This window comes from Gordonia polyisoprenivorans NBRC 16320 = JCM 10675 (assembly GCF_000241325.1).
GTDB lineage: Bacteria > Actinomycetota > Actinomycetes > Mycobacteriales > Mycobacteriaceae > Gordonia > Gordonia polyisoprenivorans.
In genome coordinates, this window is sequence record NZ_BAEI01000059.1 from 1 (window position 1) to 57,671 (window position 57,671).

Annotated in this window: 46 protein-coding genes (1 of these 46 running past the window's edge); 10 read left to right on the top strand and 36 right to left on the bottom strand. The window is 67.7% G+C overall.

The features are described from left to right. From GOPIP_RS14560 to treY, 3 genes are all read left to right on the top strand, one after another. A partial coding sequence (locus GOPIP_RS14560) for an SGNH hydrolase domain-containing protein (RefSeq protein WP_006370464.1) occupies nucleotides 1-453 on the top strand: 453 nt, incomplete at its 5' end. An 85-nt stretch (nucleotides 454-538) separates the two neighbouring features. After that, entirely contained in the window at nucleotides 539-3,253 is a 2,715-nt protein-coding gene (gene glgX / locus GOPIP_RS14565) for a glycogen debranching protein GlgX (RefSeq protein ID WP_006370465.1), read from the top strand. 4 nt (nucleotides 3,254-3,257) lie between these two features. Continuing rightward, nucleotides 3,258-5,627, top strand: a complete 2,370-nt coding sequence (gene treY, locus GOPIP_RS14570) for a malto-oligosyltrehalose synthase (RefSeq protein WP_006370466.1) — start codon at nucleotides 3,258-3,260, stop codon at nucleotides 5,625-5,627. Nucleotides 5,628-5,643: 16 nt separating this feature from the next. On the opposite strand, the gene GOPIP_RS14575 is transcribed toward treY, so the two are convergent. From GOPIP_RS14575 to GOPIP_RS14615, 9 genes are all read right to left on the bottom strand, one after another. Further along, nucleotides 5,644-6,627 (bottom strand): hypothetical protein, encoded by a 984-nt coding sequence (locus GOPIP_RS14575; RefSeq protein WP_006370467.1) that lies wholly within the window; start codon nucleotides 6,625-6,627, stop codon nucleotides 5,644-5,646. Nucleotides 6,628-6,735: 108 nt separating this feature from the next. Next, the gene (locus tag GOPIP_RS14580; protein ID WP_006370468.1) at nucleotides 6,736-7,908 is read right to left on the bottom strand and encodes an MCE family protein; all 1,173 of its coding nucleotides are present in this window, start codon (nucleotides 7,906-7,908) and stop codon (nucleotides 6,736-6,738) included. Beyond that, the gene (locus tag GOPIP_RS14585; RefSeq protein WP_006370469.1) at nucleotides 7,905-8,990 is read right to left on the bottom strand and encodes an MlaD family protein; all 1,086 of its coding nucleotides are present in this window, start codon (nucleotides 8,988-8,990) and stop codon (nucleotides 7,905-7,907) included. Before GOPIP_RS14585 ends, GOPIP_RS14580 begins: the two co-directional genes overlap by 4 nt. Nucleotides 8,991-9,079: 89 nt before the next feature. Beyond that, a complete protein-coding gene (locus GOPIP_RS14590) occupies nucleotides 9,080-10,186 on the bottom strand; it encodes an MCE family protein (protein WP_373278845.1) in 1,107 nt (368 codons plus the stop codon). A gap of 8 nt (nucleotides 10,187-10,194) precedes the next feature. Then, nucleotides 10,195-11,175 carry an MCE family protein gene (locus GOPIP_RS14595; RefSeq protein ID WP_006370471.1) on the bottom strand — a complete coding sequence of 327 codons (981 nt, stop codon included), beginning with the start codon at nucleotides 11,173-11,175 and terminating at the stop codon, nucleotides 10,195-10,197. An 8-nt stretch (nucleotides 11,176-11,183) separates the two neighbouring features. Continuing rightward, nucleotides 11,184-12,215, bottom strand: coding sequence for an MCE family protein (locus tag GOPIP_RS14600; RefSeq protein WP_006370472.1), 1,032 nt, complete (start codon nucleotides 12,213-12,215; stop codon nucleotides 11,184-11,186). Continuing rightward, nucleotides 12,212-13,597, bottom strand: coding sequence for an MlaD family protein (locus tag GOPIP_RS14605; RefSeq protein WP_006370473.1), 1,386 nt, complete (start codon nucleotides 13,595-13,597; stop codon nucleotides 12,212-12,214). Before GOPIP_RS14605 ends, GOPIP_RS14600 begins: the two co-directional genes overlap by 4 nt. A 9-nt stretch (nucleotides 13,598-13,606) precedes the next feature. After that, the gene (locus tag GOPIP_RS14610; RefSeq protein ID WP_006370474.1) at nucleotides 13,607-14,473 is read right to left on the bottom strand and encodes an MlaE family ABC transporter permease; all 867 of its coding nucleotides are present in this window, start codon (nucleotides 14,471-14,473) and stop codon (nucleotides 13,607-13,609) included. 1 nt (nucleotide 14,474) lies between these two features. Continuing rightward, on the bottom strand, nucleotides 14,475-15,272 hold the full coding sequence (locus tag GOPIP_RS14615) for an MlaE family ABC transporter permease (RefSeq protein ID WP_014360331.1): 798 nt from the start codon (nucleotides 15,270-15,272) through the stop codon (nucleotides 14,475-14,477). 363 nt (nucleotides 15,273-15,635) lie between these two features. Here GOPIP_RS14615 and treZ point away from each other — a divergent pair, with 363 nt between their 5' ends. Then, nucleotides 15,636-17,429: a malto-oligosyltrehalose trehalohydrolase gene (gene treZ / locus GOPIP_RS14620; protein WP_006370476.1), complete on the top strand. Its 1,794-nt coding sequence runs from the start codon at nucleotides 15,636-15,638 to the stop codon at nucleotides 17,427-17,429. A gap of 65 nt (nucleotides 17,430-17,494) precedes the next feature. Here treZ and ilvA read toward each other — a convergent pair whose 3' ends face one another. Beyond that, on the bottom strand, nucleotides 17,495-18,895 hold the full coding sequence (gene ilvA, locus GOPIP_RS14625) for a threonine ammonia-lyase IlvA (RefSeq protein WP_006370477.1): 1,401 nt from the start codon (nucleotides 18,893-18,895) through the stop codon (nucleotides 17,495-17,497). A gap of 226 nt (nucleotides 18,896-19,121) precedes the next feature. Between ilvA and GOPIP_RS14630 the strand changes: the two genes are divergently transcribed. Further along, nucleotides 19,122-20,123: an SMP-30/gluconolactonase/LRE family protein gene (locus GOPIP_RS14630; RefSeq protein ID WP_014360334.1), complete on the top strand. Its 1,002-nt coding sequence runs from the start codon at nucleotides 19,122-19,124 to the stop codon at nucleotides 20,121-20,123. Here GOPIP_RS14630 and GOPIP_RS14635 read toward each other — a convergent pair. From GOPIP_RS14635 to lspA, 5 genes are all read right to left on the bottom strand, one after another. Continuing rightward, on the bottom strand, nucleotides 20,066-20,332 hold the full coding sequence (locus tag GOPIP_RS14635) for a hypothetical protein (RefSeq protein WP_006370479.1): 267 nt from the start codon (nucleotides 20,330-20,332) through the stop codon (nucleotides 20,066-20,068). The two genes, GOPIP_RS14630 and GOPIP_RS14635, sit on opposite strands and share 58 nt — an antisense overlap. A gap of 126 nt (nucleotides 20,333-20,458) precedes the next feature. Next, nucleotides 20,459-22,129: an NAD-binding protein gene (locus tag GOPIP_RS14640; RefSeq protein ID WP_006370480.1), complete on the bottom strand. Its 1,671-nt coding sequence runs from the start codon at nucleotides 22,127-22,129 to the stop codon at nucleotides 20,459-20,461. Nucleotides 22,130-22,202: 73 nt separating this feature from the next. Further along, nucleotides 22,203-25,751 carry a DNA polymerase III subunit alpha gene (gene dnaE / locus GOPIP_RS14645; RefSeq protein ID WP_006370481.1) on the bottom strand — a complete coding sequence of 1,183 codons (3,549 nt, stop codon included), beginning with the start codon at nucleotides 25,749-25,751 and terminating at the stop codon, nucleotides 22,203-22,205. 187 nt (nucleotides 25,752-25,938) lie between these two features. After that, nucleotides 25,939-26,865 (bottom strand): RluA family pseudouridine synthase, encoded by a 927-nt coding sequence (locus GOPIP_RS14650; protein ID WP_006370482.1) that lies wholly within the window; start codon nucleotides 26,863-26,865, stop codon nucleotides 25,939-25,941. Then, a complete protein-coding gene (gene lspA, locus GOPIP_RS14655) occupies nucleotides 26,858-27,565 on the bottom strand; it encodes a signal peptidase II (protein ID WP_006370483.1) in 708 nt (235 codons plus the stop codon). The genes GOPIP_RS14650 and lspA overlap by 8 nt, the downstream gene beginning before the upstream one ends. Before the next feature lie 129 nt (nucleotides 27,566-27,694). Here lspA and GOPIP_RS14660 point away from each other — a divergent pair, with 129 nt between their 5' ends. Continuing rightward, nucleotides 27,695-28,597, top strand: coding sequence for a hypothetical protein (locus GOPIP_RS14660; RefSeq protein WP_006370484.1), 903 nt, complete (start codon nucleotides 27,695-27,697; stop codon nucleotides 28,595-28,597). A 140-nt stretch (nucleotides 28,598-28,737) separates the two neighbouring features. Here the strand turns inward: GOPIP_RS14660 and GOPIP_RS14665 are convergent, their stop codons facing one another. Beyond that, nucleotides 28,738-29,289 (bottom strand): WKL family lipoprotein, encoded by a 552-nt coding sequence (locus GOPIP_RS14665; RefSeq protein WP_006370485.1) that lies wholly within the window; start codon nucleotides 29,287-29,289, stop codon nucleotides 28,738-28,740. Between the two features lie 194 nt (nucleotides 29,290-29,483). Between GOPIP_RS14665 and GOPIP_RS14670 the strand changes: the two genes are divergently transcribed. Then, nucleotides 29,484-30,473 (top strand): asparaginase, encoded by a 990-nt coding sequence (locus tag GOPIP_RS14670; protein ID WP_006370486.1) that lies wholly within the window; start codon nucleotides 29,484-29,486, stop codon nucleotides 30,471-30,473. A 43-nt stretch (nucleotides 30,474-30,516) separates the two neighbouring features. Here the strand turns inward: GOPIP_RS14670 and GOPIP_RS14675 are convergent, their stop codons facing one another. Both GOPIP_RS14675 and GOPIP_RS14680 read right to left on the bottom strand, forming a co-directional pair. After that, nucleotides 30,517-32,106, bottom strand: a complete 1,590-nt coding sequence (locus GOPIP_RS14675) for a DNA polymerase IV (RefSeq protein WP_006370487.1) — start codon at nucleotides 32,104-32,106, stop codon at nucleotides 30,517-30,519. Between the two features lie 66 nt (nucleotides 32,107-32,172). After that, nucleotides 32,173-32,616: a hypothetical protein gene (locus GOPIP_RS14680; protein ID WP_006370488.1), complete on the bottom strand. Its 444-nt coding sequence runs from the start codon at nucleotides 32,614-32,616 to the stop codon at nucleotides 32,173-32,175. A 76-nt stretch (nucleotides 32,617-32,692) separates the two neighbouring features. Between GOPIP_RS14680 and GOPIP_RS14685 the strand changes: the two genes are divergently transcribed. Then, entirely contained in the window at nucleotides 32,693-33,430 is a 738-nt protein-coding gene (locus GOPIP_RS14685; RefSeq protein WP_006370489.1) for a TetR/AcrR family transcriptional regulator, read from the top strand. On the opposite strand, the gene GOPIP_RS14690 is transcribed toward GOPIP_RS14685, so the two are convergent. Together GOPIP_RS14690 and GOPIP_RS14695 are read right to left on the bottom strand one after the other, a co-directional pair. After that, entirely contained in the window at nucleotides 33,413-34,357 is a 945-nt protein-coding gene (locus GOPIP_RS14690; RefSeq protein WP_170320208.1) for an alpha/beta hydrolase fold domain-containing protein, read from the bottom strand. The two genes, GOPIP_RS14685 and GOPIP_RS14690, sit on opposite strands and share 18 nt — an antisense overlap. A 29-nt stretch (nucleotides 34,358-34,386) precedes the next feature. Beyond that, nucleotides 34,387-36,081: an MFS transporter gene (locus GOPIP_RS14695; RefSeq protein WP_006370491.1), complete on the bottom strand. Its 1,695-nt coding sequence runs from the start codon at nucleotides 36,079-36,081 to the stop codon at nucleotides 34,387-34,389. A gap of 268 nt (nucleotides 36,082-36,349) precedes the next feature. On the opposite strand from GOPIP_RS14695, the gene GOPIP_RS14700 reads away from it, so the two are divergent. Then, complete coding sequence (locus GOPIP_RS14700; protein WP_006370492.1) at nucleotides 36,350-36,787, top strand: MarR family winged helix-turn-helix transcriptional regulator; 438 nt, start codon at nucleotides 36,350-36,352, stop codon at nucleotides 36,785-36,787. An 85-nt stretch (nucleotides 36,788-36,872) separates the two neighbouring features. Here the strand turns inward: GOPIP_RS14700 and ileS are convergent, their stop codons facing one another. Further along, a complete protein-coding gene (gene ileS / locus GOPIP_RS14705) occupies nucleotides 36,873-40,043 on the bottom strand; it encodes an isoleucine--tRNA ligase (RefSeq protein WP_210739515.1) in 3,171 nt (1,056 codons plus the stop codon). 1,055 nt (nucleotides 40,044-41,098) lie between these two features. On the opposite strand from ileS, the gene GOPIP_RS14710 reads away from it, so the two are divergent. After that, complete coding sequence (locus GOPIP_RS14710) at nucleotides 41,099-41,374, top strand: hypothetical protein (protein WP_020170923.1); 276 nt, start codon at nucleotides 41,099-41,101, stop codon at nucleotides 41,372-41,374. Nucleotides 41,375-41,440: 66 nt separating this feature from the next. On the opposite strand, the gene wag31 is transcribed toward GOPIP_RS14710, so the two are convergent. From wag31 to GOPIP_RS14785, 15 genes are all read right to left on the bottom strand, one after another. Further along, a complete protein-coding gene (wag31, locus tag GOPIP_RS14715) occupies nucleotides 41,441-42,265 on the bottom strand; it encodes a DivIVA-like cell division protein Wag31 (RefSeq protein WP_006370495.1) in 825 nt (274 codons plus the stop codon). 332 nt (nucleotides 42,266-42,597) lie between these two features. Then, the gene (locus GOPIP_RS14720; protein ID WP_014360347.1) at nucleotides 42,598-42,915 is read right to left on the bottom strand and encodes a YggT family protein; all 318 of its coding nucleotides are present in this window, start codon (nucleotides 42,913-42,915) and stop codon (nucleotides 42,598-42,600) included. Between the two features lie 136 nt (nucleotides 42,916-43,051). Beyond that, on the bottom strand, nucleotides 43,052-43,825 hold the full coding sequence (locus tag GOPIP_RS14725) for a cell division protein SepF (RefSeq protein ID WP_006370497.1): 774 nt from the start codon (nucleotides 43,823-43,825) through the stop codon (nucleotides 43,052-43,054). Between the two features lie 98 nt (nucleotides 43,826-43,923). Beyond that, nucleotides 43,924-44,655 carry a YggS family pyridoxal phosphate-dependent enzyme gene (locus tag GOPIP_RS14730; RefSeq protein ID WP_006370498.1) on the bottom strand — a complete coding sequence of 244 codons (732 nt, stop codon included), beginning with the start codon at nucleotides 44,653-44,655 and terminating at the stop codon, nucleotides 43,924-43,926. Continuing rightward, a complete protein-coding gene (gene pgeF, locus GOPIP_RS14735) occupies nucleotides 44,652-45,419 on the bottom strand; it encodes a peptidoglycan editing factor PgeF (RefSeq protein ID WP_006370499.1) in 768 nt (255 codons plus the stop codon). Before pgeF ends, GOPIP_RS14730 begins: the two co-directional genes overlap by 4 nt. Nucleotides 45,420-45,421: 2 nt before the next feature. Beyond that, the gene (ftsZ, locus tag GOPIP_RS14740) at nucleotides 45,422-46,591 is read right to left on the bottom strand and encodes a cell division protein FtsZ (RefSeq protein WP_006370500.1); all 1,170 of its coding nucleotides are present in this window, start codon (nucleotides 46,589-46,591) and stop codon (nucleotides 45,422-45,424) included. A gap of 184 nt (nucleotides 46,592-46,775) precedes the next feature. Further along, nucleotides 46,776-47,474: a cell division protein FtsQ/DivIB gene (locus tag GOPIP_RS14745; RefSeq protein ID WP_006370501.1), complete on the bottom strand. Its 699-nt coding sequence runs from the start codon at nucleotides 47,472-47,474 to the stop codon at nucleotides 46,776-46,778. Next, the gene (gene murC, locus GOPIP_RS14750) at nucleotides 47,474-49,108 is read right to left on the bottom strand and encodes a UDP-N-acetylmuramate--L-alanine ligase (protein ID WP_006370502.1); all 1,635 of its coding nucleotides are present in this window, start codon (nucleotides 49,106-49,108) and stop codon (nucleotides 47,474-47,476) included. Before murC ends, GOPIP_RS14745 begins: the two co-directional genes overlap by 1 nt. Nucleotides 49,109-49,179: 71 nt before the next feature. Then, nucleotides 49,180-50,397 (bottom strand): undecaprenyldiphospho-muramoylpentapeptide beta-N-acetylglucosaminyltransferase, encoded by a 1,218-nt coding sequence (gene murG / locus GOPIP_RS14755; protein ID WP_006370503.1) that lies wholly within the window; start codon nucleotides 50,395-50,397, stop codon nucleotides 49,180-49,182. Nucleotides 50,398-50,468: 71 nt separating this feature from the next. Then, complete coding sequence (gene ftsW / locus GOPIP_RS14760; RefSeq protein WP_006370504.1) at nucleotides 50,469-52,394, bottom strand: putative lipid II flippase FtsW; 1,926 nt, start codon at nucleotides 52,392-52,394, stop codon at nucleotides 50,469-50,471. After that, nucleotides 52,391-54,055, bottom strand: coding sequence for a UDP-N-acetylmuramoyl-L-alanine--D-glutamate ligase (murD, locus tag GOPIP_RS14765; protein ID WP_006370505.1), 1,665 nt, complete (start codon nucleotides 54,053-54,055; stop codon nucleotides 52,391-52,393). Before murD ends, ftsW begins: the two co-directional genes overlap by 4 nt. Nucleotides 54,056-54,059: 4 nt before the next feature. Beyond that, nucleotides 54,060-55,157 (bottom strand): phospho-N-acetylmuramoyl-pentapeptide-transferase, encoded by a 1,098-nt coding sequence (gene mraY / locus GOPIP_RS14770; protein WP_006370506.1) that lies wholly within the window; start codon nucleotides 55,155-55,157, stop codon nucleotides 54,060-54,062. A 16-nt stretch (nucleotides 55,158-55,173) separates the two neighbouring features. Continuing rightward, nucleotides 55,174-55,770 (bottom strand): hypothetical protein, encoded by a 597-nt coding sequence (locus GOPIP_RS14775; protein WP_006370507.1) that lies wholly within the window; start codon nucleotides 55,768-55,770, stop codon nucleotides 55,174-55,176. Then, nucleotides 55,767-57,419: a UDP-N-acetylmuramoyl-L-alanyl-D-glutamate--2,6-diaminopimelate ligase gene (locus GOPIP_RS14780; RefSeq protein ID WP_006370508.1), complete on the bottom strand. Its 1,653-nt coding sequence runs from the start codon at nucleotides 57,417-57,419 to the stop codon at nucleotides 55,767-55,769. Before GOPIP_RS14780 ends, GOPIP_RS14775 begins: the two co-directional genes overlap by 4 nt. Before the next feature lie 192 nt (nucleotides 57,420-57,611). Next, nucleotides 57,612-57,671, bottom strand: the end of a protein-coding gene (locus GOPIP_RS14785) for a peptidoglycan D,D-transpeptidase FtsI family protein (RefSeq protein WP_158512637.1). 1,860 nt of this gene lie beyond the right edge of the window; only the last 60 of its 1,920 coding nucleotides appear in the window; the start codon falls outside the window, past its right edge; it ends in the stop codon at nucleotides 57,612-57,614.

Genomic DNA, 57,671 nt, shown 5'->3' on the forward strand with positions numbered 1-57,671 from the left:
GCGGTGTTCACCACCTCGACCCGCCCGGATACCGCAGCTGCCGGCGACGTGTTGCCGGACACGTACGTGCCGGTGTTCGAACGATTCACCGATGCCGGCATCCCCGTTCTCGGTATGCGGGACACGCCGTGGCCACATGACGCGCGGGGCGCCATCGACACTCCCACCTGCCTCGCCGACGGCGGCAACGGTGAGTCCTGCGGAACCGATCGCGCCTCGGCTCTCGACGCCCGCGACCCGGCAGAGGCGCTCGCCGCCACCGACCCGCTGTTCCACGCCCTCGATCTGTCGGACGGGGTGTGCACTCCCGAACGTTGTCCCGCCATCGTGGGCAACATCATCGTGTACAAGGACTGGCACCACCTCAGCGCCACCTACGTGCGCAGTCTCACCGACGGGCTCGGCGTGCAGCTTCGACGAGCGCTGCCCTGGGCCGGCGGCGTGGGAGGGTGAGGCACCGGAGGTGAGTGAGTTGCTTCCGAGATGAATGCGCGCCGTATCGCGACTACTGTCGGTGCATGACCGACAGAAGGTGGGTATGACCGTACCGCCAACCGCCGATGACGCCCCCGGGACCGAGACCGCAGGTACCGAGACTGCTGCCACCGGGACCGGTACCGCCACCACCGCGGCCCCGCTGAGCAGCAGCACCCGACCGCACCCGACGGAGAGTCTCATCGCCGACGTCGCCCAGGCGGAGGCGATGGTCGAGCCGGAGCCCGCGCCGATTCCGGTGTGGCCCGGTCAGGCGTACCCGCTGGGCGCCACCTACGACGGAGTGGGAACCAACTTCTCCCTGTTCTCCGAGGTCGCCGAAGCAGTGGATCTGTGCCTGATCGATCGCGACGGCAGCGAACGCCGCATCCGCATCGAAGAGGTCGACGGATACTGCTGGCACTGCTACCTGCCCAATGTCGGTCCCGGCCAGTTCTACGGCTACCGCGTCCACGGACCGTACGATCCCGGACGCGGATTACGTTGCGACCCCAGCAAATTGCTTCTCGATCCCTACGGCAAGGCCTATCACGGTGAATTCGACGGTGATGCGTCGCTGTTCTCCTATCCGCTGCCCGACACCAACAACGCCGATGACGCCGGCACCGGGACCGACGAGAGCTCCGACGACGAGGACAGCCCTCTCGACGAAGCGGATACCGCCGAGTTCGAGGCTGCCGAGGTCACCGACACCGACACCGACACCGACACCGACACCACCGTCGATCCGACGACCGTCGACGAGTCCGACTCTGTGACAACGGGTGCCGTGGCAGTGACCAACGCAGCATCGACAAGTGCAGAATCGAGCGGCGCGGCAACCGAATCGACCGCCACCGACACGGGTGCACTCGGCTCCGCGGGGTCCGATGCAGCAGCGCCGGGTACCGAGCAGTCGGGTGGCGAAGGGCCTTCTGACACCGGTCCGCTGACCGCCGACGACACCACCGACGTCGTGCCGCAGGCACCGGAGCCGGTCACCGAAGCGCAACCGTCGCCGTCGATGCCGCAGCTGGATTCGTTGGGGCACACCATGTTGTCGGTGGTCATCAATCCGTACTTCGATTGGCAGAACGACCACTCGCCCCGGCTGCCGTACCACCAGACGGTGATCTACGAGGCCCACGTCAAGGGCATGACCGCGACGCATCCCGACGTCCCGGAGGCGTTGCGCGGCACGTACTCCGGACTGTGTCATCCGGTGATCATCGATCACCTGAAGTCCTTGGGTGTGACCGCCATCGAGCTGATGCCCGTCCATCAGTTCATGCAGGACTTCGTGCTGCTCGACAAGGGTTTGCGAAACTACTGGGGCTACAACACCTTCGGTTTTTTCGCGCCGCACGCCGACTATGCGTCGAATCACGACCAGCCCGGGAGCGCGGTCACCGAGTTCAAGGCCATGGTGCGCGCCTTCCACAAGGCGGGTATCGAGGTGATCCTCGATGTGGTCTACAACCACACCGCCGAGGGCAATCACCTCGGGCCGACCGTGGCTTTCCGCGGAATCGACAACGCCGCCTACTACCGTCTCGTGGACGACAATCCCGAGATGTACATGGATTACACCGGGACCGGCAACAGTCTCAACGGCCGCCATCCGCACACCCTGCAGCTGATCATGGATTCGCTGCGCTACTGGGTGCTCGAGATGCACGTCGACGGTTTCCGGTTCGATCTCGCCTCGACGCTGGCCCGCGAACTGCATGACGTGGACCGGCTCTCGGCGTTCTTCGATCTGGTCCAACAGGATCCGGTGGTCAGTCAGGTCAAGCTCATCGCCGAGCCGTGGGACGTCGGCGAAGGCGGGTATCAGGTCGGCAATTTCCCGCCGCTGTGGACCGAATGGAACGGAAAATACCGCGACACCGTGCGGGACTACTGGCGCGGCGAACCGTCCACCCTGGGCGAGTTCGCCTCCCGCCTCACCGGATCGTCGGATCTCTACGAGGCGACCGGCCGGCGCCCGCTCGCGAGCATCAACTTCGTCATCGCCCATGATGGTTTCACTCTGTGTGATCTCGTGTCCTACAACGAGAAACACAACATGGCCAACGGCGAGGACAACCGCGACGGCGAGAGCCACAACCGGTCCTGGAACTGCGGGGTCGAGGGTCCCACCGACGATCCGGAGATCAATGCGCTGCGTGCCCGGCAGCAACGCAACATCCTTGCCACACTGTTCCTCTCGCAGGGCACGCCGATGCTCGCGCACGGGGACGAGATCGGGCGCACACAGTCGGGCAACAACAACGTCTACTGCCAGGATTCCGAGTTGTCCTGGATGGACTGGTCGTTGGCGGAGAAGAACTCCGATCTCCTGGAATTCACCCGCAAGGCCATCGCGCTGCGCACCAAACACCCGGTGTTCCGCCGACGCCGATTCTTCGCGGGCAAGCCCATCCGATGGGGTCAGCAGTACCTCGACATCGCCTGGCTCACCCCCTCGGGCGAGGAGATGACCACCGCCGACTGGGACAGCGGGTTCGGCAAGAGTCTCGCGGTGTTCCTCAACGGCAACGGGATCGGCGAGAAGGACGAGCGCGGCGAGAAGATCGTCGACGACAGCTTCATCATCTGCTTCAACGCCCACTACGAGCCGATCGAGTTCACGCTGCCGGCCATCCTGGAGTCGGGATGGACCGGTGTCCTCGACACCGCCCAACCCACGGGTGACTCCGACATCGAGGACGCCAGTGGCGGCACCACATTCGCGGTTCAGGCCCGCTCACTACTCGTCCTGCGAAAGCAGCACTGACTCGATGGCCGGTACGCACCCGGGCTCGCACACCGGTGACGGTGCGCCGGTCGCCGCCGGCGGCAAACGCCCGGAACCCATCGCCACCTACCGGGTTCAGTTGACCCCGGACTTCGGTTTCGTCGAGGTCATCGGCATCCTCGGGCATCTGGCGGACCTCGGTGTCAGCCACGTCTACCTCTCGCCGATCGGCACCGCGATGCCCGGCTCCACCCACGGCTACGACTGGGTACCCCCGCCACAGGTGTCGCCCGCCCTCGGTGGCCGCGAGGGTCTGGCCGCACTGCGCGCGGCGGCGCGCGCGGTCGGTCTGGGCATCCTCATCGACATCGTCCCCAACCACACCGGAGTGGCCGAGGTCCTGCGCAATCCCTGGTTCGCCGACCTCTTGCGGCACGGCCCCGGTTCACGGTACGCCGGGTACTTCGACGCCGATTTCTCCTCCGACAACGGCAGTGATGGGAAGCTGGCCCTGCCGGTCCTCGCCGCCGACGGTGACCTGGCTCCGCTGACCGTCGACCAGCACGGCATTCTCCGCTATTACGACCACGAATTCCCCACCGCACCGGGAAGTCTCGGCGGGACGGCAACCGATGTCCATGCGCGACAGCACTATCGACTCGTCCCGTGGAACTCCGGGGTCATCGGCTACCGCCGATTCTTCACGGTCAACGAACTCGCCGGACTGCGCCAGGAGGACGATGCCGTCTACGACGCCACCCACGCCTGGATTCGTGAGTTGCTCGACGCCGACCTGATCGACGGTGTCCGCGTCGATCACCCAGACGGGCTGTGGGACCCGATGTCCTATCTCGAGCGATTGCGCGGTGACATCGGTACCGATCGTCTGCTCTACATCGAGAAGATCCTCGCCGCCGACGAGGCCCTCGAGCCGACGTTGCCGGTGGAGGGAACCACCGGCTACGACCAGTTGCGGCTCATCGAGTCGGTGTTCACCGCCCCGTCGGGGATCGTCGAGCTCAGCGAGATCCACGAACACACCACCGGGGTGCCGGCCGACGCCCACTGGCTGCACGACACCGAACGGCAGCGCAAGCTGACCACGCTCGCGCAGATGTTCCCCGCCGAACACCGCAGGCTCGTGCGCGCACTGACCCATTCGGATCCGACCGCCGATTCGGCCGCCCTCACCGACGCGGTCGCCGAGATGATCGCCGATCTCGGTGTCTACCGGGCCGACTATCCGTCGCTGCGATCCCGTCTGCTCGGTGTGGCCGAGGAGATCGCACGCCGTCGACCGGATCTCGCCGACGCCGTCACGCTCATCGTGCGCGCCACCGCCACGCCCGGTGCCCCGACCTCCCGGCTGGCACAGACGTGCGGCGCGGTCACCGCCAAGAGCGTCGAGGACAGTTTGTTCTACCGCACGGCCCGTCTCGTGTCGGCGCAGGAGGTCGGCGGCGACCCGGCCAACCCGGCGCTGTCACTGCGTCATTTCCACGAACTGAACGTCGTCCGGGCGCAGGACTGGCCGCGCGCCATGACGGCCTCCTCGACCCACGACACCAAGCGTGGCGAGGATGTGCGGGCGCGCATCGCGCTGCTCGCGCAAGTCCCCGAGCGGTGGTCGCTGCTGGTCCGCCAGATCTGGGACACCGCTCCGCCACCTGATCATCTGACCGGATACTTCTTGCTGCAGAACGTGATCGGGGTGTGGCCGCTCGACGGGCAGGTCGACGACGAGTTGCGTGATCGCCTGCGCGCCTATGCGCGCAAAGCCGCCCGCGAAGCGGGTGTGCGGACCACGTGGACCGAGGTCGACGAGGCCTTCGAGGATGCGCTCGATGCCTGGATCGGCGCGCTCACCACCGAACCGGTGGCCGGGATGATCGATGACCTGGTCACTCGGATCGGTCCGGCATGGGAACAGGAAGTGTTGGCACGCAAGGCCATCGCACTTCTCGGACCTGGTGTCGGCGACATCTACCAGGGCACCGAGTGGTACGAGGACTCACTGGTCGATCCCGACAATCGTCGACCCGTGGACTTCCGCCGGTCGCTCGATCATCCCAAGACGCGGCTGGTGGCTGCCGCCCTGCGCGTTCGCCGAGAACACAGCCCGGCGTTCGGCCCCGACGGTGACTATCGCCCGCTCCAGGTCGACGGGTCGGCCGCCGACCACGCGATCGCCTTCGGCCGCGGTGTGCGCGGCGAGAGCGATCCGCGGGTGATCGTGGTGACCGCCCGCTTCACCCACAGTCTCGACGACGACCGTGCCGCGACGACCACGCTCGCCCTGCCGCCCGGCACCTGGATCGATGCCGGGTCACGGTCCGAGCACGCCGGGTCGGTCGACCTCGCGGCCCTACGAGCCGCCGGTCCGGTGGCGATCCTGACCCGTTCGAGAATCTGACCGGACCCCGACGACCTCAGCCGCCGGGTGCCGGAGCGGGCGCAGGTGTGGGTACCGGGGTACTCGCCTGCCCTGCGTTCGGCGTGGACCCGCCGCCGGCACCGGCCTCACCGGCATCGGACAGGCCGGCCTGCATGGCGTCGAGATCGGACACGAGCCACTTGCCGTCGACCTTGTCGAGCTTGAGCGAATACATGAACAGCGACGTACCACCTTGCGGCGCAAGAGTACTCGTACCGGTCACCTGTACCACGGCCATGGTTGAGGCGTGGTCGGGGCCGAAGTCGATCACCGACACCTTCTGGACATCGATCTTGGTGTTCTTGACGTTGATCGACTGGATCGCCTTGGTGGTGTCGCCGAGTTGTGATTCGAGGTGTTTGCGGTACTCGCCGGTGGTCAGTGGCCCGACGATGTCCTTCATGTTGGCCACCGTGTCGGCGTTCATGCTGCTGGTCAGCTTCTCGGCGAAGATCGCCGAGGCACTCTTGGCGTCGTCGAAGGCGTTGGGGCGCTGTTGATCGCGGTAGAAGAACCATCCGAGTACCGCCACCCCGACGATCGCGGCGACGACCACCAGGGCCACCAGCGATCGCCACAGGGCGCGCGCCGACAGCGTGATCGAGATCTGCTTCCCACCCCGTGCGGGTGTGGCCGCCGCGGATGAGTCCCGGACGGATGTGCCTCGCGCGGAAGCACGTCCGCCGGCGGCGGCGGCCGATGCCGTGGGCTCGCCGGAACTCGCCGCATCCTCCCTGTCGGCATCCGCATCCTCCGGATCCGGGTGCCGCGACGATCCGGACCGCGCGCTCTTGGTACGCGGGACCGGCTTCTTGGTCAGCGACGCCTTCGTCGGCGCAGCATCGGAGGCGTCGGTTCCGTCGGTGACGGCTGAGTCCGGTTCGCCGGAATCCTCCACTGCGCCTGGCTCGTTCGTCGCCGCGCCCTCCCGATCGTCGTCGGCCGCCTCGTTGCGCACGTCGTCCTGCTCACCTGTCATCGCGTGTTTCCGTTCTCATTCGCCGCCCACTCGGTCCCCACCGATCCGACCCACCCGACTCCCCTCGGCGAGGAGTCAGGTGTGGTGCGAGCCCCCGGAGGGCGGGCGTCACTTGTCCAGCGGAACCGTCCGCGCATTCGGGTCGTAGTTCGGCGGCGGTCCGGCGGTGTCGTCCCCCGGCGGACGGGGTGCGTTCGCCGAGCCACGGATCTGCTGGTTGGGATCCTCGGTGACACAGTACAGATTCGTCGGCACCGACAACTCGAGGATCTTGGTGGGGCGCACCGGGGTGACCGCGTAGTCGCAGTACGGACGCGGGTAGATCGAACCGAACGCCCACCAGGCGCCGTCGTGGAACATGCTGAGGGACTTGATCGACGCGTCCCTGATCGACGGCAGCAGATTGACCACCGCCGGTGCGCGCAGGGCACCCTGGCGGGTCACGTCCAGCAGCTGACCGAGCACATCGGTGATCGGATCCTGGATCTCGTTGATCGAGCCGGACAGGCTGGACAACTGCTGCGGGCCCTTGCCCAGCAACGTGCGCAGCTCACGGTCCGCGGCGACCGCAGCGTTGACCACCGAACTCAACGAGGACACCGTGCCCTGCAGATCGGGCTGGATCTGCGAGGTGGTCTGCAGGATGGTCCCCGTCTCGGAGATCAACTTGGTGGTCTGCGGCAACACGCGGTAGAGGTCGGCGAAGATCGTTCCGCCCGCGTCGAACAGCACGCGCAGGTCGTTGGTGTCGCCCTTGGGATTGAGCGCGACGTCGAGGTTGTCGACGATCGACGCGAGTTTGGCCGGATCGATCTGGTCGATGACGCCGAGCGAGGTCTCGAGCAACTGCGGGAACGGCGTGGTCACCTTGGTCTGGTTCACGTTGATGGTGTCGCCGTCGCGAAGGTAGGGCCCCTCGGCGCTGGGCGGGGAGAAATCAACGTACTGTTCACCCGCGGCCGACAAGCCGAGTGCCGAGACCGTCGTGTTGCGGTTGATGTGCACGTCGTCGTCGACCGACACCACCACCTTCACCGACTGTGGTTGCACCTGAATGGATTTGACGTCGCCGATCGGGACGCCGCGCAGGGTCACCTGCGAGGTGTCCTGCAGGCCACCGGAGATCGGGAAATTGATCGTGAGCGTGTAGTGGCCCTGGAACGGCGCCCACCGCAGCGCGCCGAACGACAAGTAGGCCAGCCCGATGAGCATCACCCCGATCAGCGCCAGGTTGCCCAGCACGATCGAGTGTTTGCGCAGCCGCCCCATGAATCCACTCATCCGCAGCACCCCTGGGTCGCAGTCAGCCGGGCCAGCAGTCGGGTCAGCGTCTGCTGCAACGACTCTCCCGCCGCACCGACATCGCCGAGCTCGGGAAGACGGCTGGCCGAATCGAACCCGGCGCCCGGGTTGAGGTAGTACACCTTCGCCGACAACGACGCCGCACTCGAACTGGTCGACTTGGCCCACTTGGGGGTCAACTCGGCGACATTGTCCGACAACGGTCCGAGGATCGTCGCGCCCTGCTTGAGTTCGTCGAGGAGGGTCGCGAGATGACCGGTGAGCTCGACGAAATTCTGTCCGTCGCTGCCGAGGAAATCGTTCGTGGCGGCGGTGACCTGATTGGTTTTGTCGAGCGTGGTCAGGATTGTCTGCATCTCGTCGTTGATGGTGTCGAAGGCGGGCGAGAGCTTGTTGATCGACGCCATGATCTGTGCGCGTCCCGCCGCGAGCTGCCCGGTCAGCACCTGTGTGTTGCGCATCGCGGCGTCGACCTCGGCGGAGTTCTGGTTCAGTTTGCGCAGGGCCGTGGTCAATCCGGCGATGGCACCGTTGAGTTGTTGCGGATTGTCCGGCGAGGTCGACACCGCGGCGCTGAGTTCGGTGATGATCTGCTGGGTGGAACCGAGTGAACCGCTGTCGACGAATCCACTCAGACTGACCAGGAGATCCTCGACGGTCGCCGCAGCCGACCGCGGGCCGGTCAGCGTCTGGCCGTTGGACATGTAGTCGGCGTCGGAATTCGACGGTGGGAGCAACGCGACGAACACGTCACCGAGCGGGGTCGCCTGCCGCAGTTCGGCGCCGGTGCCCTTGGGCACCTTGGCCGAGGTGCTGACATCCATGGTGACGATCGCCTTGTAGTTCTCGGCGCGGATACCGGTGACCTCGCCGACGTCCATGCCGTAGAGCTTCACCTTGGCCCGGGTCGGCAGATTCAGCGCATTGTCGAAACTCGCGTTCAACGTCATGGTGTCGCCGAGATTGCCCGGGGCGGGCAGCGGGATCTGCTCGACGGTCAGACCGGGTATCGCCGAACAACCGGTGACGGCCAACACGGTCGCGACGATCCCGGTCACCACCAGCTTGCGGGTCCATGAAAGAACCGGCGCCAGACGGCGTCTGGAGAATGATCGGCGAGAGACAGACGGACGAGAGAGGGATGCTGGGCTCATTTTGTCAGGGCCTCCAATGCCGAGAAGACCCCGAGATCGGGCCCGAAGCCCTGGAGCTGACCGGTCTCGCAACCGTTCTTGTGTAGATTGATCGCCTTGCAGAACTGGGACACCAGCTGGGTGTCGAGCAACGACTTGTCCAGCAGCACCTGGGCACGCCAGGCACCCTGTTCTGCGGAGATGGAATTGCTCAGGTTCTGGAAGAGCAGCGGCCCGAGGTCGATGGTCTCGACGACCTGACGTGAGTAGTCGCTCAGGTTCTCCGCGAGTGCGGCCAGTCGCCCGGTGGACGCGCCGATCGTGCCTGCGTTGTTGTGCAGGAACTCCGAGGTGTTGAGCAGTGTCTGATTCAGATCGCCCAGGGTCGCCACCAGACCCGGTGACTGACGTCCGAGCATCTCGCTGACCTGATTGATGGAGTTCGAGAAGTCTTTCATCTTCGGGTAATTCGCGACAAGGGCGGCGGTGAGTTGCTGGACCGACTTGACGATGTCGACGATCGCGTCGCCGTTACCCGACACCACCTGCGAGGCGCTGCCGAGCTGATTGATCGCCTCCTGCAGCCGTTGTCCGTTGTCGCTGGTGATGCCCGAGGTCACGTCCATCAGGTCGGCGACCGGCCCCTCTCCCTGCGCCTGGCCGGAGAGATTGCTGACGAGTTTGTCGACCGCGTCGAACAGGTCACCCACCGACACCGGACTCATGCCCTCGTTGCGCATCACCGCGCCGTCGGTCAGCTTGGGGCCCTTGGAGTATGCCGGGGTCAGCTCGATGTGCCGGGTGGTGACGATCGAGGTGTTGACGATGGCTGCGGTCGCGTCGACCGGAACGGGCACCTTCTTGTCGATGGTGAATTTCACCATGACCCGGTTACCCTGCTCCTCGATCTTGGTGACCTGACCGACCGGCATACCCAGTACCGCAACGTCATTGGTGGTGTAGAGGCCCGCGGTGTTCGGGAAGAACGCGGTGACCTCGATGGCCTGACCGGTCGCGGTCTTCCAGCCGGCCGGGATCAGCGAACACCCCGAGAGCACACCGACGGCGAGCACGATCAGCCCCGCGAGGATCATCGACCGCTGCGTGACCTTCCGAGAAACCATGTGCGCGTTCAGCATCCGTCCACCACCCGTGCCGTGCAGAGCCAGTTGTCGGGGAAGATGCCCCACGGCAGGTAGCCGTTGGCGTACGGACCGTCGCCGAGGATGTTGTTGGTCAGGCGCGCGGTGACCGGCAGGACCTCGAGCATCTTGCGAAGGTTGTCGCGGTTCTTCTCCAGACCCTGGGTGATGGTGTTCAGGTTGGCCATGATCGGGGCGAACTGGTCGGCGTCCTCGGAGGCGACGAGTTGGGCCTGTTCGGTGATCTGCGCGGCGCCGTCGAGCAGCCGGGTCACCAGGGCTTCGCGGGCGACGATCTTGTTCGCCAGTTGTGCTCCCTGACCGACGATGATCGCCAGCTGCGCCGAATTGTCCTGCACGATGGCGGTCACCGACTTGGTGTCACTGATCAGCTGATTGATCTGATCGCGACGGTCGGTGATGATCTCCGACATCTGCGTCAGCGAGTCGAGCGTCGGTTTGGTGACCGCGGGCGCCCCGGCGAGTTGTTGGTTCAACGTTCGGATGCTCTGGCCGAGGTCCTCGTCGTTGATGCCCTGCAGGATGGGCGTGCCCTTCTCGATGGTCTTCTGCAGATCGTAGGGAACCCTGGTCTCGGTGATCACGTTGTTGGCCGCCGGATCGGGCGAATTGCCCAGCGAGATATCGATGTAGCGCTGGCCGAGCAGGGTCGAGAGTTTGATCTCGGCCGAACCGTTGGCGGTGACGTCGACGTCCTTGTCGACCTTCATGGTGATGTGGATGTGGTTGCCCTGCAGTTCGGTCGAGCCGACCTCACCGACGTCGATGCCGGCCACCCGGACCTTGTCGCCCGGTCGCACGCCACCGGCCTGGGCGAAGTCCGCCGAATAGGTTTTCTTGCCGATGTCGGCCTTGCCGATTCCGGTGATACCCAGGACGAGCAGCACGATGACCACCGTGCCGGCCAACCCGTACCAGAGGAGTCGGTGGTCGTCGAAGCTCCGACGCATGCGGCTTCTCATCGGCACACCACCGAGTGGTTGGTGCCACCGATCTTGTTGATGATCCCCGGCGGGAACAACACATCACCGATCGCGATGTCGAGGTCGCAGGCGTAGATGTTCAGGTAGGCCCCCTGGCCGAGCACGAGCGGGAAGTGTCCGAGGAAGATCGGCAGGTTCTTGGCCATCCCGTCGAGTTTGGAGCCGTTGCCGATCAGAATCCTGGTCGCCTGGTTGGCCGAGGTGGCCGCGTCGGCGAGATTCCCCCGGGATTGGGTGAGGACGTCGGCGAATCCCGCTGCGGTGTTTCCGATCTGGGTGACGGCGGTACCGAAGGCCGCCGAATTCGCGTTCAGGTTCTTGATGACGTCGGAAACGCTGTCGACGAGAGTGCCGATCTGGTCGCCCTGCCGCGACAGGTCACGCAGCACCCCGCTGAGATTGTCGATGATCGCCCCGATCACCACGTCCCGGTTGGACATGTCGGAGGCGAACTTGCCGACCTGGGCGACGGTGTTGGACAACGACACCGTGTCGCCCTGGAACGCCTGGACCAGACCGTTGGAGAGATTGTTGACCTGCTCGGGGGTCAAGGTGTCGAAGACCGGCTGGAATCCGGCGAGCAGTTTGGTCACGTCGAAGGAGTCCTCCGAGGGCTCCTTGAGCGTCGACCCGACCGAGAGTGGTTGCGGGGGCCCGTCGGCGAGGGACAGCGCGAGATACCGCTGGCCGATCAGGTTCTGGTACCGGATCGCGGCCTGCGTGGTGGTGTACATCGGCTGGTTGTCCTGCACCTCGAAGGTGACCTTGGCGCGGCCGTCGACGAGATCGATCGAATCGACGCGACCCACCCGCACACCGGCCATCCGGACGTCGTCGCCCTTGGCCAGACCCGGGGCGTCGGTGAAAAACGTGCTGAAGTTGTTGGTACTGCCCGACACCGATCGTTCCAGCGTCGAATAGATGATGTAGGTCAGCAGCAACGCGACGACCGCGAACAGCGCGAACCCGATCAGCGGTTTGCGGATACTCGACTGCGCGGCGCTCATCGTCCCCCTCCCGAGGTGCCGGTTTGGGTCGAACCGGTTTGGGTCGAACCGGTTTGGGTCGAACCGGTTTGGGTCGAACCGGTTTGGGTCGAACCGGTTTGGGTCGAGACCGACTGCACCAGCGGGCCGAGCATCAAGGTGTCGGCCGCATTGGGCGCACGATCGAGTGCGGCGGTCAGCGTCAGGTTGTCGGCGCCGGTGGTGACCATGCCCGCCGGCGACATCCGGCGCATCCCGTCGGACGGATAGATCATCAGCGGACCCGAACTCGTCGGTCCGGTGCCGGTGCCCGGACCGACACACCCGGGACCGCGCAGCTGACCGTAGGGCCCACCGTTGTACACGGGACAGTTCTGGCGGGTATAGCGCTGGAAGGCACTGAAACTCACGCCGATGTTGAGCTGCGCGTGCCCGTTGACACCGGTGAACACCGTGAGGACCTTGGCCGCGAGATTGTTCAGTGCACTCAGCGCCTGCGGCAACGCATTCGGCTCGTAGACCGCCGCACCGAGCAGGGTGTTGGTGTCGGCGACGATGCGCTTGCCGCCGTCACCGTTGGCCGCGAACAGTGCCTGCACCTCGTCGGTCAGGCCCTGCGCCGCCGAGAGCAACGCAGTCAGGTCGTCCCGCGACTGCGCGATGGTCATCGCTGGGATCACGCTGCGGCCCAACGTATCCAACAGCTGCGGCGCGGATCGCGACAGGCCCTGTACGGACTGGTTGAAGTTGTCGAATCCGGACGGCGCACCCGGGGGGAACTGCGCGTTGATGGTGTCGAAATAGTTCTGCAGGACGCCGACGAACAGACCGAAAGTGGTCCCGCCGCCGCGCAGCGCGTCGGCGATGGTGCCGAGGACACCGGCGAGTTGCTCCGGTGGCACCGCCTGCAACAGCGTCCGCAGCTGGTTCTGCGCGTCCTGCAGTTTGATCGTCTGTAGCGATCGGTCGGCAGGGATGGACGCTCCCGCCGAGAGATGGTCGGCAGACGGATGGTCCGGTTGCACCAGCTCGACCGCGTTCACACCGAAGAGGTTGGAGGGCACCGTGCGCGCGGTGACGTTGGCCGGGATGCCCTCGGACTGTGCCGGGGTGATGTCCATGTCGACCTGGCGCAGGTTCACCCCGGACTGGCCCGGCTCGTCGGTGAGAGCGACGTTCTTGACCGACCCGACGATGAGGCCGTTGTAGCGGACATCGGCACCCGAGGTCAGGCCGTCACCGACGTCGGTGAGTTTGGCGTTGACCGCGACGGTGGAGCTGAACACGCCCTCGTACCGCATGAACAGCAGCACGAACAGGATCACCAACACGATCAGGAATGCACTGCCGCGCAACACATATTGCACCAGCGAAGGGTTACGGCCGTCGGTGGCTATCAGCATGGCTGCCCCTCACCCCGAGATCTTGATGCCGGGCGATGTTCCCCAGAACACCAGCGTCATGACCAGATTCGCGAAGACGATGACGATGATCGCCAGCCGGATCGCGTGTCCGGCGGCCACCCCGACGCCTTCCGGACCGCCGGAGGCGAAATACCCGTAGTAGCACTGGATGAACGTGGTCAACAGCACGAAGATGATGACCTTGATGAACGAGTACACCATGTCACTCGAGACCAGGAAGGCGTTGAAATAGGCGAGGTAGTTTCCCGGCCCCTGCCCACTCTGGACCTGGAACATGACTTGGCACGCAAGGTAATTCGCGGCCAACGAGACCGAGTACAGCGGTACGATCGCCAGCACCGCCGCCGACATCCGGGTGGTCACCAGATACGGCAGGGGCCGGATCGCGATGGATTCCAGCGCGTCGATCTCCTCACTGATCCGCATCGACCCGAGCTGTGCGGTGAAGCGGCAACCCGACTGCGCGGTGAACGCGGTCGCCGCCAGCAGCGGCGCGATCTCGCGGGTCGTCGCGAATGCCGACAGACCACCGGTCACCGGTGACATCCCGAGGAGATTCAGTGCGGTGTAACCCTCGATACCGACCGTCGCGCCGCCCATGACGCCGAGGATCACCATGACGCCGACGGTGCCGCCGCCGACCACGATCGCGCCATTGCCCCACGCGACGTCGGCGAGCAGACGCCAGACCTCTTTGCGGTAGTGGGTGAACGCGATGGGCACCGCACCGATCGACCGCACCAGGAAGGTGATGAGGTGCCCCATGCGTGCCAGCGCGTCACGCGGCCCGCGGTAGACACCCTTGGCGGCCTCGACGGGCCGGAGTACGGGCGGGACGTACCGGGATGCGGCCATCTCACACCACCTTTGCCGGGACGACGATGGCGAACAACTGGGTGAGCACCACGTTGACGGTGAACAACAGGAGCACCGAATTGACCACGGCGGCGTTCACCGAGTTGGCGACGCCGGCAGGCCCGCCCTTGGTGTTGAGTCCGCGGTCACAGGCCACGATCGCCACGATCGCGCCGAAGATGACCGATTTGATCAAGGCGAACAACAGGTCCGACACCGAGGCGAACGAGGCGAAGGTGCCCGTGTAGCTACCGGGGGTGCCGCCCTGGAAGTAGACGTTGAAGGCGTAACCGGTGATGAAGCCGACGAAACACACGAAACCGCAGAGCAGGAAACTGACCACCATGGTCGCGAGCAGGCGCGGCGAGATCAGTCGCTGCACGGGGTTCACACCCATCACGCGCATCGCATCGATCTCGTCGCGGATGGTCCGGGAGCCCAGGTCGGCGGCAATCGCCGAACCGACCGCACCGGCGAGCAACAGCGAGGTGACCAACGGGGCGCCCTGCCGGATGACGCCGAGTCCGGTGGCGGCACCGGAGAACGACGTCGCACCGATCTGCCCGGCGATGTTGGACACCTGGATCGAGACGATCACGCCGATCGGGATGGCAACCAGGAAGGTCGGGAACACCGAGGTGCTCGACATGAAGGCGCACTGGCGGATGAACTCACCGAACGGGAAGCGGCGCTTGAGGATGTCCTCGATGAGGACCTTGAACACCTCGACGAACATCGCGAGCTGACGACCGAAGGTCTCGAAACTCGCCACGATGTGTTCGCGAAACCACTTGCGCACTCCCCCGGGCTTGCGCGTCCCTGTTGCCTCGTCTTCCGAAGCCACTGCGTCAGTGCTGCTCAACACCCATCCCTGCGTCGTACGTCATCCGTCGCGTGCCCCCCTGGCAGGCCTGGCCCGCAGTAATATACAGCACCGCCGAACGGGTCGTATGCCGCGGGTCACACCTGGCGTGGCCTGCGGCCTCGCACCTCACGCAATACGGTGGGGTGTGTGGACGAGCCTCAGGATGGTCCCCCCGATGTGGAGGGCCACGCATGTGTGGGTGCCGACACAGTAACTTGGTCACGCGTCCAAGGTGAGGAGAAACACGGGAATCGTTCCAACAGAATCGACGCGACTCCCTTCCGACCGCCTCGCGGCATGGCCGACCTCCGGGTCTGGGCGCCCGCGACGACACGGATGCGCACCCGGGTCGTCACTCCGACCGGCACGCATGATCTGCCGATGATCGGCACCGACGCACCCGGGTGGTACCGGATCGACCCGGCCGTACTGACCACGGCGCTCGGCGAACTCGGACACACCGATCCCGAGTGCCTGCGGTACGGATTCCTCATCGACGACGAGGAGCGCGCGCTGCCCGACCCGAGGTCGGTACGTCTGCCCGACGGCGTCCACGGCCTCTCCGCGTTCCATGTGGTCGACCCGTCGATCTGGCACGACGCGCAGTGGACCGGTCGCGACATCCGCGGTGCCGTGCTCTACGAGCTCCACATCGGCACCTTCACCCCCGAGGGGACCCTCGACTCGGCCATCGGGCACCTCGACGACCTGGTGGAGCTCGGCGTCGATGCGGTGGAGGTCATGCCGCTCAACGCCTTCAACGGTGAGTACAACTGGGGCTACGACGGCGTCGGCTGGTATGCGGTGCACGAACCGTACGGCGGCCCGGATGCCTTCGCCCGCTTCGTCGACGCCTGTCACGTCCGGGGGCTGGCCGTGGTCCTCGACGTCGTCTACAACCACCTCGGGCCGTCGGGCAATTACCTCCCCGATTTCGGGCCGTACCTCGGTGCCGGTTCGACCGGCTGGGGTGCGTCGCTGAACCTCGACGGTCCGTCCTCCGACGAGGTGCGCACCTACATCCTGCAGAACGCGCTGCGCTGGTTCACCGAATTCCACGTCGACGCACTGCGGTTGGACGCGGTACACGCCCTCGTCGATCACCGCGCCCATCCGCTGCTCGAAGCCCTCGCGGTCGGTGCCGACGCACTGTCGGATTCGCTGGGCCGTCCCTGCTCCCTCATCGCCGAGTCCGACCTCAACGATCCGCGACTGATCCTGCCCAGAACGGTCAACGGCCATGGTCTGACCGCTCAATGGGACGACGACATCCATCACGCGATCCACACCGCCGTCTCCGGGGAACGGCAGGGTTACTACGCGGATTTCGGCAGTCTCGAGGGTCTGTCAAAGGTGTTGCGCGGCGGCTTCTTCCACGACGGGACGTACTCCTCCTTCCGCGGCCGACACCACGGTAGACCGATCCCGGAGACGGTCCCGACCACCGCGCTGGTGGCCTACACCTGCGACCACGATCAAATCGGCAACCGGGCGATCGGTGATCGGCCGAGCCACTACCTCGACCACGGCCGGCTCGCGATCAAGGCGGCGCTGGTGCTGTTGTCGCCGTTCACCCCGATGCTGTTCATGGGTGAGGAGTGGGCCGCCGGTACGCCATTCGCGTTCTTCACCTCCCATCCCGAACCCGAGCTCGCCGAGGCCACCCGCAACGGCCGCAAGGCCGAATTCGCGGACCACGGTTGGGATACCGACGACATCCCCGACCCGCAGGATCCGGAGACGTTTCTGCGCTCCAAACTGGACTGGTCGGAACCCGACACGCCGGAACACTCCCGGGTTCGGGACTTCTACCGCGACCTGATCGCGCTGCGCAAGTCCACAGATGCCTTCTCCCGCAGCGATTTCGCATCCATCGACACCGACCACGACGACACCGGGGGATGGTTCGCGATGCACCGCGGCGATGACGCGTCCGAGGCGCAGTGGTCGGTCGTCTGCGTGCTGGCCGACGAGCCTCTCACCGTGCCCATCGACCTCGAGCCGGTGTTGTGGTGGGAGCCGGTGGAATCGGTCGACGACGGGATACGCAGCCCCGGCCACAATGTGGTGATCGGCCGCCGCCGCTCATAACCGTCACCCGTGATCGGCCGAGACCTCGTAGCCGTCACGGTCAGGTCAGGTACTGATATGCACTGTCAGGTCAGATACTGATATGCCGGCGAATCCGGTTCGAGCCGTTCACAATTGAGTCGCGAGTGATCCATCCGGTCCATCAGGCCGGCGAGTCCGTCGCGGTCCCCGAGCTCGATACCGACGAGTGCCGCGCCGGTCTCGCGATTGTTGCGCTTGACGTACTCGAACAGGGTGATGTCGTCGTCGGGTCCGAGGACCTCGTCGAGGAAACGCCGAAGCGCCCCCGGCTCCTGCGGGAAGTCGACGAGGAAGTAGTGCTTGAGCCCCTGGTGGACCAGCGAGCGTTCGATGATCTCGCCGTAGCGGGAGACATCGTTGTTGCCGCCGGAGACCAGGCACACCACGACGGCATCGTCGGGCAGCTTCAGCTGCGAGAGGCCGGTCACCGCGAGTGCTCCGGCCGGTTCGGCGATGATGCCCTCGTTCTGATAGAGCTCGAGCATCGTCGTGCAGATCGCGCCCTCGTCGACGTGGGTGATGTGTGCCGATCCCGCGGGCAACGACACCGGCTCGTCGGGCAGTATCCGAACCGGAGTGTGCGCCGTGGTCTCTGCGCGGACCTCGTCGAGGACCGGGTGGGCGGTGACCGATGCGTCGAGATCGGCCATCGCGCGGTGCCCGAGCGCGCCGATGCGTTTGACGGCCGCACCGTCGACGAACGGGTCGATCCGATCGAGCGTCACCGGTCCGCCGGCGACCAGGGCGGCGGCGAGGGAGATGGCACCGGTCGGCTCGACCCCGACGATGACGGTCTCGCGCGAGACCGAACGGAAGTAGGTGGCCATCCCGGCCAGACAACCACCACCACCGACGGGTGCGACGACGACATCCGGTGCGCGGCCGAGTTGATCGACGACCTCCCGGGCGATCGTGCCCTGACCCGCGGCGGTCCGCGGATCGTCGAAGGCATGAATCCAGGCCGCACCGGTACGCAGGACGTCGGCCTGGGCGGCGGCCGCGGCCGCGTCGTAGGTGTCGCCGACCGCCAATAGCTCTACGTAATCGCCGCCGTGCCAACGAATCCGGTCGCGCTTCTGTTTCGGGGTGGTGGTCGGCACGTAGATACGGCCGGGCGTCTGCATGGTGCGGCAGGCGTAGGCCACCCCCTGGGCGTGGTTGCCCGCGCTCGCGGCAACCACCCCGCGCGACCGCTCCTGTGGGGACAGTTGCGCCATCACGTTGTAGGCACCGCGGATCTTGTAGGACCGGACGGTCTGTAGATCCTCGCGCTTGAGGTAGACCTGCGCGCCGACATCACGGCTGATCCGCGGGGCCGCCTCAAGCGGGGTGTGGGCGACCGCGGGCTCGATGCGTGCGGCGGCCGCGTCGATCGCCGCGGCCGACAAACCCGGCCCCGACTGCTGCAGCGACTCATTGACGTGCGGTGTGCTCACGGCACCCATGGTCTCACCGGCAGCGCTGTCCGGACCGCGCGGGGCGGACGCTCGACGGCCCGCCGGGCACCGGCTCGATGGCCCCGCCGGGCAATTGCCTGCGCCGGGCCGCAGCACGCGCCTAGACTCGGCGAGAACGCATCCACCACATGGTCGTCGGCGCGTATCGGCAGGACTCGAGACACCGGTTCCCGCCGCCCGATCACCGATCACCATGTCAGCGGAGGGAACTCCCGTGCCCCTGCTCGCCCGGACCCTGCTCACCCGCCCGCTCCGGCGCGGTTCTCGCCGACTACTCGCCGCAGCTTGTGGTGGCGTGCTGACCGCCGGAGTGCTCAGCGCCCTCGGTACCGCCCCGGCCCAGGCGGCGCCGGTGTGCGCCGGCGGCGGCGCGCCCGCCCGACTCGTCGGGGCCGTCCCCGGCGCGGCGCTGGAGGGGCTGACCGTCGATGCCGCCGGTCACGCGTATGCGACCGATCTGATCAGCGGACAGGTGTTCCGATTCGACCAGCCGGGCGCACCCGGCCGGGCGATCGCCCGCGTTCCCTCCGGTGGTGCCGGGGCGTTGGCCTGGGCGCCCGACGGCACGCTGCTCGTCGGTTACGGCGCCGATCCACGGGTGGTCCTCGGGGATACGGTCCGCCCGGGTGCGATCGCGCGCCTGGATACCCGGACGAACGTCCTGCGACCGTGGGTGGGCGGACTCTCCGCCGCCGACGGGATGGATGTGGCGGCCAACGGCACCGTCTATGCCACCAACGACTTCGGCAACCTCATCGGACGCGTCGCACCGAACGGTGCGGTCAATGCGCAGTGGGGTTCACTACCGAGTGCCAACGGCGCCGTCCTCGGTCGCGGCGACGGATGGCTGTACGTGTCGCGCACCTTCACCAATCCGGGCGTGAGCCGAATCTCGACGGCGAATCCGCGTGTCGTACAGAGTCTGCTCACCCTCGGTGGCGCGGACACCCTGGCAGCTCCCGACGGCCTGACCCTCGACTCGCGGGATCGTCCGGTGGTGCCGTTCAATGCCGGTGGGCAGATTGTCCGGATCACCGCACCCGGATCGTATTGTGTTCTGGCCCAAGGACTTCGACTGTCCAGCGTGCTGAGTTACGGCCGCGGGGACCGCGGCTTCTCGGCGGGCCGGCTCTACCGTGCCGGTTTCGACGGACGGATCTATGAGATCCCCGGCGGGTTCGACGCCGGGGCGGTCGCCGCGTTCCCGGGTAGGTGACGGGCGACGAGCCACGTCGTCACCAGTGCGACACCGGAGAGCCAGGCGGTCAGTTCCGGGGTGAGGACCAGAAGCGAGATCAGTCCGACGACCCCGGCCACCGCGATCGCCTGAAGCTTGTGCACCGGCCACGCCACGCCCGCGACGTCGACGGTGCGCACCGCGCGAGCATGCTCACGAACGGGATTCATCTCGATCATCGCGGTCATCTGCGCACTCCTGCCGACGCGTCTTCGTACTGCCGTGATACCGAATATAGCACTACCATCACTCAAGGTTTCGGCGAGCCGAAACCAGGGTTTCGTGCGATGGTTCGGTACGCGGACGCACCGGTCTCAGCGGCTGCGCTGCAGCGTGTCGAGCAGTTCGTGATACGGACCGACCAGGTACGCGGTGTCCTCGGCGGCCAGCCGGTCGTCGCGTCGGGGATGCAGCACGGTCCCGGATCGCCGGATGATCGCGATGATGCGGGTCCGTGTGGGCAGGTCGGCGAGCAGCATGCCGTCGAGGACGCTGCCCCGCCGGACGAACAGGCCGCCGACCATGAATGAATACCGTCCGACCGAGAACGTGGAGATGACCTGCAGGCCGAGTGCCGCCCCGATGAACCAGGGCGCGGCGAGTTCGACGGTGGACCGCACGTTCTCGAACCCGAAGCGGTGCGCGACCGCCGCACCCAACGACTGGTCGTAGACGCGGAGCACCACCGGAACGCCGGCCCGTCCCCCCGACCGGGACCAGCGCCGTCCGAGCACCTCACGCAGGATGATGCCGGTCTCGATGTTCACCATGTCGTCGTGGGTGAGCACGGCCACCGCGTATGCGCGGTCGATACCGGCATCGGCGAGTGTGCGCCGCAGCGTCGCGTCCCCGATGATCACCGGGATGTCGAGTTCGGCCGCCACCTCGAGGAAGCGGTTGTCGTCGTTGCGTTCGACCACGACCACCTCGTGTCCGAGCGCCCGCAGGTCGGTCGCCACCCGGATGCCGAAGGACCCCAACCCCACGACCAGGATGTGACCGGCCATGTCTCGGACGCGCCGACGTGCGGCGGACGCACCGATCCGGCGGGACAGCAACAGGTCGGCGACGAAGGCCATCAACACCGCGGTGGTGGTGACACCGGCGAACATCAGACCGATCGCGAACAATCGCAACCAGGTCGGCTGACCGACGAAGCTGAAATCGCCGTAACCGACCGTCGCGATGGTCTCGGTGGAGAAGTAGAGCGCATCGACCAGGCTCATCCCCGGCCGGTGATAGGTGAAGCGCAGCAGGATGGTGGCAAAGGCCAACAGTGTCAACGACACACCCAGCGCGCGAAAGAGGTTCGGGTTGACGTCGTCGCGGAACGCACGGACGGCGCCGAGCGCGCGCAGCGGGAGCGGACGGCGTGAGCGCGTGCGTCGCCGGTCCGGGGCGATCTCCACACCCTGCGCGGCGAGGTCGTCGACCGTGCCGATCATCGCGACCCAATCCCCCGGTTCGACCGGCAGATCGCGGCCCGGGCACGGCACGACCGACTCCGCACCCGATCCGGATCCGGCGCGCAACACGGCCACCGGCGCGAGGTCGCCGTAGAGCTCGCGCAGCGTGCCCGCACTCGGGGCATGGGCCCCGGACACCACGAACTCGTTGCCCGCCACCGGGATCGAGTGCGTCGTACGTCCCAGACATGCCTCGACGACCGACGGGGCGGCGAGTTCGGCGACGTCGAGTACGGCGCCCGGCCCGTTGCCCGAGGCGACCGCGTCGCGCAGCACCGCATTGGACAGGTTGGCGACCACCCGCACGTGCGGATCGAGAGTGCGTGCCAGCAGGGCGATCTCGAGGTTCACCGCGTCATCCGACCCGGCGCACACCACTGCCGCGGCCTGCCCGACGTCGGCGTCGGCGAGGTCACCGGGTGCCGACAGCGTGATGATGCGCGCTCCGGCACTGGCGAGTTCCTCGGTGACCCGCAGCGTCAGCGCGTCGTCACCGTGCACGATGATGTGACCGGGCATTTCGCAGAGCGTACCCGTGGCACGCCCGGCACGCGTGCCGACACCGGGCGTCCCCGGGGCCGGCCCGGGCAGCTCAGCCCAGGCAGCTCGGACCGAGCAACGCTTTGAGGTCACCCATGAGCGCCGAACTCGGGGTCACCCGCAACGATTCGGTCAGGCACAGCAGCGTCGAGCGATCGTCGGAGACGAGGGTGACGTGAACGTCGGCGGTCCCGGGATGGCGGGTCAACACCTGCTTGAGTGCGGCGACCCGATCCGGCGTGCACAGTCGGCTCGGCAACGTCAGGGCGACCGGCTTGGTCGTGCCCGCCACGTCGAGGTCGGGGACGGCGAGGTCATTGGCGCTGATCATCATTTTGTCGTCGTCGCGCAGGGTCACGCGAGCCTTGATGAGCACGATGTTGTCCGGGGCGATGTCCATGCCGTACGCCAGGAACGAACGTGGGAAGAAGTAGACCTCCACGCCACCGACCATGTCCTCGAGGGTGATCGCGGCCCACGGTTCGCCCTTCTTGTTCACCCGGCGGGTGACCGTGGAGATGATGCCGCCGATCGTGATCTGCGCACCGTCGGACACATTGCCCTCGAGCAGTTGGGTGATCGAGGTGTCGGTCTGCGCGGCGATGGCGTGCTCGACGCCGGCCAACGGATGCCCGGATACGTAGAGCCCCAACATCTCTCGCTCCAGGGTGAGCTTGTGTTTGGTGTCCCACTCCTGGTCGGGGACGGGCACCGCGAACACCTCGGCGAGACTGTCGTCGGCCGACTCGTCGCCACCGCCGAACAGATCGAACTGCCCGATCGCCTCGGCCTTCTTGGTGCCGATCACCGATTCGACCGCCTCGGTGTGGATCAGGAACAGACCCTTGCGCGGATGGCCGAGCGAGTCGAAGGCGCCGGCCTTGATCAGCGACTCGGTGACCTTCTTGTTGCAGGCGGTGACGTCGATCTTGTTGAGGTAGTCGGAGAAGTTCGCGAACTTCCCCTTCGACTCCCGGGCCTCGAGGATCGAGCCGACGACCCCGGACCCGACGTTGCGGATCGCGGCCAGACCGAAGCGGATGTCGGTGCCGACGGCGGCGAAGTTGCGCTGCGACTCGTTGACGTCGGGCGGCAACACGGTGATGCCGAGCTTGCGGCAATCGGCCAGGTAGATCGCGGCCTTGTCCTTGTCGTCGCCGACCGAGGTGAGCAGACCGGCCATGTACTCGGCGGGATAGTTGGCCTTGAGGTAGGCGGTCCAGAAGGAGACCAGGCCGTAGCCCGCGGCGTGCGATTTGTTGAACGCATACCCGGCGAACGGCAACACCGTGTCCCAGAGGGCGGTGATCGCCGCCTGCGAGAACCCGTTGTTGCGCATGCCCTCTGCGAAGCCGTCATAGGCCTCGTCGAGGATCTCCTTCTTCTTCTTGCCCATCGCGCGGCGCAGCAGGTCTGCTTGTCCGAGCGAGTAGCCGGCGACCTTCTGCGCGATCTGCATGATCTGCTCTTGGTAGACGATCAGGCCATAGGTCTCGGAGAGGATCTCCTTGAGCGGTTCCTCGAGTTGGGGGTGAATCGGCCGGATCTGCTGCAAACCGTTCTTGCGCTTGGCGTAGTCGGTGTGCGCGTTGACACCCATCGGGCCCGGGCGATACAGCGCGAGGACGGCGACGATGTCCTCGAAACCGGTGGGCTGCATCATCTTCAACAATTCGCGCATGGCCGCGCCGTCGAGCTGGAACACGCCGAGCGTGTCGCCACGGGCGAGGAGCTCGTAGGTCTTCGGGTCCTCGAGCGGCAGCGTGTCGAGGTCGAGGTCGATCCCGCGGTTGAGCTTGATGTTCTCCAGGGCGTCACCGATGACGGTGAGGTTGCGCAGTCCCAGGAAGTCCATCTTCAGCAGGCCGATCGCCTCGCACGAGGGATAGTCCCAGCCGGTGATGATCGCGCCGTCCTGGGCGCGCTTCCACACCGGGATGGCGTCGGTGAGCGGCTCCGAGGACATGATCACCGCGCAGGCGTGGACGCCGGCATTGCGGATCAGGCCCTCGAGGCCGAGGGCGGTGTCGTAGATCTTCTTGACGTCGGGGTCGGTCTCGATGAGCGTGCGCACCTCGGTGGCCTCGCCGAACCGCTCGTGCTCGGGGTTGGTGATCCCCCAGACCGGGATGTCCTTGGCCATGATGGGCGGCGGCAGGGCCTTGGTGATGCGGTCGGCGATCGCGAAGCCGGGCTGGCCGAACTGGACCCTGGCCGAGTCCTTGATCGCGGCCTTGGTCTTGATCGTGCCGAAGGTGATGACCTGGGCGACCTTGTCGCTGCCCCACCGTTCGGTGGCGTAGCGCACCATCTCACCGCGGCGGCGGTCGTCGAAGTCGATGTCGATATCGGGCATCGACACACGTTCGGGGTTGAGGAATCGCTCGAAGAGCAGTCCGTGCGGGATCGGGTCGATGTTGGTGATGCCCAGCGCCCACGCGACCAGCGAACCGGCCGCCGACCCGCGGCCCGGGCCGACGCGGATGCCGACCTCCTGCGCGTGCCGGATGAGATCGCCGACCACCAGGAAGTAGGCCGGGAATCCCATCTGGATGATGACGTCGAGTTCGTAGTTCGCACGCTCCTGGTACTCCGCGGGCACCTCGGAGTCGGGGAAGCGACGTTCCTTGAGGCCCTTGGCGACCTCCTTGCGCAGCCAGGTCTCCTGGGAATCACCCTCGGGCACCGGGAAGACCGGCATCCGGTCGCGGTGGGTGAAGACGTCGGCGTAGCTCTGCACCCGCTCGCCGATCTCCAGGGTGTTGTCGCAGGCACCGGGCACGACCGAATCCCACTGCGCCCGCATCTCCTCGGCCGACTTCAGGTAGTAGCCGTCACCGTCGAACTTGAAACGGGTGGGATCGGAGAGGGTCTTGCCGGTCTGCACGCACAGCAGCGCCTCGTGCGCGGCAGCGTGCTCCTTGGTGACGTAATGGCAGTCGTTGGTGACGATGGGTTTGATGCCGAGTTTGCGACCGATCTCGAGCAGTCCGTCGCGGACCCGGCGCTCGATCTCCAGGCCGTGTTCCATCAGCTCGAGGTAGAAGTTCTCCTTGCCGAAGATCTCCTGCCACTTCGCGGCCGCCTCGAGAGCTTCACGCTCGTGACCGAGCCGCAGCCGCGTCTGCACCTCGCCCGACGGGCAGCCGGTGGTGGCGATGATCCCCTCGGCGTGCGCGGCGATGATCTCGGCGTCCATCCGCGCCCACTTGCCCAGCTGTCCCTCGATCGACGCCAACGACGAGAGCTTGAACAGGTTGCGCAGACCCGTGGCGTTCTCGGCGACCATCGTCATGTGGGTATAGGCACCCGAGCCGGAGACGTCGTCGTCCTTCTGGTCGCGGGTACCCCACAGCACACGTTTGGTGTTGAAGCGCGACTCCGGGGCGATATAGGCCTCGATGCCGATGATGGGCGTGATGTCGCTTTTCACAGCGGTGTTGTAGAACTCGCTGGCACCGAACATGTTGCCGTGGTCGGTCATACCGATCGCGGTCATCCCCAGGCGCTTGGCCTCGGCGAACAGCGGCGACACCTTGGCCGCGCCGTCGAGCATCGAGTACTCGGTGTGGTTGTGCAGGTGAACAAACGAGTCTGCCACGGACGCTTCTCACCTCTGGTGCGAGTCTTTGGGATAGGGCGTCACCAACTCTAGGCGCTGCGACCGACAGCCACGCCCGGGCGCGCCGCTGCGGGAAAGCTGTGGCAGGTGAGGCGCCGCACGCGGTGTGTCGTCGTCGGTGTGTCACGCCCGGCGTGTCGAATCGCCTCGCCGGTCCGGGCGACTCTCAGCCGTCGCGCAGCACGTCGAGCGCGTGCTGCAGATCCTTCGGATACGGGCTGGTGTATTCGACATGGCGACCGTCGGCGGGATGGGCGAACCCCAGCGACCGCGCGTGCAGCCACTGGCGGTCGAGACCCAGACGCGCGGCGAGCACCGGGTCGGCCCCATAGGTGAGATCACCACAACACGGATGGTGCAGGGCCGAGAAGTGCACCCGGATCTGATGGGTGCGGCCGGTCTCTAGATGGATGTCGACCAGCGACGCCGCCGCGAACATCTCGAGGGTGTCGTAGTGGGTGATGCTCGGCTTGCCGCCCGCGGTGACCGCGAACTTCCAGTCGTTGCCGCGATGGCGGCCGATCGGGGCGTCGATGGTTCCCTCGGGCGGATCGAGGTGTCCCTGCACCAGCGCGTGATACCCCTTGTCGACCTCGCGGTCCCGGAAGGCGCGCTTGAGCAGCGAATACGCACGCTCGGACACCGCGACCACCATCAGTCCGGAGGTGCCGACGTCGAGCCGGGACACGATGCCCTGCCGCTCGGAGGCACCCGAGGTGGAGATCCGATAGCCCGCGGCGGCGAGCGCACCGACGACGGTCGGCCCGCTCCAACCGACCGAGGGATGTGCGGCGACCCCGACCGGTTTGTCGACGACGATGATGTCGGAGTCGTGATAGACGACCGAGAGGTCCTCCACCGGCGTGGGCTCGACCCGCAGCGGCTCGGTCGGCGCGGGCAGCAGCACATCGAGCCAACCGCCGGCGACCAGTTTGTGGGACTTGCCGACCGCGACGCCGTCGACGGTGACCTCGCCGTCGTCGGCGAGACGGCCCACGACCGTGCGCGACAGGCCCAGGAGCCGCGCCACCCCGGCATCGGCCCGCATCCCGTCGAGGCCGTCGGGAATGGGCATCGCCCGCGACTCACGCATCGGCGTTCCTCCCGGTCTCGGTGTCCGTGTTGGTCTCGGTGTTCTTGTTGGTCTCGGTGTCACTGCCGGCGCCGGTGTCCCGGTGATCGCCCTCCGCCGGCTGGTCGTCGGGGTCCGGGTCGTTGCGGGCCGCCCAGCCCGAGCGGGTGCCGTCGTGGTCGTATCCGAGCAGCGACAGGATCACCAGCAGCACCGCCCCGCACACGACCGCCGAGTCCGCGACGTTGAACACCGGCCACCAGCCCACCGACACGAAGTCGACGACATGCCCGCGCAGCGGGCCCGGCGCCCGGAAGATCCGGTCGATCAGATTGCCCAGTGCCCCACCGAGAACCAGGCCCAGTCCGAGAATCCACCAGCCCGATCGGAGGCGGCCGGCATAGCGGATGATGACCGCCACGACCGCCAGGGCGATCAACGTGAGAACCCAGGTGTAACCGGTCGCCATCGAGAACGCCGCGCCACTGTTGCGCACCAGACGCAGGGTCACCGTGTCGCCGATGATCCGCACCGGCTCGCCCGGTGTGATCAGGGCCACCACAAGGGTTTTGGTGATGACGTCGAGAGCGACGACGGTACCGGCGATGGCGGCCAGAACGGCGAGTACCTTCGCGCCGCGATGCGTGCGGGGCGCCGTCGTCGCGGTCGTCATCTGCTCGTCGGCACCCGAGGTGGTGCCGTTGGTCGCTGAGTCGTCCACCCGTCCATCATCCCTGACGCGTGCAATACGCTGACTGCCGTGTCCCCCACGCCCGCTTCGTCCAGGATCGCCGCACGCCCGATCCGGCGCAGGCGCCGCCTGCCACGCAGACCGGCCGCCGCGGTTTGGGTGACCATCCTCACCGGCGCGCTGGCGGTGAGCGCGTGTGGCTCCGGCACCGATACCGCAGCGTCGTCGCAACCACCGACCCCGTCCGGGCCGTGTGCCGCCGACCCCGGTACGGGCCTGACCCAGGCCACGCCGATCCCGATCCCGTCCGCGACCGTCACGCTCACCTCCCCCGGCGCGGCTCCCACCCGAGTCGCCACACCCGCACCCGACGTCGGTTCGGCACAGCAGGTGACGCTGTCGACCACCTCGAGCGAGGTCTCCACCACCGCGCAGACCACCCAGGAGGTCACCACCCCGCTGACCGCCCGGTTCGGCTGCACGGCGACCTCCGAACTGCACCTCGTCCTCGGAACACCGACCTCCACGCAGCCCGAACTGACCGACCAGCTCGCGAAGGCGAAGGGCAGCGTCGCCGGGATCGCCTTCGGGCCGGCGCTGAGCCCGATGTCGCTACGTCTGCGGCCGACCGACGCGTCGTCGGCGCCCGCACGTCGTGCGCTCGAACAGTCGCTGGTGCAGACCCTGCAGGATTCGATCGTGCTGCCCACCGACCCGATCGGCGTCGGCGCGACGTGGCGTAGCGAACGCACCGTCGTCGGCGCCGCCACGGTGACGCAGACCATCGAGGCGCGGCTGAGCGCGTGGGACGGAAATCGCCTGACCATCTCCTTCACCGCCGAGGAGTCACCGATCAACTCGGTGTTCACCATCCCCGGCGGCAACACCACCCTGACGATCGCCCGGTATTCCTATTCCGGGTCCGGGGAGATCACCGTCGACCTGACCCGCGGATTGCCGGTCGGCGGGCATGCCGACTACAGCGGTGCGCGAGAACTGGTCGGCGCCGACCCCGACCAGCCGCTACTACAACGCATCGGGTTCAGCGTGAACTGGAAGTGACCTGTCGGGCCGCACACCTCCATCGCCCCGGAGCCCCGAGCTCCGAGCCCCGAGCTCATCGGAATCGCCGCCACCGCAGAAACGCCGCAGGGCCCCGACTCGAGGAGTCGGGGCCCTGCGCTCGTTGATCAAGTGCGCGATCAGCTCGACGGACGGGTACTCGACGACGTCGGGCACATCGCGCTGGTCACACCATTGGTGGTGATCAGCGGGCAGACGAAGCTGCTGGCGAGCTTCCAGCGCCCACCGTCGTAGACGATCTGCGCGTCGATGTCCTGCGGCTGCTGGTCGGGCAGTTTGACCTGCACCCGAACACTCGCCCGGTTGGGTCCATCGGTGGTCACCGGACCGCGGATCTGATACGTGACGTCCGGGTTCTCCTTGCGCGCCTGCACCAGCTTGTCGAAGACGGCCGGGTCCTTCTGCGAGTTCTGCACCAGCTGCGTCTTCTGCGCATTCGGCACGTTCGGGTCGAGCGCGGTCTGCAGCATCTGGTTCAGGGTCGCCACCGACGGCGGATTGCTCGCATCGGTGACGTTCGTCCCGCCGCCTGCGGTCGAGGCGGCGCTGCTGGTGGTGGTCTGGGCGACGGTGGGGATGTCGTCGGCACTGTCGTCGCTGCTACACGCTGCAACGCTGACGGTCACCGCGGCCGTGATCATGACGGCACCCACGAACTTCGGAAACTTCAACGATCTCCCTCACTGTCTGTGCGACCCCGCCGTCACCGGCGCGGTCATCCTTACGACTTGTCGCGGTTGCTCCCACCCTGTCCGGATGGGTCAACGGTGACACCACTATGCCAAACCGTCGCACGGCACCGGCGTGCCGGACACCACGACCGCAACGGTTGACGCCGTCGGCGGGTTCCCGCAACCTGTGATCCATGGCACCCACGCCGCACGCACGCATCGCCCTGATCACCACCGGCGGCACCGTCGCGGCCCGCACCGGAACCGACGGTGCGGTGCCGGTGCTCTCCGCCGACGACCTGCTGGCCACCGCTGATGAGTCGGCCGCGCACGGGGCGCTCATCGAGGGAACGTTCGAACCACAGATCGTTCCGGTCGATCTGATGTCGGTGGACAGTTCGGCGATGACACCGACCGAACAGTTCCGCGTGGTCGCCGCGATCGCCGACGCGCTCGCCGACCCCGACATCGACGGGGTGGTGGTGACCCATGGCACCGACACGATGGAGGAGACCGCCTTCCTCGCCGACCTCGTCGCCGCCGATCCCCGCCCGGTGGTCTTCACCGGCGCGCAACGACCGGCCGACGACCCGCACGCCGACGGCCCGGCCAACATCGCGTCGGCGTTGGCGCATGCCGCCGATCCGGACTCGCGCTCGCTCGGGGTGCAGATCGTCCTCGGCGGTCGGATCACCGCGGCGCGCGGGGCGTTCAAGGCCTCCACGGTCGATCTCGATGTCTTCGATTCCGTGCACGATTCGTTGCCACGACCATTGCTGACCGGTCCACTGCCGGGTGGCCGTCCGGTCCGCGTCGACGCCTACACCTTGTATCCGGGTGTCTCACCGGGACTCATCGCCGCATCGGTGTCGCAGAACGCCGCGGGCATCGTGCTCGCCGGGACCGGTTCGGGCAACACCCATCCCGACATCACCGCCGAGGTCAGCCTGGCGCGGCAGCGCGGGGTGGTCGTGGTCGTCACCACCCGGGTGCCCTACGGCCCGGTGGTTGCCACCTACGGCGGCGGGGGTGGCGCGGTGGATCTCGAGCGTGCCGGGGCGATCGTCTCGAGGTGGCTGCGCGCACCTCAGGCACGCGTGGCCCTGCAGGCGCTGCTCACCACCGGCTGCGACGCCGACGAGGTCGCCGACTTCTTCTCCGCATCCGAGCCGCGGGACGACTGAGCGCCTGGGCGACTGGGCGATTGCGCGCCGGGAGCCCGTGCGCTCACCCGCTCGACCAGTCCAGACTGTCGATCGGGTCCGCACGGCGCAGATCGGGATCGTCGGCGGCGAAGGTACGCGCCGGACCGGGCCCGGTGGTCCTGGTTTCGAACCGCACGGTGACCACACCGTGCCCGGCACCCTGCACCCAACCGTGCCCGTGGTCGCGGTGGGTCACATCGTTGCCGGTCGCCCACTCGTTGCGCGGCGCTGCGTTCGCTGCACCGCCGCCCGCCCCCGTGCCGCCACCGTCCTCGATGCCGTCACCGCCGTCACTGTTCTCGATGCCGTCGGCACCGGGCGCGGACTCCGTGGTGCGCGTGGACATGCCGGGCACCTGCCCGGCCGGGGCCGCGACGTCGTCGAACAACGCATACTGCTCGGTGTCACTGAGACCGGAATAGCCCACTCCGACAAGGCGAATCGGTCCAATCGACTCGGGATCGAGGGCCAGGCGCCGGGCCACCGCGGTGAGTGAGTCGAGATCGCTGGTGGCCGCGGGCAGCGTGAAACTGCGGGTGAGTACCGACATGTCGGCACGTTTGAGTTTGAGCACGACGGTGCGGGCACCACGCCCGTCGGCGACGAGCCGACGGTGCGCGTCGGCGGCCGACCGATCGATCGCCGGCCGCAGTCCCGCCATGGACACGATGTCGGCGGCGAAGGTGGATTCGGCCGAGATCTGTTTGGCCGCAGCACGTTCGGTGACCGGCCGATCGTCGATGCCCTGAGCGAGCCGGTGCAGCGCCGGACCGATGGTGGAACCGAGCACCGAGGCGACCTCGACCTCCGACAGGGCCGCGAGGTCGCCGATCGTGTCGATACCCAACCGGGACAGACGATCCCCGGACACCGGTCCGATCCCCCACAGTTTTCGGACCGGTAGCGCATGCAGGAACGCCAGTTCACGGCTGGGCGAGATCACCATCACGCCATCGGGTTTGGCCATCCCGGAAGCGATCTTGGCGATCTGCTTGCCCGAGCCGAACCCCACCGACGCGGCCAGGCCGACCTCGTCGCGGATGCGCCGCCGGATATCGTCGGCGAACGCGTGTGCCTGCGCGGCGGTGCATCCGACGAGGACCTCGGGTTCGGCGAACGCCTCGTCGAAGGACAACATCTCGATCACACCCACCGTCTCGCGGACGAGCGCGAAGATCCGCTCACTGACAACCCGATAGACGGCGCCGCGCGGCGGGAGCACCACCGCGGACGCGCCGACTAGTCGGCGCGCCTGATGCATAGGCATCGCCGACGACGCACCGTAGGCCCGCGCCGCATAGCTCGCACCCGCGACCACCCCCCGCCCACCGATACCGCCGACCAGCACCGGCCTGCCCCGCAGGGTCGGGCGCGTGAGCTGTTCGACGGAGGCGAAGAAGGCGTCCATGTCGAGATGCATCACCCACCGCTCGCTGCGCTCGGTGCCATCCTGCTCGCTGCGCTCGGTGCCATCCCGCTCGCTGCGCTCGGTGCCATCCCGCTCGCTGCGCTCGGTGCCATCCCGCTCGCTGCGCTCGGTGCCATCCCGCTCGCTGCGCTCGGTGGCGTCATCCCGACCGGCGATCCCCGGGACTCCTGCAGACTCCGACACCCTTGCAGACTAAGTCCTGCCCCGCCCGCCGATCGTCACGGCGTCGGCACACGTGGCAGCGGACGGTCAGGCGGCAGAGACGGCGAAGACCGGGATCTGTTCGGCATGCTCCACGAGCTGCGCCTCGGTCGCGTCGACCCCGAGTCCCTCCGGCAGGAACCGCCCGACCTCCCACCCCCACTTGTCGAGGTAGCGACGGATGATCGCGGCCCGGTCGGCCGCGGGCACCTCGACGAGCACAACCCGGCGCGAGCGCCGGCCACGACGCAGTTCACCCGAACCCGCCACGCGCGCATTGCGGACCCATTGGGTGGCGCCACGCACCGCCACCAGGTACTCGACGCCGTCGAGGACAAGTGGATTGACCGGAATCCTCTGCGGCGCACCGGAGGTGCGACCGATCACGGTCAGGGTCTGGGCGCCGGCGAGCGAGAAGCCGTGGTCGGTCAGCCAGCGGACGAGGGCATTCATTCGGGAATCGGTCGTCGTGGGCGGGAGGTAATGGGTCATCGGGGAAAACCTTTCGTCGAAGAGAGCACCGCTCTCGTTTCGAGTATGCGCGCACCCGATCCAAAAAACAAGAGCAATGCTCTCGCATTGTGCGATGATGGTCGCCATGCCCGGACCGACGACACGCGCCCCCCGCACCCGAGCCGAGAACCGGCAGACGATGGAGACCGAGATCCTGCGGCTCGGTCGAGAACATCTGAGCACCCACGGCGCCGCGGGACTGTCTCTGCGCGCGATCGCGCGGGAACTCGGCGTGGTCTCCTCGGCGGTCTACCGCTACGTCCCCAGTCGCGACGAACTGCTCACCCGGCTGCTCGTCGAGGGGTACACCCATCTCGCCGAGTCGGTCGACGCCGCCACCGACCGTATCGACACCGAGGACCATCGCGGCCGGATCATGGCTGCTGCCAAGGCAATCCGGATCTGGGCCGTCGACGACCCGGCGCGCTGGGCACTCCTCTACGGCAGCCCCGTCCCCGGATATGCGGCGCCCGCCGACCGTACCGTCACCCCCGGCACCCGCGTGATCGCACGGCTCATCGCCGAACTCGCAGCCGCACACGACGCGGGCGTCCTCGCCACCCCGGACTGCGAGGTCTCCCCCGCGCTGTCGGCCGATCTCGACGCCATCCGCGCCGAGTTCGGCAACGACCTACCCGATGCCGCCCTCGTCACCGGCACCCTGCTGTGGGCCGCGGTGATCGGGGCCACCTCGCTGGAGGTGTTCGGCCAATACGGCTCGGAGACGTTCTCCGTTCCCGAGCACTTGTTCACCGCCCAGATCGACGCGGTCCTGTCATCGGTGTTCCGCTGACGGAGGTGCCTCGACGGCAGTCGCGACGAGTACCCGCTCGGCGATCCATCCGTACGACGAGAGCGCCTTGACGTCGTCGTCGACGTCGTACCCGTGATCGGCGTCGGGGACCTCGAGGAGCCCGCGCAACGCCCCGGCGGCCTCGAGCCGCCGGGCATATCTCCGTCCCTCCTCGGCCAGGATGTCGTTGTGCGCCACGATGACCAGAGCGGGTGCGATACCGGTGAGATCGGCCTCGTCGGCGCCGCCGGCGGGTGAGACCAGCCGATCGGACCGCTGCGTGACGTCGGGGACGTAGGCGGCGTCGAACACCGTACCCATCCACGGTCGGAGCATCGGACGAGCCAGTGGTGAATGCTTGGCGCCCGCGGGGACCGTCAGATCCAGTGGCGGATAGTGCAGGACCTGCAACGAGATCGCTGGGCCACCGCGCTCGAGTGCGAGCCGCGCCCCGGCCGCCGCGAGCGCGCCGCCGGCACTCTGACCGCCGACGACCAGCCGGGTGCCGTCCCAACCGTGCTCGCTGCCGTGCTCGGCGATCCAGACGAGGATCTCGTGAATCTGCTCGGGCGGTTGCGGAAACCGATGCTGCGGGGCGAGAGCGTAGTCGACGTTGACGACCACGACGCCGGCCTCCACCGCCAGCAGCCGACACACCGGGTCGTCCTGCTCCCTCACCCCCATGACATATCCACCACCGTGCAGGTTCACATACACCGGCGGTGTGCGGTCGGTGCGGGCCGGACGATAGATCGTTGCCGTGACCGAACCCGGAGTGCTCGGTATCCGCAGCGGCTCGGTGGTGGCTCGGTGCCCGGGGAATCGCGACCGCGCCCGAGTGGTCGTGCGCCGCGCCGCACGACCCATCCCCCACTGCATTCCCCGCGCGACGACCCGTGCCACGGTCGGGTTGGCAAGCACTGACATTCGATGCCTCCGGAGAAGTCGTGGGTTGGTCATACGGTCTCGGGTTCGCCGCTGACGCGGCCCCGCGGATCGACCCCGGTGAACCCGATGCCGACGATGAGGGTGGCGAGCAGGGCCGCGCCGGCACACACCACGAAGGCCATCGAGTATGAATGATCGAGCGCATCGAAGGCAACCGACTGCAAAGGGTTGAGCGGCATGGACTTTCCGTCGACCATCACCGTCGCCGGAACCCCGTTGGCGCCCAGCGGGCCCGAGTGGACCGCGCCGACGGCTGCTTCGAGGGACTCGCGGGTGGCGCCGGACGCGTGGGCGGGCGCCGAATCGAAGGCCTGCAAGGCATTGCGAAGATCTTCGGATGCGTTGAGCTTCGCCTGGATGGCGTTGGCGGCCTGGGTCAGTGCGATCGCCCCGATCACCGACGGCCCGAGGGTGAAGCCGAAGTCGCGCAGCAGACTCGTGGTGCCGCTGGCCATCCCGGCCAGGTGCGTGGGCACGGTGTTGACGGCCACGGCGGTGACCGCCTGCAGCGCGAGCGCGAAGCCGAGCCCGACGACCGCGATCGGCGGCAGGATCAGGCCGAGCGACATCGTTGCCGCCGGGATCGACGCGGCCCAGAGGTCACCGATCGCGATCAGACCGAAACCACCCGCCATGAGCCATCGCGCGTTGTGGCGGACCAGCAGGCGGGCGACCAGCGGTGCGGTGAGCAGGGTCATGCCGTTGAGGATGACGAACGCGATCGACGTCACCAAGGGCGAAAACCCCTGGATGGCCGCCAATCTGATGCTGGTGATGTAGGCGGTGCCGAGCAACGCGAAACTGCCCAGCACGGTGGCGATCGCCGCGACGCTGAACGCCCGGTTGCCGAACAGGTCCAGACGTAACAGCGGCGCCGGTGCACGACGCTCGACGATGATGAACGCGACGGCCGACAGTGCGGCGACGACGAATGCGCCGATGATGTCCGGGGCGCCGTAGCCGGTCGTCGACCCCTGGATCACCGCGTAGAGCAGGGCGAATAGCGAGATCGCGACGGTGATCTGACCCGGCCAGTCCAACGATCGCCCCGTGGGAGCCGAGGACGTGGTGGCCATCGTGAGCGTCACGATCAGGCACGGAACCGCGAGCACGGCCACCGCCAGGAAACCCCATCGCCAACCCGCGGTGTCGGTGCCCGCGAAGGGATAGCGGGCGAGGAAACCGCCCAGCACCGGGGACACGAAGCTGCCGGTGGCCAGCGCCGCGGCCCACACCGAGATCGCGCGGGCGCGGTCGTGGGCCGTGTGCGTGCCCGCCGCGACCATCGCCAGGGTGGTGGGCATGATCGCGGCCGCGCCGACACCGGTGAGCACCTGGCCGACGAGCAGCACGGCCACTCGGATCGAGGTGTCGACGTCGGCGCCCGGGGTGAGGAAGCCGATCAGCTGACCGATACCCAGAACGATGGTGCCGATGATCAGTAATCGCTTGCGGCCGAACAGATCTCCCAGCACCCCGAAGGTGAGCTCGAATAGGGTGACCGGGACCAGGAACGCCGCGGAGATCCAGGTGAGCTGTGACGCACTGGTGCCGAGATCGTCCTGGAAGAGCCCGTTGAGCACTGCGGGCATGGCCAACGCAGCCTGCGCCAGGGCGATCGCCGCCGCCGCGGCGATCAGCGTCCGTCTGTCGAGGACGTATCTGTCGGCAACCTGTCCGGTGACGAGCGTTCTCTGGGTCATGGGCGGGACCTTTCCGAGCCGAGGAGGCGGCGTGGATGACGCTGCCCAACTATCAGCAAAGCTGATAACAGCAATACTGACGGTTTGATCACGTCCGCGCAAGAGTGTGGCGCTTACCTCCTCTCCGACGGCGGGTACCTCGCCGGGGTTGCGGCGGGGTGACGCGGCGGTTCTGCATAATCAAGGTCGAGTTCGCCACCGCTTCACGTCCGCCGCCCGCCCTACACCCTCACCGCCCCGTATAGTCACCGTCGCGAGAGAGTCACCTATGCCCACCAGCAACGCCACCCTGCTCTACCTCGTCAAGCAGCTGGAGTTGGCGGTGCGCGCCCGGATGGACGAGGTGGTCGGCGGCGAGGGACTGACACCGGTGCAATACACCGCCCTGACCGTGCTGGCGCGCCGGCCGGGGCTGACGTCGGCCGAACTCGCCCGCAATTCGTTCGTGCGACCGCAGACGATGGCCCGGATCACCGCGGTGCTCGAGGAACGGCAATTCGTCCGACGCGAGACCGACCCGCACAGCCGCAGGCAGATGCGGCTGTACCTGACCGACCACGGCCACGAGACCGTCGAACGTCTGGAGCCGGCGATCACGGCCATCGAGACCCGGATGGTCGCCGATCTCGACGAGACCGAGGTCGAGGCACTGCGGTCGGCTCTGCAGTCGAGCAGGCGTGCGCTGGGTGGGTCGGCTGCCCACTGAGATATCCCCCAGAATCTCCCCTCGAGACGCCGATCGCCCGCACGCGTGACGCATGCGGGCGATCGGGAGTACCGCGCAGCGCGGCTCAGGTGGCGGCGCGGGTGATGTCGGCGGACACACCGTCGCCGAGTTCGATGCCGCCCGGCGTGTCGGACTGTACGACCTCGAAGGCGACCGCGAGGATCTCCCCGGCGATCAGGTCGGCGTGGGTGCGGGCCCAGTCCAGACGTTCGGCGGGCACCACCAGACGCACCTCGATCCGATCCGAGACGTCGAGACCCAGCGAGCGCCGGGCCTCCTGGAGCTCGCGGACCCGGTCCTTGGCCCATCCCTCGGCCTCGAGCTCCGGAGTGACCGCGGTGTCGAGAACGACCAACCCTGCGCCCCCGGGCAATTCGGCGGTCGATTCGGGCTCCTGCGCGACGAGCCGGCGCGTGTACTCGCCGGGCTCGAGGTCGATACCGGCGGCACTGACCACCTCGGTGCCGTCGTCGGTGGTGCGCACCGCCCAGTCGCCGGCCTTGACCGCCTTGATGACCCGCTGCACGTCCTTGCCCAGCCGTGGGCCCGCAGTCCGCGCGTTCACCGCGAGTTCCTGTCGGCCGTAGGCATCGGCGTCGGTGGACAGCGACACCGACTTCACGTTCATCTCGTCGGCGATCAGGTCGGTGAACGGCTCGAGTTGCCCGGCCGTCGGCGAGGCCACGGTCAGCCCCGGCAGGGGCAGGCGCACCCGCAACTTGTTGGCCTTGCGCACACTCGACGCCGTCGAGCACACCGCCTGCACCTCGTCCATCGCCGCCACCAGCGCCGTGTCGGCGGGCAACTCGTCGGCGGTGGGCCAGTCGGTCAGGTGCACCGACCGCTCGCCGGTGAGCCCACGCCAGATCGCCTCGGTGGCCATCGGCAACAGCGGCGCGGCAAGGCGAGAGGCCACCTCGAGCACCGTGTAGAGGGTGTCGAAGGCATCGGCGTCCGCGTCCTGACCGGCCCAGAACCGGGCCCGGGACCGGCGCACATACCAGTTCGTCAGTGATTCGACGAAGCGCCGCAACGAATCACACGCGCCGGCGATGTCGTAGGCATCGAGCGCGGCGGTCATCTCGTCCCGGGTCAGCGCGAGCTTGGCCAGGATGTAGCGGTCGAGCACGTTGGTCGAATCGGTCCGCCAGCTCGCCGGCTTCTCGGCGTAGAGCGCCAAGAAACTGTAGGCATTCCACAACGGCAGCAACGCCTGTCGCACACCCTCGCGGATGCCCTTCTCGGTGACGACGAGGTTACCGCCCCGCAGCACCGGCGAGGCCATCAGGAACCAGCGCATCGCATCGCTGCCGTCGCGGTCGAAGACCTCGTTGACGTCGGGGTAGTTGCGCTTGGACTTGCTCATCTTCTGCCCGTCGTCGCCGAGCACGATTCCGTGCGCGACAACACTTTTGAATGCGGGACGATCGAAGAGCGCGGTGGCCAGCACGTGCAGGTTGTAGAACCAGCCCCGGGTCTGACCGTTGTACTCGACGATGAAGTCGCCCGGATTGTGCGGCGCCAGGCTCGCGTCGGCGTCGCCGTCGAACCAGTCGGCGTTCTCGAACGGGTAGTGCACCTGCGCGAACGGCATCGAACCCGACTCGAACCAGCAGTCGAAGACCTCGGGCACACGACGCATCGTCGACGCGCCGGTGGGATCGTCGGGATTGGGCCGGGTCAGCTCGTCGATGTAGGGCCGGTGCAGATTGTCCGGACGCACCCCGAAGTCGCGCTCGAGCTCGTCGAGCGATCCGTAGACATCGGTGCGTGGATGATCCGGGTCGTCGGAGACCCACACCGGGATCGGCGCACCCCAGAACCGATTTCGGCTGATGTTCCAGTCACGGGCACCTTCGAGCCACTTGCCGAACTGGCCGTCGCGGATGTGGTCGGGCGCCCAGGTGATCTGCTTGTTGAGTTCGAGCATGCGCTCCTTGATCGGGGTGACCGCGACGAACCACGACGGAACGGCCATGTAGATCAACGGCTTTCCCGACCGCCACGAATGCGGATAGGAGTGCTCGATGGTCTCGTGCCGAAGGATGCGCCCGCTCCGCCCGTCGGGCCCGGCCTGGACGTGACCGCCACCGGCCTTGAGGTCCTTGATGATTGCCGGGTTGGCGTCGAAGACCATCTCCCCCTCATACGTCGGCACCGCCGAGGTGAACCGGCCCCCCGGATCGAGCGGCTGTACGACCTCGATGCCGTTGGCGGTGGCCAGCTCCATGTCCTCTTCACCGAACGCGGGAGCCAGGTGCACGATGCCGGTGCCGCTGTCGGTGGTGACATAGTCTCCGAGCAATACTCGATGGGAATTCGGGTGTCCGACAAAGAAATCGAACGGCGGCAGGTAGCGCAGGTCGGCCAGCTCCGCGCCCGGGTACCGGCCGAGTTCGGTGGTGTCGCCGAGCTCGCCCGCATACGCACCCAGCAACGCCTCGGCGAGCAGGTAGTCGTGCCCGTCGGCGGCGCGCACGTGGACGTAGGTGACTTTCGGATTCACCGCGATCGCGAGGTTACTCGGCAACGTCCACGGGGTGGTCGTCCAGATCAACGCGTTCACGCCGTCGAGCGGGCTGCCGGGAGCCACGAGCGGCATGGTCACCGTCACCGCCGGATCCTGTCGCATCCGGTAGGCGTCGTCGAGCTTGGACTCCTGGTTGCTCAGCGGGGTCTGCTCGTACCAGCTGTATGGCAGCACCCGATAGCCCTGGTAGATCAAGCCCTTGTCCCACAGGCGTTTGAACGCCCACATCACCGACTCCATGTAGTCGATGTCAAGGGTCTTGTAGTCGTTGTCGAAGTCGACCCAACGGGCCTGGCGGGTCACATAGTCGCGCCACTCACCGGTGTAACGCAGCACCGAGTCGCGGCAGAAGTCGTTGAACCGCTCCATGCCCATCTTCTCGATCTCCGATTTGTCGGTGATCCCGAGCTGGCGTTCGGCCTCCAATTCGGCGGGCAGACCGTGTGTGTCCCAACCGAACCGGCGTTCGACCTTCTTGCCCCGCATGGTCTGATAGCGCGGGACGACGTCCTTGACGTAGCCGGTGAGCAGATGTCCGTAGTGCGGCAGACCGTTGGCGAACGGCGGGCCGTCGTAGAACACGAACTCTTCCGCCCGGGATCGTTTCTCGACAGACGCACGGAAGGTGTCGTCGGCATCCCAGTACTGCAGCACGGTGCGCTCGACGTCGGGGAAGGACGGCGCACCACGCTCGCCGCCGGTCATGTCGACGCGCGGATAGATCCGGCTCCCGTCGTCGGTAGGCGACGACGCACCGGTCTCGGCGGACTGGGGGGTGTGCGGGGATTGACCCACGTCGGTCACGGCTGGTCTCCTCGTGCCATCTCGATGCTTCTCGGCACGGGGACGCAAACCGTTTCCGGTTGCGCGGTACCACCCCGCTTGCATCGACGACGGTCGATGCCTCTCGAGTCCCGCGCATGTGTGGTGCTGATGTCACGGGACGCGGGCTGTGACGGGCCCACCCGCCCGGTTCTACTGAGAACGACCCGACGGGGACGTTCGGTTCTTCCGGGTGCTCCCCGGTGATGGCCGGATCGACGCGCACACCAGTGTAGCCGTGCCGGACCGGGTCGGGCCAAATCGATTTCTGTCACCACGGCAGCCGGTCACCTGGGCGGACGGTCCCTGCGTGGCAGCAACGCCGGGCGAGCCGGCCGTCACTGCTCGGGTGTCGCTACCGGGGTGTCACTGCGGGGGTATCACTGCTGGGGCGGGCGCCAGTCCGGATGCAGCGGATCGATCTTCTCCGGCCGCTCTCCGGGCTCCGATTCCCCCGACTGCGTCGTGGACCCGGGATCGGAGTGCGTCCCCCGAGAGCCCTGCGGAGTCGGCGCCGGACCGGGCCGGAACCGGCCGGTCTGGGGCGGGCCGGGCGGCCGTTGTCGGCCGCGTGGATCGGAACCCGTATTCGGGCCAGCAGGGTTCGGACCAGTTGGGTTCGGGCCAGCGGGGTTCGACACAGCAGGATTGACTACCGAGGGGTTGGATACCGGAGGTCGCGGTCGCGCGTCGGCGGCCCCGACCGACCGCAGATAGTCGGCATATCCCCGCTCGGCGGTCGAGGGCGCGGTGGGCCGGTCGGCTGCAGGTGCGCCGGGGCGAGTGGGGGGCGGAGCAGCTTGGGTCGGCACGGACTCGGGCGGACGCTGGTCACCCCCGCGCGGACCCCTCGCGGTCTCGGGCGCGTCGGGAGACGAGATCACGCCTTCCCAGAGCGCCCGACGGCGATCCTCGGTCGACTGCTGATCGGAGTCCTCGTGCGGCGCGGACTCCGACTGCGGACCACTGTCCTCGGGTCGCCCGTCCTCGGGGCGCCGAGGCGTGTGCCGAGAATCGTCGGCGTCGTCGCCATCTTCGTCGACGTGCTGCGCGGCGCCGAACCCGAAGCCACCACCGGCCTCTTCATCATCGGGCTTACCGCGCCGACCACTCCAGACGATGTCGGCGACGAGAAAGATCAGCCCGACGAGGCAGACGACGATGCAGGCGATCGCAAGCCACAGGGTGCCGGTGATGAGGCCGACGACAAGTAGGACGAATCCGACAAGCGTGGCAGCCAGCGCCAGGGTCAGCACGTCATCGACCTAGTGTCGTCCCGTTCAGCTCTGCGAGTAGCTGCTGAATCCACCGTTGCCGGGATCGGTGGAGAACGACTGATCGGCCGGGCGTCCGCTCTCGACCGGTGCCGCACTACCGCGCTGTTGGAGTTCCTCGAGCTGGGATTCCAGGTAGGTCTTGAGGCGCGTACGGTACTCACGCTCATAGATCTTGAGCTGTTCGATCCGGCCCTCGAGCACACCACGCTGCTGGTTGATGGTGCCCATGATCTCGGCGTGCTTGCGCTCGGCATCACTCTGCAGGGCGTCGGCACGTTCCTGCGCCTGACGCAGCTGCGCCTCCGAGCGGGTCTGCGCGTCGGCCAGGATGGCCTCCGACCGCTGCCGTGCATCGGCGAGCATGGCTTCGGACTTGCTCTGCGCCTCGGCGACCATCGAGTCCGACCGCTGCCGCGCGTCGGCCAGCAACGAGTCGGCCTCCTGCCGCGACGTGCTGGTCAAACGGTCGGCGGTCTCCTGCGCAAGCGCGAGGACCTTGGCCGCACGGACGTGGGCGTCGCCGTCGGCCGGTGCCGCCGCCGGAGCGGGAGCAGGCGCGGCCTGGGGTTCGGGACTGGACACCGCGAAGACCTGGGTGTGGTCCTCCGACGGCGCAGGTGCCGCAGCGGCACCCGATCGCGCTTCGGTGAGCTCGCCTTCGAGTTCTTCGACGCGTTGTTTCAGATCCGAGTTCTCGTCGATCAGACGCGCGAGTTCTGCTTCGACAAAGTCGAGGAACTGGTCCACCTCGTCTTCGTTGTAGCCGCGTTTACCGATAGGCGGTTTGCTGAACGCGACGTTGTGCACATCAGCTGGTGTCAGCCGCATGTCGGTTCCCCTCAATGTCGTTCGAGCTTGTCTTGGTCGAGCCTTGTGTCAGTAGTACTGCGTCAGTCGAGCAGTTCTGCGTCAGCCGAGCAGTTCCACGCTGTCACGTGTCCCATTACAGACTGTCACTGACCATTCATACCAGTCAAAATCTGTAACTGGCGTCTTATCCTGTCACATCTGAACCGTTCGTAGTAGGACATCGATGTCGTCCTGCAATCAAACAGTCGCTCAACCATGACATCAGCAATACGCTCTCCGGCCAAGTCCCCAGGCAGTTCGGCGACCGACTTTCTCGTTCGACCGAAGTCGGTGCCAGGTCAGATCACGAGTCACATTCCGAGCGCCGACGCCGCGGCCCCCATCCGGAACGACCCGACCACCTGCATCGCGATCACCACCAGGATCAGCACGATCATCAGCGACAGGTCGAGGCGGACCGGGCCGAGCGGAATCGGCGGGATGATCCGCCGGAACAGTTTGATCGGTGGGTCGGTCACCGTGAAGGTGATCTCGATGATCGCCACGACGATCCCCGTCGGTCGCCATTCCCGCGCGAAGGTGCGCACCAGCTCCACGACGAGCCGGGCCAGCAACAGCAGCCAGTAGACGAACAGGATGTACCAGATGACTTCGAACACAATCGCCACTTCTCAAGAGTGCCTGACGTGAGGCGCCCGCGGCCGCACCGGGGTTCCGGCACGTCGCCGCGGGCGCGAGGACGGTGATTCGGGGGAATTGCCGGAAATATCGCATCGCGACGCGATATCGGGCAATTCGTACCGGTCAGGACTGGTTGTAGAACCCGGTCTCGGCGATCTTGCGCCGGTCCTCGGGCGAGACGTCGATGTCGGCGGGTGAGAGCAAGAACACCTTGGTGGCCACCTTGTCGAAGGAGCCACGCAATGCGAACGCCAGTCCGGCGGCGAAGTCGACGAGTCGCTTGGCGTCGTCGTTGGTCATGTTGACCAGGTCCATGATCACCGGATTGCCATCACGGAAGCGCTCACCGATGGTGCGTGCCTCACCGTAATCGGACGGACGCAGGGTGGTGATCTTGTGCAGCGGGCCGTCGGCGAAGACGCGCTCGAGGTCACCCCGCTCGGCCCCGCCCGGCCGCCCGGCGCCGGTCGCACGCAACGTCGCACCGCTCGAGCGCTGCAACGGCTCGAGCCGGGTGGCACGCACCCGCTCGGGCGACACTTCGGTGGCCGCTCGGACGCCACCGCCCGCATAGGCGTACTCCGCGCCGGCATAGCCGGGCTCGTATCCCTCGTAACCGCCCACCGCGTACCGCCGCTCCTCGGCGTAGACCTCACGATCGCGTCCGGCCAAGCCGGCCTCACGATCCCGGTAGCCGGCGTCGCGGTAATCGCCGTAGGCGGAGTCGGCGAGTGCCTCCTCCCGGTAGGACGAGTCGCCGTAGTAGTCGTCGCGGTAGGCGCGCTCTCGCGCGGCGGCCCGGACCGGGCCGGGGCCGGGCTCGTCGAGGTAGTCGTCCTCGTACTCGCTCGGAGGCACCATGCCGAAATATGCCTTGAACTTCTGCATCGTGGTCATGTGCTGGGCCTCTCTGGTCATCCGACGCTCACGAGCGGGTGTTGCAGCTGTTGCCGGTGTGTGAGCTGTTCTCGATGGTTCTCGTGTGACTTGTGTGATTACTGAGAGAGTATCGGCCGGGATCCCATGATCGCGGTACCGACACGCACACATGTCGAGCCGTATTCGACGGCGATCGCCATGTCGCCACTCATGCCGGCCGACAGCGCTGTCGCATCCGGATGCTCCCGCAGGAATCCCTCGCGGATGCGCGCGGTCGTCGCCATCCACTCCCGCACCTCACCGTGCGTCGGCGCGATGACCATCAAGCCCGCCAGCCGCAGCGACGGCGCGGCGACCACGCGCTGTGCGAGTTCGGGCAGCTCCGCCTCGATGACGCCACCCCGCGTCGGATCACCGTCGAGACTGACCTGACAGAACACCCCGAGCGGTTCGGTGCGCAGCTGCTCGTGCAACGCCGCCTGCGCCGCCGTCGCCAACTGGTCGACGAGCTTGTCGCGATCGACCGAATGCACCGAACGCGCCCAGCGCGCAACGGTTTTCGCCTTCTTGGTCTGCACGCTGCCGATCATGTCGAAGACGGCTCCGCTGCTGTCGACGAGCTCACCGAGTTCGGCGATCTTGCGACTGGCCTCGGGTTCGCGGGACTCGCCGAACTCGCGCTCTCCCAGCTCGATCAGCCGCGCAACATCGGCGGCCGGAAAGAACTTGGTCACCACCAGCAGCTCGACGTCACCCGGCGCTCGACCGGCGCGGGCGACGGCCGCGTCGAGTTCCCCGCGCACGGTGGCCAGGCGCTGCGCGAGCTCCTCGGTGCGCGGATCGCTCACCGGTCGATCCAGATGACCGAGGCCAGCCGACCCGTCGGTGCGCCGCGACGGTGACTGAACAGATCGGTGTCGGAGATGGTGCACCGCGGGTCGACGGCCACCGAGTTCACCCCGGCGGCCAGCAACTGCCGCCGGATACCGGCCCGCAGATCCAGACCAGCGGTGCCCTTCGCGGTCCGGCAGGCGCTGCCGGGCAGGTGCTCCTCGACGTCGCGCTGCATCGCGTCGGGCACCTCGTAGCGCTCACCGCCGGCTGCCGGGCCGAGAAAGGCCCCGATGCGCTCGGGACGCGCGCCGAGCCGGATCATCGCGCGCAGGGTGGCCGGCACGATGCCGATGCGGGCACCGACGCGACCGGCGTGGACACCGGCGATGACACCGGCCTCGTCGTCGCTGAGCAACACCGGCACGCAATCGGCCGAGAGCACCGCGAGCGCCACCCCGGGCAGGGCGGTGACCAGTGCGTCGGTGGCCGGCACGCGGATCGACGGGCCCACCTTCTCGACGTCGGGTGCGGTGAACGTCGACTCGTCGACCACGGTCACGTTGCGGCTGTGGATCTGCTCCATCCACACCACCCGGGATTCGTCCACCCCGATCTGGCGGGCCAGCCGCGAACGATTGGCGGCGACCGCTGCGGGGTCGTCACCGACGTGATCGCCGAGATTGAAACTGTCGTAGGGCGCCTGCGAGCTGCCGCCGGCGCGGGTGGTGACCACCCGACGCACCCGGGCTGCCGTCGCCGGTCCGCCGGTCCCACCCATGACTATCGCTTCATGAAGGAGGGCACATCGACGTCGTCGTCGTCGAGGGTCACGTTGTTGCGACGCGGCCGCTCCGGTGTCGACGACGAGGCGAAGGGATCGCCCTGCCCCGACGGCATCTCGCCGAACAGGGGGTCGTTCTTCGCCGGCCGGGACACGTCGCCGGCCTGCGCGGCCCCGACCTTGCCCGCTCCGGCGGCGGGGGCGTCGGCACGCTTGCGCGGTGAGCCACCGTCGAAACCGGCGGCGATCACGGTCACCCGCACCTCGTCGCCGAGGTTGTCGTCGATCACCGTGCCGAAGATGATGTTCGCGTCCTCGTGGGCGGCCTCCTGGACCTGGGTCGCGGCGTTGTGGATCTCGAACAGACCGAGGTCACTGCCACCGGCGATCGAGATGAGCACACCACGCGCACCTTCCATCGACGCCTCGAGCAACGGCGAGTTGATCGCCGACTCGGCGGCCTTCTTCGCACGGTCCTCGCCGCGCGAGGAGCCGATCCCCATCAGGGCGCTGCCGGCATCGCTCATGACGCCCTTGACGTCGGCGAAGTCGACGTTGATCAGGCCCGGGGTGGTGATCAGGTCGGTGATGCCCTGCACGCCGTTGAGGAGCACCTCGTCGGCGCTGCGGAAGGCGTCCATCAGGCTCACCTGGGCGTCGCCGAGCTGCAGCAGACGGTCGTTGGGGATGACGATCAGCGTGTCGCACGACTCGCGCAGCGCGGTGATCCCGGCTTCAGCCTGGCCGCCGCGGCGCTTGCCCTCGAATGCGAACGGTCGGGTCACCACGCCGACGGTCAGCGCACCGAGCTTGCGGGCGATCTGGGCCACCACCGGTGCACCACCGGTGCCGGTGCCGCCGCCCTCTCCCGCGGTCACGAAGACCATGTCGGCGCCCTTGAGGAGCTCCTCGATCTCGTCGCGGGCGTCCTCGGCCGCACGCCGGCCGACCTCTGGATCGGCACCGGCGCCGAGCCCACGGGTCGAGTCGCGTCCCACGTCGAGTTTGACGTCGGCGTCGCTCATCAACAGCGCTTGGGCATCGGTGTTGATGGCGATGAACTCCACCCCCTTGAGCCCCTGCTCGATCATGCGGTTCACGGCGTTGACGCCGCCGCCGCCGATGCCGACGACCTTGATCACGGCCAGGTAGTTGTGCGGTGGCGTCATGACGCTCGCCTTCCTCTTGTCGATCGCGAAACCCTAAACCTCAACCATAGATTCAGAGTTATGTCAAGTAGTGATGTTGGGATTGACGCTAGGCATCACCACCCCGGTGGGCCAGCAGGTGGCCCGGCGTGTCGCCAAACTCGTGTCCTCCGACACCGATTCGCACGGCGTCGACAGCGAATCCTCAGCGAAAGGCGGGGAAATTCGGCGCCGAGACGTTGTACTCGGTCGCCTTCTGGCTCAGGAGGTAGCCGAGAGTGCGCGCCTTCTCGTCGTTGCGGGTGTCGTCACCCCAGATGACCTTGCGGTTGCCGGTCAACGCGAATTCGATGTCCACCGGCGAATTCGCGATCACCCGCAGCACCAGCGCCGACAACTGCGGCGGCAGGTCTGCGGTCACCCCGAGCGCAGCGCGCGTCGTCGGATCGGCCGGGCCGGGGGTCGCGGTCTGCAACACCGGGAGTTTCTTGATCTCCGGCGGAATCGAGGAGTTCGGGTACGTCAGATAGCCCACTCCGGACCGGTCGAGCACGTGCACCTTGTCGCCGTCGGGGACCACCGCGACCGGCACCCGTTCGATGACGGTGATCTGCAGGGTCGAGGGATAACTGCGCTGCACCCGCGCCGAGGAGATCGACGGGATGGCCGCGATCCGCCGGGCCACCGCCTCGGTGTCGACCTGCAGCAGCGGCGTACCGGGGGCCACCGCGGCGGCATCGAGGATCTGCGCCCCCGGAACGGTCCGGTTGTCACTGATCTCGGTGTTGCGCACCGACATCAGCGGCGTCAGGTAGGCGATGAGCACCAGACCCACGACCACCACGACGGTCAGGACGACGCCGAGAACGATCCGCGGACGACGCCGTTGCGGCAGCACACGCATCAGCGCTCACCGCCGCCCGTTCCCCCGGCGCCGGCACCACGATCCCCACCGGACGCGCGATGCGCGAGTGCGGCAAGGATTTCCGGGCCCTGCATGGTGATATCGCCCGCACCGAGGGTCAGCACCACGTCCCCCGGCCGCACCAGCCCGGCCACCGTGGTTGCCAGTGCGGACAAATCGGGCTCGAAGTGTGCCGCTCGCGTCATCCGCTCGACGATCATCCGGCCACTGACACCGGGTACCGGCTGCTCGCGCGCCCCGTACACGTCGGCGACCACCACCGCATCGGCAAGGTCGAGCGCAGCAGCAAACTCGTCAGCGAATTCCTCTGTGCGCGAATACAAGTGGGGTTGGAATACCGCGACGACGCGGCGTCGGCGACCGGAGTCGTCGCCGTCGACCATGGCACGCGCGGCCGTCAGCACCGCGGTCACCTCGGTCGGATGATGGGCGTAATCATCGAAGACCTCGACCACTCCCCCAGCGGCCGAACCGTGCCCGGCGCTGTCGTCGTCGACACCACCGCCCTCGACACCACCGTCGTCGATGCTCACGCGACCCTTGAATTCGAACCGCCGCCGCACACCGGCGAACGCCTCGATCCCCGCGATCACCGCCGAGAGATCACCGCCCGCACGGGTGGCAGCGACGATCGCGGCAATCGCGTTGCGCGCCATGTGGATTCCCGGGATCGTCAACGCCACCGAGCGGTCCGCGGAACTGTCCACCGCCGCGCCGGGATCGACGACCGGCGCGCCGAAGCGCACACCGATCTCGCTGCCGGCCGCCGTCGGCGTCCACGACGTCATCGTCGCCACCACCCGCACGCCGTCGGGAACCTCCACCTCCGGCGCGCCATAACCCAGCACCGACACGCCACGCTGCGTCAGAGACGCCGCGTGGCGCCGCGCAAGTGCGCAAGCGCCCGGATCGTCGAGACACACCACCAACGATCCACCCGGCTTGATCCGCGCAACGAACTCGTCGAACACCGCAACATAGCGCTCCACGGTGCCGAAGAAGTCGAGATGATCGACCTCGATGTTGGTGACCACCACGATGTCCGGGACGTACTCGAGCAGCGAGCCGTCACTCTCATCGGCCTCGGCCACGAACACCGACCCGCTGCCGTGATGGGCGTTGGTGCCCGACTCGTTGAGCTCACCGCCGATCGCGAACGACGGATCGAGGCCACAGTGCTGCAGCGCCACCACGGTCATCGAGGTGGTCGAGGTCTTGCCGTGCGTGCCCGCGATCAGCACCGAGCGGTACCCGACCATCAACTCCGCCAGCACATGCGGACGCAACAGGATCGGGATCCGGCGCGACCGCGCGGCAACGAGTTCCGGATTGGTCTTGGGGATCGCCGCGTGCGTCGTCACCACCACCGACGGACCGCCGGGGATCTGGTCCAGCGCCGAGGGATCGTGCCCCACCTGAATCAGGGCGCCACGTGTGCGCAACGCCAGGATGCCGCGACTGCTCTTGGCGTCCGACCCCGACACCTGGGAGCCCCGCGCGAGCAGGATGCGCGCCAAACCCGACATGCCCGCGCCACCGATACCGACCATGTGGACGCGGCGCAGGTGGTCGGGGAGCTCCCCGACCGCCGACCCCGACACGTCGCCGGTCATGGGTTCACCTCCATCGCCGGATCCCGCACGAGAACTCACGTCGGCACCAGGCGTGCCGACTCCCCAATTGTTCACTGCTCGGGGGCCGAAAGCGGCGAACGAAACGCGGCCGACAGCGGCTTACGATGCTCACCGGCGCGAAAACGCGCAGCCAGGTCCAGCGCCGCCCGCGCCACCTCGGTCGCCGCGTCGCGATGTCCGGTACCCGACGCGGCCGCCGACATCGCCGCCAGCCGTTCCGGATCCGACAACAGGGCTGGCACCTCCCGCGCCACCCAGTCGCTGGTGAGATCGTCGTTGTCGACGAGCAGCCCACCGCCCGCACGCACGACCGGCAACGCGTTGAGCCGCTGCTCACCATTGCCATGCGGCAACGGCACATAGATCGCCGGGAGCCCGGTCGCCGACACCTCGGCCACCGTCATCGCACCCGACCGGCACACGACCAGGTCGGCCGCGGCATATGCGAGATCCATCCGCTTGAGATATCCGACACCCCGATACGGTGGTGCCCCCTCGGGCGAGACCGGATCGATCGAGTTCTTCGGTCCGTACGCATGCAGGACACCGATACCCGCGCGACCCAACGCCTCGGCCGCACCGGCCACCGCCGCATTGAGCTGCGCGGCACCCTGCGAGCCGCCGAACACCAGTAGCGTCGGAGCGTCCTCGTCGAGCCCGAAGTAATGACGAGCCTTGGCGCGCAACGCCATCCGATCCAACTCGGCGATCTGCCCGCGCACCGGGATACCTACCACCCGGGCGTCGGCGAGCCCCGAACCGTCCACCGCCGCAAGCACCACGTCGGCGAACCGTGCACCCACCTTGTTGGCAATACCCGCACTGGCATTCGCCTCATGGATCACCACCGGCAACCGCCGCTTGCCCCGCAGATGCGCCTGCGCCGCGAGATAGGCGGGAATCGACACATAACCGCCGAAACCGACGACGACGTCGGCATCCACCGCCGCCAGCGCCTTGCGTGCGGCTGCCACCGACCGGGCCAATCGCAGCGGGGTCTTCGCCAACTCCACACCCGGCTTACGCGGCAACGGCACCGGCGGGATCAACGACAACTCGTATCCACGCTCGGGAACCAGCGACGTCTCCAGCCCACGACTCGTCCCCAACGCGGTGATCCTGGCCTGGGGATCCAGACGCCGCACCGCGTCGGCGACCGCCAACGCAGGCTCGATGTGCCCGGCGGTACCGCCACCGGCCACCACCACCGAGAGCGGGCGAGAATCCGATCCCTCGGCCCGGGCAGCACCGTGCTCCTGTGATTCCATCGCGGGTCGTCAACTCCATTCCGCCGCCAGTCGGCGGGTCACACCGTCACGTCCAAACACGCACGTCCGCCTCAGCGGCGACGCGCCGTACCACTGGGATATCCGCGCGGCTGCGACCGCGACTGCGTACCCGAATATCCCGACCGGGGCCGCCACGAATGACCGGCCGAGTACCGCCCGCTCGCTTCGCTCCCGGCGCCCCGAAAACCAGGCCCGCTCGCTTCGCTCCCGGCGCCCCAATAACGAGGCCCGCTCGCTTCGCTCCCGGCGCCCCAATAACGAGGCCCGCTCGCTTCGCTCCCGGCGCCTGCACGATACCTGCCGGCGCCCCGCGTCGCCCCCGCCGGGCGCACCGCCGTCTGACCGGCGGCGCCCGACCTGCGACCACCCGGCAGCACCCGGCGCCACATCGGTCGCTTGGCCTCCGGCGTCGGAGCCGGACCACGCCCCGGGCCCGGCCGTCCGCGACGCGCCGGCGCGGGCGTCGTGCCCGACCCCGAACGCCTGCCATCGAGTCGATCACGCAGTACCTCGGCGCGAGAAGGCTTGTAGGCCACCGGAGTCGGCAGGCGCAGGATCCGGCCCAGCCGTCCGGGCCTACTCGTCGACAACGCCACCACCGCTTCCGGTTCATGGCGGGCCGCGTTGGCCAACAACCCGAGCATCGCCAACACCGTCAGCGTCGACGTGCCGCCCGCCGACAACAACGGCAACTGAATGCCGGTCACCGGCAGCAGGCCGATCACGTATCCGATGTTGATCAGCGCCTGTGTGGTGATCAACACGGTGATCGTCGCCGTCATCAACCGCAGGAACGGATCGGTCGACCGGTGGGCGATGCGCAGACCGACGAAGGTGAAGATCACGAACAGCGCCACCACCAGCAGGCCCCCGATCAGCCCGAGTTCCTCACCGATGATCGCGAAGATGAAGTCGTTGTGCGCGTTGGGCAGATAGTTCCATTTGGCACGACTCTGCCCGAGCCCCACCCCGAACACACCGCCGTTGGCCAGGGCGTAGGTCGCCTGACGTGCCTGGTATCCGGCGCCCTGCGGATCGTCGATACCGCCGAGGAAGCTCATCACGCGCTGCGAGCGATAGCCCTCGACCAGAGCCAGCACGATCGCGATGCCCGCACCCGTCAGCGCGAACGCGGAGAACACCTTGATCGGCAGACCCGCGAACCACAACAGGGTGCCGATGATGATCGCGATGGTGATCGTGGTCGACAGGTTCGGCTCGAGGATGATCAGCAGACAGATCAGCAGACCGACCGGCAACAACGGGATCAGCAGTTCCTTCAGTGGTGCGTTGTCCCGACGCCGCGACGCCAACAGATGCGCACCCCACACACAGAGCGCGACCTTCACCAGCTCCGACGGCTGCACCGACAGCCCCGAGATGACGAACCAGCGTCGGGCACCCTGGCTGAGTGTGCCCACCCCGGGGATCAGCACCAGCGCCAGCAGCACCGTCGTGATCACCATCAGGGGCGCGGCCATCCGGCGCAACAACCGCACCGGCAGTCGCAACGTCAGGTAGAAGACCACCACGCCCAGCAGCGCGAACACGACCTGCGTCGCGAACAGACCGTAGGCCGATCCATCCTGGGAATAGCCCTCCACCGACGACGCCGAGAGCACCATCACCAGCCCGAACGCCGTCAACAAGAACGCCAGCGTCAGGATCAGGTGATACGACGCGAGCGGGCGGCCGAGCAGGCTGCGCGTACCCTCCGCGATCGTCGACAACGCCGTACCGACCATCTCGACCGGACCGGCCTGCGTTCGCGTGTCGGACGCTCGCGCATCCGCTCGGGACCGGGAGCGTCGTGCCGAGGGCTTGGTCTCCCTCGTCTCGGCGGCGTCGTCCTCGGCACCGTCGGTCGCGGCCCGGTCGTTCGCAGTACCGTCGGCGTCGGTGTGCGAGTGCACATCCGGGTCGTCGGTGGGTGCGTCGACATCGTCGGACGACCCGTCCGTCGACGCGGCGCTCATCGCCGCTGCGCCTGCGCGTCGACCGCCCCGCCCTCGCCGGCGAGCGACCGTGCGGCGTCGGCGAAGGCATCCCCGCGGCGACCGTAGCCGGCGAACATGTCCAGTGACGCGGCCGCGGGCGCCAGCAGGATCGCGTCGGGACGATCCTCGCCCCGGTGGGCGGCGGCGAGGGACCATGCGACGTGGACGGCGCGATCCATCACCGCCACCGCGGCCTCGCCGGGTGCCGCTGCCGGTGCCGCTGCGGATGCCGACGCCGACGCCGATGACACATCGGAGGTACCCGGGGCGCCGGAGGCACCCGGAGCTGCGGGCAAGTCGACGCCCGACGGGAAGGAGAGCTCTCGCTGTACGGTCACGCAGCCATCGTCCCCTGTGAACACTGAGACGGTTGGGACTTCTGGGGCGTGTCGCGCGATCGCTGCGACAACCAGCTCGCGATCGCGCCCGATCGCGACGACGCCGGCGAGGCGATCGGCGACGGCGTCGAGCATGCTCGCCAGCGACGCGCCCTTGAGCAGGCCACCGGCGATCAGGACCACCCGGCGATGGGCGGCGATCGCCGCCTGCGCGGCATGCGGATTGGTCGCCTTGGAGTCGTCGACGAAGGCGATCCCGTCCCGCTCTGCAACGACCTCACCACGGTGTGCGGCCGGTCGGAACGCGGCCAGGGCCGATCGGATCGGGTCGGGGGCGATACCGATCGACCGGGCCAACGCCGCTGCGGCCAGGGCGTCGGCGAGACCGGACGGACCAGGTGGCCGGATAACCGCGGCGTCGGCGAGTGCGGTGCCCGCTGCCATTCCGACCCCTGCCACCCCGCCTGCTTCGCCGAACGCGCGGTCGACCAGTTCCCCGTCGCGAACCCCGAGTTCACCGTCGGCGGGCGCCGACAGCGTGAACCCGACCCGCCGGCCCACGACCGGCAACGCTGCGGCGATGGGATCGTCGAGCCCGACGACCCCGACGACTCCGTGCAGGGCGATCTGCTTGGCCTGCGCATAGGCGTCGAAGGACCCGTGCCAGTCGAGGTGATCGTCGGCGACGTTCAGCACGACACCGGCACTCGGCGCGATCGACGGTGCCCAATACAGCTGGAATGACGAGAGTTCTGCGCAGAGCACGTCGACGCGGGGACTCTCGGCCATGGCGTCGAGCACCGGGAGCCCGATGTTGCCGCACGCTGCGCAGGCACGCCCGGACGCGGCGACGATGTCGGCGAGCATCGAGGTCGTCGTCGTCTTCCCGTTGGTGCCGGTGACGACCAGCCAGGTACGCGGGGGTCCGAAGATGCCGGCTGCGTCGAGTTGCCAGGCGAGTTCGACCTCACCCCAGATGGGGAGGCCTGCGGCGCGTGCGGCGACGGGGAGCGGGTGGTCGGGAGCGAAGCCCGGCGACACGATGACCAGGTCGGTGCGTTCCGCCCAGGTCGGATCGGCGAGTAGGTCGGCGACGGCGATCAGCCGAGCCCCGCGGTCGACCATGGCCGAGGCCCCGGCGATGGCGCCCACCCCCGCGGTGGTGACGCGGTCGTCGGCGATGGTGACCTGCGCGCCCAGATCGAGCAGATGACGTGCCGCCGACATCCCGGCCGACCCGCCACCGGCGACGAGCACCGACCGGCCCGGCAGCGGTGCCCCGGAGTGGGGCGTCGCACTCATCGTCTCAGCCCTTGACGGCCAGGAATTCGCCGTAGAACAGCGAGAGCCCCAGCGCACAGGCGATGGCCGTCAACAGCCAGAACCGGATGATCACCGTCGTCTCCGCCCAACCACCGAGCTCGAAGTGGTGGTGGAACGGCGCCATCCGGAACACCCGTCGTCCGGTGGTCCGGAAGAACGCGATCTGGATGACCACCGACACGATCTCGGCGACGAACAGGGCACCGATCACGACGGCGAGCAACTCGGTGCGGGTGGTGATGGACAGTCCGGCGAGCATGCCACCGAGCGCCAGTGACCCGGTGTCGCCCATGAAGATCTTGGCCGGTGCGGCATTCCACCAGAGGAACCCCAGGCAGGCTCCGCCACCGGCGACCGCGATCAGCGCCAGATCCAGCGGATCGCGCACGTTGTAGCAACCCTGGGGGATGTCGTTGGCCGGTTTCGCCCCGCCCGAGCAGGCGTTGACGAACTGGAAGAAGGCCACCAGCACGTAGGAGCCGAGCACCATCGCCATCGAGCCGGCGGCCAGGCCGTCGAGGCCGTCGGTGAAATTGACGGCGTTCGACCACGCGGCGACCACCAGCCAGACGAAGACGACGAAGGCCACCGACACCATCGAGATCGCGTCGATGTCGCGGACGTAGGACAGGTACGGTCCGGCCGGGGTGAGACCTGCGTTGTTACGGAACTGCAGCACCAGGATGCCGAACAGGATCGCGGCGATGAACTGCCCGATCGATTTGGCGGTCTTGTTGAGTCCCAGGTTGCGATGCTTACGGATCTTGATGAAGTCGTCGAGGAATCCGACACCGCCCAATGCCGTTGCGAGCCCGAGCACGAGCAATCCCGATGCGCTCGGCCCGGCGTCGGAGTCCATGAACACCCCGGCCAGGTGGGCACCGAAATAACCGGCCCACAAGGCGATCAGGATCGCGACGCCGCCCATGGACGGGGTGCCTCGTTTGGTCTGGTGGCTCTGCGGGCCCTCGACCCGGATCTCCTGACCGAAGCCCTGCCGCGAGAACAACCGGATCAGCAACGGGGTGAGCATGATCGACACCGCCACCGCGATGGCCCCCGCGATGAGGATCTGGGTCACCTGAACGTCCTCGCCTTCATTCGTTCGCTCCTGCGTTCGGGGTGTCCGGCCGCTCTGCCCGCCCCGACTGATCTGTCTTCTCGGCTTGTGCTGTCGTCTCGGCCTGCAGCGTCCGCAGTGTCACCGGGTGATGACACGCGTCCTGGATGAATGCGGCGATCCCGCCGGCCGGGGCCCCCACCGCCCACAGGACGGTGTCGCCCGGCTGCGGTCGCCACTGCGGCTCGTCGACGAACAGGTCGACGACCTCCTCGAAGCCCTGGACCTGACGCACCTCGTCACCCCAGGACCCCTCCATCACGGTGCCTTGATGCAGAGCGCGCACGGCCCTGCCAGACCCTACGCACAACACCTTGTCCACGGCGAGACGCACCGCGAGTCGGCCCACCCGGTCGTGTTCGACGGCCCGGTGGTTCTCGTCGTCGCGGTCGGGGCCGTCGACGAGGAGTTCGCCGATGATCGCCCACGTGCGCCGGCCTCGCCCGTCGCCCGTATCGCCCGCACCCGCTCGCCGAGCCCGATCGGCCGACTCGACGAGTGTCCGCAACCCCGATGTGACGTCATCGATCCGCGCGGGTATCGCGGTGGCGAGCACGGTCAGCTCAGCGCTCACCGGCGTGCCTCTCGGCCCGCCGGCTGCTCGGTGGCGCCACCGGCGATCTGGTCCAGGGCCTCGCCCAGCACCACGCGGTCGTCGAAGGGGTGCTTCACGCCGTCGATCTCCTGACCCGCCTCATGTCCCTTGCCGGCGACCAGGATCACGTCGCCGGGCTGCGCCCATTCGACGGCGGCGGTGATGGCCGCCCGCCGATCCCCGATCTCGCGGTGATCGGCACCGGCGGGCAGTTCTTCGGCGGGTACCTCCCCGATCCCGGCGAGCATCGCCGCCCGGATCGCCGCGGGGTCCTCGGTGCGCGGGTTGTCGTCGGTGATGATGACCAGCTCGGCCCCGCGGGCGGCCGCGGCGCCCATCATGGGGCGCTTACCGTGGTCCCGATCTCCGCCTGCGCCGACGACCACACCGATCCGGCCCGTGCTCTGTGCGCGCAACGTCGACAGCACGGCGTCGAGGGCGCCGGGCTTGTGCGCGTAGTCGACGATCGCCAGGAACGGCTGTCCGCGGTCGACCCGCTCGAGTCGACCGGGCACCGACACCTGCGCCATTGCGGTGGCGGCCTCGGTGGCGCTCACCCCGGAGGCAACGGCGATCGCGACGGCCAGGGTGGCGTTGGCCACGTTGAACCGGCCGGGCAGGGGCAGCACCATCTCGACGCCGCTGCGCCCGGGGCCGGCGAGCGTGACGTGCTGCGACCCGTCCGGCTCGACGGTCACCTGCTCGGCACGCCAGGTCGCCGCGACGTCCGTCGTCGACACTGTCACCGGAGCGAATGACGAACCGGCAGAAGCTATTTCGGCCATCCGACGTCCCCACTCGTCGTCGACGCAGATCACCGAGCGAACCGCGCGGGTCGACGATCCGGCAGCGAACAGGAGTGCCTTGGACTCGAAGTAGGCGCGCATCGTCGGATGGAAATCGAGGTGATCCTGCGACAGATTCGTGAATGCGCCCACCGCGAAATGTGCACCGTCGACGCGTCCGAGCGCCAACGCGTGGCTCGAGACCTCCATGACCACGGCGTCGACGCCGCGTTCGACCATGGCGGCGAGCAACCCCTGCAGCGTCGGGGCCTCGGGGGTGGTGAGCGAACTCGGCACCGCGACGCCGTTGACCCGCGTCTGGACGGTGCCGATCAATCCCACCGAGTGCCCGGCGGCCAGCAGTGCCGCCTCGACCATGTAGGACGTCGTGGTCTTGCCGGAGGTACCGGTGATGCCGATGAGCTTGAGTCGCTGTGACGGATTGCCGTAGATGCGGGCACTGACCCCGCCGAGGACACGCCGGGGTTCGGGGTGCACGAGGACCGCGCAGGTGGCGTCGGTGGGTAGGACACGCGCCAATTCGGCTCGTCCCGCGGCATCGGTGAGCACGGCGGTCGCGCCGCGTTCGACGGCGTCGGCGGCGAATCGGGCACCGTGGGTGCGGGCCCCCGGTAGCGCCGCGAACAGGTCACCCCGCCGGACGTCCTGAGCGCGCAGTGACACCCCGGTGACGGCGGTTGACGCACTCGCCTCGCCCACCAGATCGAGCCGCGCGCCGGTCGCCTGGGAGAGGACGCCGACCTCGGTGGGATCGAGATGGGTGGGGCGGCTCAGGTCGGTCGGCCGACGCCGCCGAGACGATCCGCTTCGTGCTGCTGCCATCGTGCCGATCCCCTCCTCTCACCCCGTCGAACACGTCTCGGGTCCGGACGAACCCCTGGTCATGTATCGGCTGTCGTGTGCCGACTCTCGTATGCCACTGCCGGCCGGTGTTGTCTGATACGCCCGTGAACGCACCCACGATACCGTCAGCCCGGCTGCCACCCGTGCAGGGTCGGCGCCGGGCGTCGGGGCTCACGAAGCCTGCAGCACCATACGCGGTGTGGGCTGCGGCGATTGCGGGATGCGGTCGTG

Bases quoted from the DNA above. Each gene is read 5' to 3' on its own strand.
- glgX (WP_006370465.1), top strand. From the start codon at position 539: ATGACCGTACCGCCAACCGCCGATGACGCCCCCGGGACCGAGACCGCA.
- treY (WP_006370466.1), top strand. From the start codon at position 3,258: ATGGCCGGTACGCACCCGGGCTCGCACACCGGTGACGGTGCGCCGGTC.
- GOPIP_RS14575 (WP_006370467.1), bottom strand. From the start codon at position 6,627: ATGACAGGTGAGCAGGACGACGTGCGCAACGAGGCGGCCGACGACGAT.
- GOPIP_RS14580 (WP_006370468.1), bottom strand. From the start codon at position 7,908: ATGAGTGGATTCATGGGGCGGCTGCGCAAACACTCGATCGTGCTGGGC.
- GOPIP_RS14590 (WP_373278845.1), bottom strand. From the start codon at position 10,186: ATGGTTTCTCGGAAGGTCACGCAGCGGTCGATGATCCTCGCGGGGCTG.
- GOPIP_RS14595 (WP_006370471.1), bottom strand. From the start codon at position 11,175: ATGCGTCGGAGCTTCGACGACCACCGACTCCTCTGGTACGGGTTGGCC.
- GOPIP_RS14600 (WP_006370472.1), bottom strand. From the start codon at position 12,215: ATGAGCGCCGCGCAGTCGAGTATCCGCAAACCGCTGATCGGGTTCGCG.
- GOPIP_RS14605 (WP_006370473.1), bottom strand. From the start codon at position 13,597: ATGCTGATAGCCACCGACGGCCGTAACCCTTCGCTGGTGCAATATGTG.
- GOPIP_RS14610 (WP_006370474.1), bottom strand. From the start codon at position 14,473: ATGGCCGCATCCCGGTACGTCCCGCCCGTACTCCGGCCCGTCGAGGCC.
- treZ (WP_006370476.1), top strand. From the start codon at position 15,636: ATGGCCGACCTCCGGGTCTGGGCGCCCGCGACGACACGGATGCGCACC.
- ilvA (WP_006370477.1), bottom strand. From the start codon at position 18,895: ATGGGTGCCGTGAGCACACCGCACGTCAATGAGTCGCTGCAGCAGTCG.
- GOPIP_RS14635 (WP_006370479.1), bottom strand. From the start codon at position 20,332: ATGACCGCGATGATCGAGATGAATCCCGTTCGTGAGCATGCTCGCGCG.
- GOPIP_RS14640 (WP_006370480.1), bottom strand. From the start codon at position 22,129: ATGCCCGGTCACATCATCGTGCACGGTGACGACGCGCTGACGCTGCGG.
- GOPIP_RS14650 (WP_006370482.1), bottom strand. From the start codon at position 26,865: ATGCGTGAGTCGCGGGCGATGCCCATTCCCGACGGCCTCGACGGGATG.
- GOPIP_RS14670 (WP_006370486.1), top strand. From the start codon at position 29,484: ATGGCACCCACGCCGCACGCACGCATCGCCCTGATCACCACCGGCGGC.
- GOPIP_RS14680 (WP_006370488.1), bottom strand. From the start codon at position 32,616: ATGACCCATTACCTCCCGCCCACGACGACCGATTCCCGAATGAATGCC.
- GOPIP_RS14685 (WP_006370489.1), top strand. From the start codon at position 32,693: ATGCTCTCGCATTGTGCGATGATGGTCGCCATGCCCGGACCGACGACA.
- GOPIP_RS14690 (WP_170320208.1), bottom strand. From the start codon at position 34,357: ATGTCAGTGCTTGCCAACCCGACCGTGGCACGGGTCGTCGCGCGGGGA.
- GOPIP_RS14695 (WP_006370491.1), bottom strand. From the start codon at position 36,081: ATGACCCAGAGAACGCTCGTCACCGGACAGGTTGCCGACAGATACGTC.
- GOPIP_RS14700 (WP_006370492.1), top strand. From the start codon at position 36,350: ATGCCCACCAGCAACGCCACCCTGCTCTACCTCGTCAAGCAGCTGGAG.
- ileS (WP_210739515.1), bottom strand. From the start codon at position 40,043: ATGACCGGCGGCGAGCGTGGTGCGCCGTCCTTCCCCGACGTCGAGCGC.
- wag31 (WP_006370495.1), bottom strand. From the start codon at position 42,265: ATGCGGCTGACACCAGCTGATGTGCACAACGTCGCGTTCAGCAAACCG.
- GOPIP_RS14725 (WP_006370497.1), bottom strand. From the start codon at position 43,825: ATGACCACGATGCAGAAGTTCAAGGCATATTTCGGCATGGTGCCTCCG.
- pgeF (WP_006370499.1), bottom strand. From the start codon at position 45,419: ATGGGTGGGACCGGCGGACCGGCGACGGCAGCCCGGGTGCGTCGGGTG.
- ftsZ (WP_006370500.1), bottom strand. From the start codon at position 46,591: ATGACGCCACCGCACAACTACCTGGCCGTGATCAAGGTCGTCGGCATC.
- GOPIP_RS14745 (WP_006370501.1), bottom strand. From the start codon at position 47,474: ATGCGTGTGCTGCCGCAACGGCGTCGTCCGCGGATCGTTCTCGGCGTC.
- murC (WP_006370502.1), bottom strand. From the start codon at position 49,108: ATGACCGGCGACGTGTCGGGGTCGGCGGTCGGGGAGCTCCCCGACCAC.
- murG (WP_006370503.1), bottom strand. From the start codon at position 50,397: ATGGAATCACAGGAGCACGGTGCTGCCCGGGCCGAGGGATCGGATTCT.
- ftsW (WP_006370504.1), bottom strand. From the start codon at position 52,394: ATGAGCGCCGCGTCGACGGACGGGTCGTCCGACGATGTCGACGCACCC.
- murD (WP_006370505.1), bottom strand. From the start codon at position 54,055: ATGAGTGCGACGCCCCACTCCGGGGCACCGCTGCCGGGCCGGTCGGTG.
- GOPIP_RS14780 (WP_006370508.1), bottom strand. From the start codon at position 57,419: ATGGCAGCAGCACGAAGCGGATCGTCTCGGCGGCGTCGGCCGACCGAC.